At 62.7% G+C, this 57281-nt stretch carries 48 protein-coding genes (2 of these 48 cut by a window edge); 22 read left to right on the forward strand and 26 right to left on the reverse strand.

What is annotated here, in order from left to right; all coding sequences use genetic code 11:
* From pbpC to ACW9IN_RS08750, 3 genes are all read right to left on the reverse strand, one after another.
* Positions 1–1416: the 5' portion of a penicillin-binding protein 1C gene (gene pbpC / locus ACW9IN_RS08740; RefSeq protein WP_457365500.1), read on the reverse strand. It extends 882 nt beyond the left edge of the window; the window shows 1416 of its 2298 coding nt (coding positions 1–1416); its start codon is at positions 1414–1416; its stop codon lies beyond the left edge, outside the window.
* Complete coding sequence (locus ACW9IN_RS08745; RefSeq protein ID WP_457365501.1) at positions 1397–7207, reverse strand: MG2 domain-containing protein; 5811 nt, start codon at positions 7205–7207, stop codon at positions 1397–1399. The genes pbpC and ACW9IN_RS08745 overlap by 20 nt, the downstream gene beginning before the upstream one ends.
* A gap of 78 nt (positions 7208–7285) precedes the next feature.
* Entirely contained in the window at positions 7286–7915 is a 630-nt protein-coding gene (locus ACW9IN_RS08750) for a LysE family translocator (protein ID WP_457365502.1), read from the reverse strand.
* A gap of 144 nt (positions 7916–8059) precedes the next feature.
* Here ACW9IN_RS08750 and ACW9IN_RS08755 point away from each other — a divergent pair, with 144 nt between their 5' ends.
* A complete protein-coding gene (locus ACW9IN_RS08755) occupies positions 8060–8533 on the forward strand; it encodes an Lrp/AsnC family transcriptional regulator (protein WP_457365575.1) in 474 nt (157 codons plus the stop codon).
* A 147-nt stretch (positions 8534–8680) separates the two neighbouring features.
* On the opposite strand, the gene ACW9IN_RS08760 is transcribed toward ACW9IN_RS08755, so the two are convergent.
* From ACW9IN_RS08760 to ACW9IN_RS08785, 6 genes are read right to left on the reverse strand one after another with little or no spacing between them, the layout of a single operon-like run.
* Positions 8681–9613, reverse strand: coding sequence for a phosphatidate cytidylyltransferase (locus ACW9IN_RS08760; protein WP_457365503.1), 933 nt, complete (start codon positions 9611–9613; stop codon positions 8681–8683).
* Between the two features lies 1 nt (position 9614).
* Positions 9615–10235, reverse strand: coding sequence for a lysophospholipid acyltransferase family protein (locus tag ACW9IN_RS08765; RefSeq protein ID WP_457365504.1), 621 nt, complete (start codon positions 10233–10235; stop codon positions 9615–9617).
* A 9-nt stretch (positions 10236–10244) separates the two neighbouring features.
* The gene (locus ACW9IN_RS08770) at positions 10245–10688 is read right to left on the reverse strand and encodes a hypothetical protein (RefSeq protein ID WP_457365505.1); all 444 of its coding nucleotides are present in this window, start codon (positions 10686–10688) and stop codon (positions 10245–10247) included.
* A complete protein-coding gene (locus tag ACW9IN_RS08775; protein ID WP_457365506.1) occupies positions 10678–11976 on the reverse strand; it encodes a phosphatase PAP2/dual specificity phosphatase family protein in 1299 nt (432 codons plus the stop codon). Before ACW9IN_RS08775 ends, ACW9IN_RS08770 begins: the two co-directional genes overlap by 11 nt.
* A 2-nt stretch (positions 11977–11978) precedes the next feature.
* A complete protein-coding gene (locus ACW9IN_RS08780; RefSeq protein WP_457365507.1) occupies positions 11979–13727 on the reverse strand; it encodes a bifunctional alpha/beta hydrolase/class I SAM-dependent methyltransferase in 1749 nt (582 codons plus the stop codon).
* 11 nt (positions 13728–13738) lie between these two features.
* Positions 13739–14359: a CDP-alcohol phosphatidyltransferase family protein gene (locus tag ACW9IN_RS08785; protein WP_457365508.1), complete on the reverse strand. Its 621-nt coding sequence runs from the start codon at positions 14357–14359 to the stop codon at positions 13739–13741.
* Positions 14360–14659: 300 nt separating this feature from the next.
* Between ACW9IN_RS08785 and hflK (ACW9IN_RS08790) the strand changes: the two genes are divergently transcribed.
* The 8 genes from hflK (ACW9IN_RS08790) (at position 14660) to cfaB (ending at position 23823) form a co-directional block, all read left to right on the forward strand.
* The gene (hflK, locus tag ACW9IN_RS08790; protein ID WP_457365509.1) at positions 14660–16564 is read left to right on the forward strand and encodes a protease modulator HflK; all 1905 of its coding nucleotides are present in this window, start codon (positions 14660–14662) and stop codon (positions 16562–16564) included.
* Positions 16565–16573: 9 nt separating this feature from the next.
* A complete protein-coding gene (hflC, locus tag ACW9IN_RS08795) occupies positions 16574–17572 on the forward strand; it encodes a protease modulator HflC (RefSeq protein WP_457365576.1) in 999 nt (332 codons plus the stop codon).
* Complete coding sequence (hflK, locus tag ACW9IN_RS08800) at positions 17569–18603, forward strand: protease modulator HflK (RefSeq protein WP_457365510.1); 1035 nt, start codon at positions 17569–17571, stop codon at positions 18601–18603. The genes hflC and hflK (ACW9IN_RS08800) overlap by 4 nt, the downstream gene beginning before the upstream one ends.
* Entirely contained in the window at positions 18600–20486 is a 1887-nt protein-coding gene (locus ACW9IN_RS08805) for a cation-translocating P-type ATPase (RefSeq protein WP_457365511.1), read from the forward strand. Before hflK (ACW9IN_RS08800) ends, ACW9IN_RS08805 begins: the two co-directional genes overlap by 4 nt.
* A 116-nt stretch (positions 20487–20602) precedes the next feature.
* Complete coding sequence (bufA2, locus tag ACW9IN_RS08810; RefSeq protein ID WP_457365512.1) at positions 20603–20857, forward strand: BufA2 family periplasmic bufferin-type metallophore; 255 nt, start codon at positions 20603–20605, stop codon at positions 20855–20857.
* Positions 20858–20925: 68 nt separating this feature from the next.
* Complete coding sequence (gene bufB, locus ACW9IN_RS08815) at positions 20926–21771, forward strand: MNIO family bufferin maturase (RefSeq protein ID WP_457365513.1); 846 nt, start codon at positions 20926–20928, stop codon at positions 21769–21771.
* Positions 21762–22550 (forward strand): HvfC/BufC family peptide modification chaperone, encoded by a 789-nt coding sequence (locus ACW9IN_RS08820; RefSeq protein ID WP_457365514.1) that lies wholly within the window; start codon positions 21762–21764, stop codon positions 22548–22550. The genes bufB and ACW9IN_RS08820 overlap by 10 nt, the downstream gene beginning before the upstream one ends.
* An 88-nt stretch (positions 22551–22638) precedes the next feature.
* Complete coding sequence (gene cfaB, locus ACW9IN_RS08825) at positions 22639–23823, forward strand: C17 cyclopropane fatty acid synthase CfaB (protein ID WP_457365515.1); 1185 nt, start codon at positions 22639–22641, stop codon at positions 23821–23823.
* Positions 23824–23894: 71 nt separating this feature from the next.
* Here cfaB and cls read toward each other — a convergent pair whose 3' ends face one another.
* Positions 23895–25334 carry a cardiolipin synthase gene (gene cls / locus ACW9IN_RS08830; RefSeq protein WP_457365516.1) on the reverse strand — a complete coding sequence of 480 codons (1440 nt, stop codon included), beginning with the start codon at positions 25332–25334 and terminating at the stop codon, positions 23895–23897.
* A 130-nt stretch (positions 25335–25464) separates the two neighbouring features.
* On the opposite strand from cls, the gene ACW9IN_RS08835 reads away from it, so the two are divergent.
* Positions 25465–25986, forward strand: coding sequence for a DUF3617 domain-containing protein (locus ACW9IN_RS08835; RefSeq protein ID WP_457365517.1), 522 nt, complete (start codon positions 25465–25467; stop codon positions 25984–25986).
* Here ACW9IN_RS08835 and ACW9IN_RS08840 read toward each other — a convergent pair.
* Genes ACW9IN_RS08840 through folE2 form a run of 7 tightly spaced genes read right to left on the reverse strand, consistent with a single transcriptional unit; the run spans position 25983 to position 31620 of the window.
* On the reverse strand, positions 25983–27320 hold the full coding sequence (locus ACW9IN_RS08840) for a dihydroorotase (RefSeq protein WP_457365518.1): 1338 nt from the start codon (positions 27318–27320) through the stop codon (positions 25983–25985). The two genes, ACW9IN_RS08835 and ACW9IN_RS08840, sit on opposite strands and share 4 nt — an antisense overlap.
* Positions 27321–27323: 3 nt before the next feature.
* On the reverse strand, positions 27324–27884 hold the full coding sequence (locus ACW9IN_RS08845) for a gamma carbonic anhydrase family protein (RefSeq protein WP_457365519.1): 561 nt from the start codon (positions 27882–27884) through the stop codon (positions 27324–27326).
* Positions 27881–28306 (reverse strand): phosphoribosyl-AMP cyclohydrolase, encoded by a 426-nt coding sequence (gene hisI, locus ACW9IN_RS08850; RefSeq protein WP_457365520.1) that lies wholly within the window; start codon positions 28304–28306, stop codon positions 27881–27883. Before hisI ends, ACW9IN_RS08845 begins: the two co-directional genes overlap by 4 nt.
* Positions 28303–29181, reverse strand: coding sequence for a metal ABC transporter substrate-binding protein (locus ACW9IN_RS08855; protein ID WP_457365521.1), 879 nt, complete (start codon positions 29179–29181; stop codon positions 28303–28305). Before ACW9IN_RS08855 ends, hisI begins: the two co-directional genes overlap by 4 nt.
* An 11-nt stretch (positions 29182–29192) precedes the next feature.
* Positions 29193–30059, reverse strand: a complete 867-nt coding sequence (locus ACW9IN_RS08860) for a metal ABC transporter permease (RefSeq protein WP_457365522.1) — start codon at positions 30057–30059, stop codon at positions 29193–29195.
* Positions 30059–30727: a metal ABC transporter ATP-binding protein gene (locus tag ACW9IN_RS08865; RefSeq protein ID WP_457365523.1), complete on the reverse strand. Its 669-nt coding sequence runs from the start codon at positions 30725–30727 to the stop codon at positions 30059–30061. Before ACW9IN_RS08865 ends, ACW9IN_RS08860 begins: the two co-directional genes overlap by 1 nt.
* Positions 30724–31620: a GTP cyclohydrolase FolE2 gene (gene folE2, locus ACW9IN_RS08870; protein ID WP_457365524.1), complete on the reverse strand. Its 897-nt coding sequence runs from the start codon at positions 31618–31620 to the stop codon at positions 30724–30726. The genes ACW9IN_RS08865 and folE2 overlap by 4 nt, the downstream gene beginning before the upstream one ends.
* Positions 31621–31748: 128 nt before the next feature.
* Here folE2 and ACW9IN_RS08875 point away from each other — a divergent pair, with 128 nt between their 5' ends.
* Complete coding sequence (locus ACW9IN_RS08875) at positions 31749–32960, forward strand: N-acetylmuramoyl-L-alanine amidase (protein WP_457365525.1); 1212 nt, start codon at positions 31749–31751, stop codon at positions 32958–32960.
* Here the strand turns inward: ACW9IN_RS08875 and ACW9IN_RS08880 are convergent.
* Positions 32957–33325, reverse strand: a complete 369-nt coding sequence (locus ACW9IN_RS08880; RefSeq protein WP_457365526.1) for a glutamine synthetase — start codon at positions 33323–33325, stop codon at positions 32957–32959. The two genes, ACW9IN_RS08875 and ACW9IN_RS08880, sit on opposite strands and share 4 nt — an antisense overlap.
* Positions 33326–33452: 127 nt before the next feature.
* Here ACW9IN_RS08880 and dksA point away from each other — a divergent pair, with 127 nt between their 5' ends.
* From dksA to ACW9IN_RS08900, 4 genes are read left to right on the forward strand one after another with little or no spacing between them, the layout of a single operon-like run.
* Entirely contained in the window at positions 33453–33857 is a 405-nt protein-coding gene (gene dksA / locus ACW9IN_RS08885) for an RNA polymerase-binding protein DksA (protein WP_457365527.1), read from the forward strand.
* 26 nt (positions 33858–33883) lie between these two features.
* Positions 33884–35092: a zinc metallochaperone GTPase ZigA gene (zigA, locus tag ACW9IN_RS08890; RefSeq protein WP_457365528.1), complete on the forward strand. Its 1209-nt coding sequence runs from the start codon at positions 33884–33886 to the stop codon at positions 35090–35092.
* The gene (locus tag ACW9IN_RS08895; protein WP_457365529.1) at positions 35092–35736 is read left to right on the forward strand and encodes a DUF1826 domain-containing protein; all 645 of its coding nucleotides are present in this window, start codon (positions 35092–35094) and stop codon (positions 35734–35736) included. The genes zigA and ACW9IN_RS08895 overlap by 1 nt, the downstream gene beginning before the upstream one ends.
* Before the next feature lie 44 nt (positions 35737–35780).
* Complete coding sequence (locus tag ACW9IN_RS08900) at positions 35781–36743, forward strand: CobW family GTP-binding protein (protein WP_457365530.1); 963 nt, start codon at positions 35781–35783, stop codon at positions 36741–36743.
* On the opposite strand, the gene ACW9IN_RS08905 is transcribed toward ACW9IN_RS08900, so the two are convergent.
* Positions 36737–37132, reverse strand: a complete 396-nt coding sequence (locus tag ACW9IN_RS08905) for a DUF3301 domain-containing protein (protein WP_457365531.1) — start codon at positions 37130–37132, stop codon at positions 36737–36739. The two genes, ACW9IN_RS08900 and ACW9IN_RS08905, sit on opposite strands and share 7 nt — an antisense overlap.
* 117 nt (positions 37133–37249) lie before the next feature.
* On the opposite strand from ACW9IN_RS08905, the gene pdxY reads away from it, so the two are divergent.
* Positions 37250–38122, forward strand: coding sequence for a pyridoxal kinase PdxY (gene pdxY / locus ACW9IN_RS08910; protein ID WP_457365532.1), 873 nt, complete (start codon positions 37250–37252; stop codon positions 38120–38122).
* A 69-nt stretch (positions 38123–38191) separates the two neighbouring features.
* Here the strand turns inward: pdxY and ACW9IN_RS08915 are convergent, their stop codons facing one another.
* A complete protein-coding gene (locus ACW9IN_RS08915) occupies positions 38192–38677 on the reverse strand; it encodes an acyl-CoA thioesterase (protein WP_457365533.1) in 486 nt (161 codons plus the stop codon).
* A gap of 292 nt (positions 38678–38969) precedes the next feature.
* On the opposite strand from ACW9IN_RS08915, the gene ACW9IN_RS08920 reads away from it, so the two are divergent.
* Positions 38970–40733, forward strand: a complete 1764-nt coding sequence (locus tag ACW9IN_RS08920) for a cation:proton antiporter (protein ID WP_457365534.1) — start codon at positions 38970–38972, stop codon at positions 40731–40733.
* 114 nt (positions 40734–40847) lie between these two features.
* Here the strand turns inward: ACW9IN_RS08920 and ACW9IN_RS08925 are convergent, their stop codons facing one another.
* From ACW9IN_RS08925 to uvrD, 3 genes are all read right to left on the reverse strand, one after another.
* Positions 40848–41255 (reverse strand): SMI1/KNR4 family protein, encoded by a 408-nt coding sequence (locus ACW9IN_RS08925; RefSeq protein WP_457365535.1) that lies wholly within the window; start codon positions 41253–41255, stop codon positions 40848–40850.
* A 136-nt stretch (positions 41256–41391) separates the two neighbouring features.
* Positions 41392–42261, reverse strand: coding sequence for a Tim44 domain-containing protein (locus ACW9IN_RS08930; protein WP_457365536.1), 870 nt, complete (start codon positions 42259–42261; stop codon positions 41392–41394).
* Positions 42262–42465: 204 nt separating this feature from the next.
* Entirely contained in the window at positions 42466–44652 is a 2187-nt protein-coding gene (uvrD, locus tag ACW9IN_RS08935) for a DNA helicase II (RefSeq protein ID WP_457365537.1), read from the reverse strand.
* Between the two features lie 279 nt (positions 44653–44931).
* Here uvrD and ACW9IN_RS08940 point away from each other — a divergent pair, with 279 nt between their 5' ends.
* From ACW9IN_RS08940 to ACW9IN_RS08950, 3 genes are all read left to right on the forward strand, one after another.
* Positions 44932–47805, forward strand: coding sequence for an EAL domain-containing protein (locus ACW9IN_RS08940; RefSeq protein WP_457365538.1), 2874 nt, complete (start codon positions 44932–44934; stop codon positions 47803–47805).
* Positions 47806–47967: 162 nt separating this feature from the next.
* Positions 47968–48834: a transcriptional regulator HexR gene (hexR, locus tag ACW9IN_RS08945; protein ID WP_457365539.1), complete on the forward strand. Its 867-nt coding sequence runs from the start codon at positions 47968–47970 to the stop codon at positions 48832–48834.
* A gap of 222 nt (positions 48835–49056) precedes the next feature.
* Positions 49057–49254: a PA3496 family putative envelope integrity protein gene (locus tag ACW9IN_RS08950; RefSeq protein WP_457365540.1), complete on the forward strand. Its 198-nt coding sequence runs from the start codon at positions 49057–49059 to the stop codon at positions 49252–49254.
* Here the strand turns inward: ACW9IN_RS08950 and ACW9IN_RS08955 are convergent.
* The gene (locus tag ACW9IN_RS08955) at positions 49184–50158 is read right to left on the reverse strand and encodes a LysR family transcriptional regulator (protein ID WP_457365541.1); all 975 of its coding nucleotides are present in this window, start codon (positions 50156–50158) and stop codon (positions 49184–49186) included. The genes ACW9IN_RS08950 and ACW9IN_RS08955 overlap by 71 nt on opposite strands.
* Positions 50159–50354: 196 nt before the next feature.
* On the opposite strand from ACW9IN_RS08955, the gene ACW9IN_RS08960 reads away from it, so the two are divergent.
* Entirely contained in the window at positions 50355–51770 is a 1416-nt protein-coding gene (locus ACW9IN_RS08960) for an acetyl-CoA carboxylase biotin carboxylase subunit (RefSeq protein ID WP_457365542.1), read from the forward strand.
* Between the two features lie 11 nt (positions 51771–51781).
* Positions 51782–53590, forward strand: a complete 1809-nt coding sequence (oadA, locus tag ACW9IN_RS08965) for a sodium-extruding oxaloacetate decarboxylase subunit alpha (protein WP_457365543.1) — start codon at positions 51782–51784, stop codon at positions 53588–53590.
* A gap of 95 nt (positions 53591–53685) precedes the next feature.
* On the opposite strand, the gene ACW9IN_RS08970 is transcribed toward oadA, so the two are convergent.
* Positions 53686–54975 carry an autotransporter outer membrane beta-barrel domain-containing protein gene (locus ACW9IN_RS08970; RefSeq protein WP_457365544.1) on the reverse strand — a complete coding sequence of 430 codons (1290 nt, stop codon included), beginning with the start codon at positions 54973–54975 and terminating at the stop codon, positions 53686–53688.
* Positions 54976–55084: 109 nt separating this feature from the next.
* A protein-coding gene (locus tag ACW9IN_RS08975; RefSeq protein ID WP_457365545.1) for an autotransporter outer membrane beta-barrel domain-containing protein crosses the window boundary here: on the reverse strand, positions 55085–57281 show its 3' portion. It continues 689 nt past the right edge of the window; the window shows 2197 of its 2886 coding nt (coding positions 690–2886); its start codon lies beyond the right edge, outside the window; the stop codon is at positions 55085–55087.

The following is a 57281-nucleotide window of genomic DNA, read 5'->3' on the forward strand; positions in this document are numbered from 1 at the left end:
CAACTGCGGGCCGGTGGCGGGCGGCTGTTCCTGCACATAACGCAAAGGCCGCAAATGCCCGTCGCCGGCCAGCATCACATACAACCGCGCGAGTTCTTCCGGGGTCATCTCGCCGCCGCCCAGGGCCAGGGCCAGACCGTAATGGCTCTCGTCGCGCAGGCCCTTGATGCCGGCGCGTTGCAGCAACCCATACAGCGAAGGCGCCTTCACCTGGCTGGCCAGCCACACCGCCGGGATGTTGCGGCTGCGGATCAACGCATCCCGCGCTGTCAACGGGCCGGCGAAACTGCCGTCGAAATTTTCCGGCTGGAAGTAGCCGAAATTGCTCGGCAGGTCCTTGAGGATGCTCATGGGGTGGATCACCCCCTGGTCCAGCGCCAGCCCATACAGGAACGGCTTGAGCGTCGAACCGGGCGAACGCCGCGACAGCACGCCGTTGACCTGGCCCTGAATGCCTGTGGATAAATAATCCGCCGAGCCCACCAGGGCCTTGACGCTCTGGTCGCGGCTGTCGATCAGGATGGCCGTCGCGTTTTCCACCCCCGTGCTGCGGCGTTCGGCGATAAAACCGCTGATCAGGCGCTCGAGCAATTGCTGCAACGGTAGATTGAGGGTGCTGTTGATTTCATTGCCGGGTTGCGACGCCAGCAACTGTTCGCTCAAGTGCGGTGCCAGAAACGCGATCTGCTGGCGGTTGCGCGCTTCCAGCGGCAGGTCCAGCAAACTGTCGTTGCGCGGGTCCTGTGGATAAGTCTCGCGCCAGTCGGTCATCAGGCGCAGCCGCGCGTTTTGCAGTGACGGCCCGAAGCGCGCACGCCGCCCCGGTTGCTGCGGGATCACCGCCAGCGCCAGGGCTTCGGACAACGAAAGCTGCGCCGCCGACTTGCCAAAGTAAATCCGGCTGGCAGCCTCGGCACCCTCGATATTGCCACCCATGGGCGCCAGGTTCAGGTAGGCCTCGAGGATATCGTGCTTGCTGTAGCGCGCTTCGAGCCACAGCGCCAACGCCATCTGCTGCAACTTGCCGGGTACCTGCCGGGTGTTCAGGTCCCATAGGCGTCGCGCCAGTTGCATGCTCAAGGTCGAGCCGCCCTGGCGCTGGCCACCGCTGTAGGTGGCCATGGCCGCGCGCAGCAATGCCGGAGGATTGACCCCCGGGTGCCAGTAGAAATTGCGGTCTTCCTTGAGCAGCAGGGCTTCGACCAGTGAAGGCGATATCCGCTCCAGCGGCAGCCAAAGGCGATATTGCCCGTCATCCGCCAGGGTCATGCGCAACAGCGAGCCGTCATCGGCCAACACCACCCGCGATGACGTCACCGCCTGTTCCAGCGAGGCATGGGGCCAAAGCCGCAACCCCGCCAGAACGGCCACCGCTGCCAGCAGCGGTGTCAGGCGTTTAAGGCTTGGTAATTTCAAGCTGGCCTACTTTGCCGCGCCCTTGCAGGGTGGTTTCGTACATGCCCTCGGCGTAGGCCGGTGGCGTGTTGAAGGTCCCGGCGTTGGTGGCGCGCACACGGTAGACGAAGGTACCGACATCGCGCAGGGCCGTGCCGTACAGCACCACCCGGTCATCGCGCACATCCACGTACTCCGGTTGCCAGTTGCTCAGCTCGGTTTCGCCGATGGGGGCTTGCCAGGTGTCGGCCTCTTCGCTGTCCTCGGCGGTTTCCACGTACTCGGTTTCTTCGCCTTCGCCTTCCTCGGTGCTGGCGGCTTCCGGTTCCGGCGGCACGTTATACACAGGCTCGACGCCACCGGGCAGCAGGTCGACCACGGCCACTTGCTGCACCTGATCACGGTCGGTGGCGCGCAGCCGCAGGCGCACCAGGAATTCATCGCCCACCGCTACTTTGCTCACGGGCTCGCCCTTGAGGTCGAGGTACTCGTGGATGATCTCCAGGCCATTGTTGATCGGCTTGAGCGTGGTGCCCTTGTCGAACCCGGCTTCGCTGAGCATGTAGAACGCCGCTGGCCCGTCGGATTTTTCCAGCACCAGCTTTTGCGTAGCGTCCGGTACCGCGGCGCGGGGTGGCTGACCGGCCATCTCCAGCAATTGCTGTTGCTTGTCGCCCAGCCAGGCGGTGGCCTTGAGGGTCATGTCGCTTTGCGCGCGCTGGCCGTAGTTGTCCAGGGCGCGCAGCAGCAGGGCCGCCGACAGCGAGTTATAGCGCTGCTCGTTGAGGCGCTTGCCGAGTTTATCCAGCAGCGCTGTCGGCACATCGTCCATCAACTCAGGGAAATGTCGCGCCAACAGGTGCAAGTGTTCGGCGTCATGCACCAGCGGGTCGTAGTACAAACCGTCGCTGTCCCACTTATCCACAAGCGAACGCCAGGGGATTTTGCGGAACAGCGTGTCGGCCTGGCGATCCTGCTTGAGCAGCTTGTAGCTGGCGGCCAGGTAGGCGGCGCCAATATCGTTCTGCCAGGTGTCTTTGAAGTAGTTTTCGTAGCGCTCGCGGATATCGCTCAAGGCACCGCTCACCAGAATCCCCTGACGGCTCAGCAGGTAACTGGCGTAGGCCCGGTTGCGCAATTCCGACAGCCCTTCGCTCGGGCCGTTGGCCAGGTCGGTCAGATAAGCATTGGAGCGCGCCAGCAGGTCTTCCGGCACCGGCAACCCACGTTCCCGGGCTTCGATCAGGAAGTCGGTGGCGTACAGGCTGGCGTACGGCGCTACATCCGGGTTGGCGGCCCACAAACCAAAGCCACCGGCCTGGTTCTGGCGCTGGCGCAGCATGCGCACGGCACTGCCAAAGGCTTGTTCGGCCTCCGCTGCGTTGCCGCCCCAGATCAACGCCGGCATGGCCTTGGACACCAATTGCTCGGTGCAGGCATAACCGTAGTCATCCAGGTAATGCTTGAGGCCGTTGGCCCACACCAGCGGCGAGGCCGCTACGCCCAGTTGCACGTTGCGCAGTTGGCCGAACAGCTCGCGGGTGGGTTTGAGCTCTTTGCTGGCGCTGTCGAAGCGGCCCAGGCTCAGGGCCACGCGATGCTCGCTCAGTGGACGAATCGAGGTGGTTTCCGCCACCTGGATGCGTTTGCCATCGGGCAGCACCGCGACGAACCGCAGGTCCGCCGAGCCCAGGGTCTCGCCGACTTTGACCTTGAACTCGGCGGTGCCTTCCTTGCGCGGTTGCAGCGACAAGGTAATGCCCTTGTCGCCCTGTAGATTCAGGCCCGCGCTGGTCTGCACTTCAAACTTCACATCGGCGGCGGCATCGAGGTTGCTGAACACCCCGGCGCTGACGTTGAACACGTCTCCCGGTGCCACAAAGGCCGGCACATTGGGCGTGATCACGATCGGCCCGCGCACTTCGGTGTTGGCGTCGCTGACGCCCACGCTGTCGGCATCCACGGCCACCGCAAACAGGTGCAGCTTGCCGTTGAAGCTGTCGGGCACCTGGTAGTGCAGCACGGTTTCACCGGCCGGCAAGTCCACCAGCCCGGACCACCAGGCCACCGGCGGCTGATGTTTGCGCTTGAACGGGTTGAGGTGGTTGGCCAGGGCACCTTCCGTATCGCCACCAGGCGCTGCCCCACTGAGCAGACGGCTGAATTCCGGCAGGATCAGGTCCAGAATCTGACTGGTCCCGACTTCCAGGGCGCGCTTCTGGAAGAAGAAGCCCAGCGGGTCCGGCGTCTGGTAGCGCGCCACTTGCAGGATGCCTTCGTCCACCGCGTAGATCACTGCGCGGCCCGGACGGTCCGCCGTGACCTTGATGTCCAGCGTCTGCCCCGGTTCGATCTTCGCCGGGCCCTCCACTTTCAGGCCCATGCGCCGCGCATCCAGGTTGATGCTAAAGGGCACCACGCCATAGGACAGCGGGCTCATGTACACCTCGGACGAGCCGATATCGCGCACGAACTGCACGTTCACGTAGGCATTGCCCTCAAGCCCTGCGGGCACGCGGATATGTTGCACGCTGTTGGTGCTGTCGGCCTTGAACCACTGTTGGGTGTAGACCTTGTCGCGCTCGATGGTGATCAAGCCCGCGCCGGTGTAAGGCGCACGAATGCTGATGGCGATTTCGTCACCGGTGGCATAGCTGCGTTTATCCAGGCGCAATTGCAGTTCGGCGTTGCGTTCCAGGGAGCGCGAGGTGTTGCCACGCCCGGCCACGCTGTAGTCGATCTGGTTCAGCAAGTTGCCGTTGGCGTCTTTCACTTGCAGGGTGAAATCCCCCGGCGTGCCGGTGTTCAGGGTCTGTTTGGCGCCGTCCTGGGTCATCACCAGCGGTGACGCCGGCTGGCTGATGTTCTTGATGCGCGACTCGTACTTGTAGGTGCCATTGGACTGCTTCACCAGCACCGACACGTAACGGTGTTCGACCACTTCGCTGGTCAGGCCGTCCACCGCGATAGGCGTCAGGTCTGGCGCGACCGCCAGCCATTGCACCTGGCGCGGCGCATCCTTGGCGACGTACGACAGCGAATCCTGACTTTTCACACCGACCAGGTAAGGTGCGGACGACACCAGCAAGGCACTTTGCGCCGCCACGTTGCGACCGCCTTCGGCTTCGAACACCTGGGTCATCACTTGCAGGCGATAGGTGCTGTTGGCAAAGCGTTGCAGGTTGAGGTCGAGCAGCGCCTGGCCGTTGTCGTCGACAGTGGTTTCGGCCAGGTCTTCGGTGCTGGCCTCTTCCAGGGCGTCATTGAGACGGAAGCGGTAATCGGGATAACGCTCGAATGCCGCAAGCGTCGGGCTCAGGGACATTTTCGCGGTGACACGACGGCCTGCCGCCGGGGCGCCGAACAAGTGCATCGCGGTGACCTTGGCCACCACCTGATCCGGTGGGATCCAGCCCGATACGGGCGTGTCGTGCAGGCTCAGGCTGACTTTCATGCGGTCCGGTTCGAAGTCGCGGACCTTGAAGCTGACGCTGCCCAGGTCGGTGCGGGTCTGTTTCTGTCCGATCAACTGCAAGGTGGCGGTGTACTCGCCGGCGGGGGCGACTTCGCTGCTGGGGAAATCGAAGGTTTCAAAACCGCTGGAAGACAGTTTCAGCGGCTGTCGAATCACTTCCAGGCCCCGTGGGTCGGTGATTTGCAGCTCTACCGGCAGGCCTTGCAACGCACCTTTCCAGTTGCCGCTGCGCACGATCATGCCCAGGTGGGCGGTTTCACCGGGCCGGTACAGGCCACGGTCGGTAAACAGGTAAGCGCTGAGGCGATCGATCGCACCGTCCTCTTCCAGACCGCCTACGTCGAAGCGCGACAAATCCAGCTGTTGGGACTGACGGGCAATAGGCAGGAAGGATTGGTCATTGCCTCGGGTGACCACATACATCAGCGGCGTTTTCTCACGGCGCAATTCATCCAGCTTGGCGAAATGCGCGTGGCCTTCTGCATCGGTACGACCACTGCTGACCGGCAAACCGTTGCGGCCAATGATATCGACCTGTGCCTCGGAGACCGGCGAGCCATTGCCGATGGACTGTACGTAAATATCATGGCTGCCGTCGCTGGAGCGCTTGGCGATGATGCCCAGGTCCGTCACCACGATGAAGCGCAGGTCGCTGGTGCCGCTGCGGTCGTAGTCGAAGGTGCGCAGGGCCGGGTCATCCTGCGGGCTCAGCTTGAGCACGAAAATGCCGCGCCGGCCACCATTGGCGGTGAGGTAGTGACTGAGGTCGACATTGTCGTAGACGGTTTTCGCCGGGTCGCTCGACGACAGCGGAATGTCCAGGGACTGGCGCTCGACCATGCGGTCGAAGTACTCGTTGCCGAAGCTGGGCCGGGCGAAGCTGCCGCTGCTCTGGTCCACCAGGTGTTGCAACTGGTTGGGTAACAGGCGGGCGATTTCCACATGGGCGCCGGGCACGCCGCGGGCCATGAAGCCCAGGCGTTTTTCGCCGTTGAGGCTGAGCAACGCGCCGTCGGACAGGAACTGCAAGGTGCGCGGATAGGCCGGCATGCTGATCAGCGATGCCGTAGGATTTTTGGCCAGGTAGCCGCCGATGGCTTCCAGGTTGGCGGGAACGCGCACATACACGGCGCGCCCGGCCGGAGCCTTGAACTTGAAGGCATGCAGGGTATTGAGCGGTTCGACGCTGGGCACGTGGGTCAGGGTGAGCTTGGTGCTGCGGGCCAGCAGGGCGTCATCGATGTCGTTGCTGTTGTAGGGGCGGGTGTCGTCTTCGGCTTTTTCCGGCAGCAGCCAGGCCTGGACCTTATGGGCGATGGTTTCATCGGCCACGGCGCTGGAACTGCTGAACATCAGCACCGGCTCGGGCTCGCCGCGCTCGTTGTCGACAAAGCTCACTTCGGCGCCGGTGAACGTCAGGCGATAACGGCCGGGCACGGTGACTTCCGCCACCAGCGGCGCGGTACTGGCATTGCCGCCGTCACGGGCTTTGATGCCTTCGTCGAGCCGGGCGCTGACCGGTGTGCTTTCCAGCGGCGTGGCCAGGGCGGCGGAACGCACGTAGGCGTTGAGCTTTTTCTCGTCGAAGGTGACTTCGGGGCGGTTGGGCAACTGCGCGTCACGGTAGCTCAGGCCCTTGGCGAGGGTGACCGAGACACGCTTGCGCAGGCCGTCTTCATCCACCGGGTGGGAAAAATGGAAGGTCGCCACCAGCTGTTTCAGCGTGGGGTTGGACGGGTCCTGATACAGCTCGTTGTGCGCCAGGGTGGCGCGAAACGGCTGGGTGGAGAATTGAGCGCTGTATTGATCCAGCAGCACGCCATCGGCCAGCAGGTTTTTCTTCGCCAGGTCGAGGGTGTAATGGGCGTCGACGGGCCAATCCTTTTCCGGCACGAACAACAGCGTACGGTCATCGGCCCAGCGCCAGGCACCGGCCACGGCGGGTTTGAGGGTAATGCCCTCGGTGACGGGCTTGCCAATGGCGGCCAGTGGCGCCACGGACTCGGCAAAGCGCACCTGAACGTTATCCAGCACCGGCGTTGCCTGGGTGTAGTCGGTCAGGTTGGGCTTGTGCAGGGAATAACCCACGGTGTGCGGTTGCGGCAGGTTGGAATACCAGTGCCAGCCGTAGAGGCCGGCGCCGGCCAGCAGCACCAGGCCCAGCAGCCCGAAACCGGCTTGGCGTGGATAAGCCCGCGCCTTGCGGCCCAGCTTCGCCAGGCTATGGCCGATGGCCCGCAGCCAGAACGGCGGTTGCCACTGGCCGAAAACGGCGCTCACCATAGTCAATAATCCATTGGCAATACGGCGACTGATCGCTTTCAACGCGTCGAACATGGTGAGCATCCCTGGCTGATTGCGGCGTATCTTACACGCGTCTTTGATACAAAAGATGACGTGGATACGCCGACCGGCTCAGGCGTGTTGCACAAAAGTGAGGCGTACCGCAAAACCGATCAAAAGACTGCCGAATAACCATTGTTGCAGGCGCTGAGCCGAGCGATTGCGTGCCAGCCATTGGCCGATCCGGGCGCCGGTCAGGGCGTAGCAGCAATCGAATGCGAACCCCACGGCCACCAGAATCACCCCGAGCAACGCGAACTGCATCGCCACCGATCCGGCCTGCGGATCGATGAACTGCGGCAGCAGCACCGAGCAGAACAACAGCGCCTTGGGGTTGAGCAGGTTGGTCAGCAGGCCGCGTTGAAACGCGCCGCGCCAAGCCCGGGTTGGCGGGGTGCCGTGTGCTCCGTCGAGTGAGGGCAGCCCATTGGCCCGCAGGCATTGCACGCCCAGCCACAACAGATAGGCCGCGCCGCCCAGGCGCACCACATCGAAGGTCCAGGGCGCCACTTTGAACAAGGTCGCCAGGCCCATGCCGGCCAACGCCACATGGCACGCCCGGGCCAACCCCAGGCCAATCGCCGTGGTCAGCGCCAGGGCCTTGCCTTGGCGTGCGCCGGTTTGCAGCAGCAGGATCATGTCCGGCCCGGGCAACAGATATGCCACCGAAAGGGCCACCAGAAATAACCAGAGTTCCGCCATGTTCCACCCCGTCAGTTGCGTGATTGATGGGCAGATTCTAGGGCTGAAGGGCAGGGCAGGTGCTTGCGTAGTTGGCTGTAAAAGCGTCTAGTCTTGGCACTATCTGCCACTGATACAGCGAATGGCCATTCACTTATGCCAAATCTGAAACTCGATGCCTTTGACCGAAAAATCCTCGAGGCCCTGCAGCGGTACGGTCGCCTGACCAATGTGCAATTGGCTGACGAAATCGGCCTGTCTGCCTCACCTTGCCTGCGGCGCGTGCGCCTGCTGGAGGAAGCCGGCGTGATTCGTGGCTATCAGGCCACGCTGGATCGCGACGAAGTGGGCCTGGGCATGATGGTATTCGTGGGGGTGAAAGTGGAGCGGCACAACGACACCGAGGCCAATGCTTTTCGCGAGGCAGTGATGGCCTTGCCGGAAGTGATTTCGGCGTTCCTGGTGTCGGGGGAGTCGGACTTTCTCTTGCAGGTGGTGGTGCCGGATTTGCGTGGGTACGAGCGCTTCGTCACCGGCAGCCTGTTGAAGCTGCCGGGGGTGCGGGACATCCGCAGCAATTTTGCGATCCAGACCGTGAAGACCCCAGGCGCGTTGCCCTTGGGCCATTTACCAATCTAGTGATGTTCTTGGAGCCACCATTGATTGTTCCCACGCTCCGCGTGGGAACACCGCTCTGGACGCTCCGCGTCCGCCCTTTAAGTCCTGACGCGGAGCGTCACAGGATGCGTTTCCACGCAGAGCGTGGGAACGATCGGTGGTAGGGGGTCAGGTCCACCAGTAGCGCACGAGATGGAAGAAGATGGGCGCGGCGAAGCATACCGAGTCCAGCCGATCCAGCATCCCGCCGTGACCTTCGATCATGTGCCCCCAGTCCTTCACGCCCCGGTCACGCTTGATCGCCGACATCACGATGCCGCCGGCAAAGCCCAGCAGGTTGATCAACAGCGCGATCAGGAATGACTGCCACGGGTTGAACGGCGTGGTCCACCACAGCGCCGCGCCGATCAGCGACGAAAGCAGAATGCCGCCGACAAAACCTTCCACGGTCTTGGACGGTGACAGGTTGGGCGCGATCTTGTGTTTGCCGAACAGCTTGCCGCACACGTACTGCAATACGTCGGACAGTTGCACCACGATCACCAGGTAGGCGATCAGCAGCAGGTTGCGGCCTTCGTAGCCGGGGATGTCGAGGGTGAGCAGGGCGGGCACGAACGACACGCAGAACACCGCGATCATCAAGCCCCATTGCACTTTCGAAGCGCGCTCCAGGAAGTGCGTGCTGTCGCCGCCCAGTGACGCGAGGATCGGCAGCAGCAGGAACACGTACACCGGGATGAAAATCGAGAACAGCCCGTACCAGTCGGAGTAGATCAACAGGTATTGCAGCGGCAAAGCCAGGTAGAACGCGGCCACCAACGCCGGGTAGTCGCTGCGACGGGTGGGGGTGAGGGTGAGGAATTCGCGCAGGGCGTAGAACGACACCGCATAGAACAGCAGGATCACCGCGCCGGTGCCGAGCCAGAAGGCGACGCCGATCACCACCACCATCACCCACCAGGCGTTGATGCGCGCGTTGAGGTTGTCGATCACCGCGTTTGGTGTGCCACGGGTGCGCAGTTTGAGGATCAGGCCGATCAGCGAAGCGACCACCAGAATCACGCCGATCCCGCCGAACAGCATCAGGGTTTGGCTATCCATGTCAGACATGCTCCGGGGCAAGGGCGAGCAGAGCATCGCGGGTGCGGGCGAGGAATGCGACCTTGTCTTCACCCTCTTCCAGGTGCAGCGGTGCGCCGAAGCTGGTGGTGCACAGTAAAGGCAGCGGCAGTACGCGGCCCTTGGGCATGACCCGGTTGAGGTTGGCGATCCACACCGGGATCAGCTCAGCCTGTGGGTAACTTTTTGCCAGGTGATATAACCCGCTCTTGAAGGGCAGCAGGCCTTCTTCCAGATTGCGCGTGCCCTCCGGAAAGATGATCAGCGAGTCGCCGCCTTCCAGCGCGGCCAGCATGGGCTGCAAGGGGTTATCCACAGGGTCCTTGCGCTCACGGTCGATCAGCACGCCATTGAAGACACGGCTGATGATGTAGCGGCGCAACGCGCTTTTGTTCCAGTAGTCACTGCCGGCCACCGGGCGCGTGAATTTGCGCAGGTTCTGCGGCAACGACGCCCACAGCAGCACAAAGTCGCCGTGGCTGCTGTGGTTGGCGAAGTAAATGCGCTGCACCGGCACCGGCGCACAGCCGAGCCAAAGGCTGCGGGCGCCGGTGACGGTGCGGGCCATGGAGGTAATCAGCGTGGCGACCACGGGTTCGAGCATGGGGATTCCTTATCCGGCGAACGGCAGCCAAGGGCTGGCGAGGATCACGCCCAGAGTCAGCAGCGCTTGTGCGCCCAGCAGCCAGGCTTGTTTACGCAACAGTTTGAGAGCACCACGACGGCGCTCGGTCCAGGGTCGACCGGCGCGCTTGGCCGATTGCAAGCCGAGGCTCTGCAAGGCTTGGTCGAGGTCGGCGGTGCGCTCGATGTCGCGGGCCAGCAGGGCGAACAGGTCGGCGTCGAAGGCCACGCGCAGCGCCCAGTACTTTTGCAGCAACCCGAGAATAATCATCCACAGGCTGAACAGCAGACAGATCGGCGCAATGCTGGCCATCAGCAGCTGCGCCAGGCCGAACAGTACGCCGAGCAGCGTCAGGCCTGTGGATAACTGATCCAGCGAACGGCCACGGCGCAGCAGGCTGGCGACGACCTGGAGTTCCATATCAGCTGGCATGGGGCACGCCCTCCAACGCTTGACGGTGAGCAGGATGCAGGACCACATCGGCCCGCGCTGTACGAATGATAGTCAGCGCCTCTTCAACCGTCGCGGCGCGCCCGGTGTGCAGCAGCCAGGCCGCGACGGCGGTGGCGCTGCGCGAGTAGCCGAGGGCGCAGCACACCAGCAGCGGGCCGCTTGCGCGCAGGCGTTCGATGGCGTGGGCAGCTTGCAGGCACGCTTCGGGCGTGGGCGCGATCAGGTCCAGCACGGGAATGGAGTGATAGGCACGGCCCTGTGGGTCCATCGGCAATTCAGCGCAGAGATCGACGATGGCCTTGAAGGGGGCCTGCTCGCTCGCGGCAGGAATGCGCCCCAGCCAAACGTTATCCACAATCAGGTCGGGCTGGGGATGTTTGCGTGTCCACAGGCGCGAGTTGATCCAGGCGGCGGCCAGATAAGGGGCATACAGCCAGCGCGCGGCGGGCGTCAGTCGGCCATCGGCACGCTTCTGAAAGCCTGAAGCGCCCAATACGAAGTAATTCGCCTTGATCAATGCCAGAGAAACCGTCGGCCACACTAGCCACAACCATGCTCCGCGCAACGCAAAGGCGAGTATCACCAACGCCAGCGCACCCAGCCCGTAGCGCACACCGAGCCGCCAGCGTGCGGGATCGCGCGTCAGCCGGGCATTCAACAACGGGCTCGGGTGTTCCACGGGCCACAACCACACACAGATCCACCCAGCCAGGGCGCCTGTGGGTAAGTCGATAAAGTGATGTTGATAAGTGGTCAGCACCGAAAGGCCGATCAGCGCGAACCAGCCATGCACCAGCCAACGCCAGATGCCCTGGCTGTGGCGCTGGTACATGACCCACAGGATCACCAGCAACGCGATATGCAGCGACGGCGCCTGGTTGAACGGCTTGTCGAACCCCGCCAGTACCGCAAACAACCAGCCGAACACGCCATCCAGCTCCGGCCGCTCGAAGGTGAAGCGCAGCGGCCAGATCAGAAAGCAGCTCACGGCGATGATTTGCGCGCTCAACAGCCGCAGTGCGTGCTGTTTCAACTCATGACGGGTGTTGGGCAGCAGCAGCGAGAACCCGTAGAGCAGGTCGATGGACCAGTAGGGCACGATGGTCCATGCCCAGAACGGCATGTGGCTTTCCCAGCCGAATACCAGCGTGCCGACGTCGTTGCGCTGGCTGGTGACCCAGGTGGCGAAGCCGTAGGTGCTGAAAAACAGCGGCGCCAGCAGCAACAACCAGAGGACTGCGGGCTTTAACAGGCCGGGTTCGCGCATGGTCAGATCTTCTGGGCCAGGGACACGGTAAAGATGCCCCACTCGTCCACGCGCTGGGTGATCTTGCGAAAGCCCGCCGCTTCGACCAGCTGATCCATTTCTGCCTGGCTGCGTCGGCGCATCACCCAGGCCTGGCCCTGGCGATGGCTGGTCAATGCGCGGGCGATCAGCTCCAGTTGCGGGTGCCACGGCTGGCCGGTGTAGACCAGATAGCCACCCGGTTCCACCGCCTCGGCCAGACCCGCCAGCGAGCCGCCGACCAGGGTGTTATCGGCAAACAGTTCATACAGGCCGGACACCACCGCCAATGTTGGCTTGGGTTCCAGCGCAGCGAGGTCGGCGCGATCGAATGCATCGCCTTTGACGAACTGCGCGATATCCCCCAAGCCTTTTTCGCGGATCAGTGCACTGCCGTCGCGCACGTTGATATCGCTGTAGTCGCGCAGCAGGATGGATTCCGGCAACGGCGACACGCCCTGCAAGGCTTCGAGAATGTAGCGGCCATGCCCGGCAGCGATGTCGACGATGCGCACTTCGCGCTGTTCTTCGCGCAGCCTGGCCATGGCCAGGCGCAGCAGTTCCTCAACGTTCAGCTTGCGCTGGCGAATGCCGCGCCAGCCGATGGAGTTGAGGTAGTTAGTGTCGATCATCCGCCCCAACCCACCTTTGCCGGTGGGCGTGTTGCGGTATACGTAGTCCAGGGTGCTGCCGGAATCGAAACCGGTGTCGAAGCCCAGCTTTACGCCCTCCGACAGGTGCTTGCCCAGGCCCATGCTGGCACGGGTCAGGCGCCAGTACAGGTCGCGCAGGGAATTGCGCGGCAGCGGCGCGGCGAGGGCTTCGGATTCGGCGCAGGTGGCGCCGATTTTGTCGGCGTCCAGCAACGCGGCGCGGTCCAGCGGGTGTTCGAAGTTCTGCAGGATGAACCGCCTGGCACTGTTTACCGCGCTGGCCCGGTCGCGTTCGCCCAGGGTGTCATGGAAGAAGCCGGGCAGGATGTGCAGCTCTTTTTTCAGGCTGCCCAAACGGTCGAAGAACTGCTGTTGGGGTTTGCGGTGTACCACAAAGTCCGAACCCGAGATCAGCAACTGCGTCGGCACCTGGATCGCCTGGGCATCGGCTACAACGCGGTCGGCGGCCTCGTACAAGCCCAGCAGCACATTCACCGAGATGGCCTTGGTGATCAGCGGGTCGCTGTCGTAGGACGCCACGCGCTGCGGGTCATGGCTGAGGAACTTGGCCTTGACGTAGCTGTTGACGAAAAAATTGCCGCGAAACTTGCGCATCAGCGCCAGGCCTGGCCGTGCAAAAGGTACGTAGAGCTTGACCTTGAAGGCCGGGGAGGCGAGTACCAGCGCGCGGATCTTCGGCGCGTAATCGTGTACCCAGGTGGCGGCGATCACCGCGCCGACGCTCTGTGCAACCACGGCGAGGTTTTCTTCGGCGATGGCGTAGGTGGCGCCAATGTGGTCGCAAAAGGTCTGCACATCGCGGGCGCTGGTGGCGAAGCTGGGGCTGTCACCGCGCTCGCCGGGCGATTGGCCGTGGCCACGGGCGTCCCAGGCGAAGAAGTCGAAGTGCGGCAGGTCGAGTTCATCGACCAGGTGAGCAATGCGCCCCGAGTGCTCGTGGCCGCGATGGAACAGCAGGATCGCCTGGCGCGGCCCGGTGGTGTCCGTGGCCGGCCAGTGGCGGTAGAAAAGCTCGACGCCATCATGGGTACTGAAGCTGTGCTCTTGCTGTTCGCGCATCGCAAAAATCCTTATGCAATCGGAGAGTGTTGTTCTTCTTTGAGGCCTTGGCGCACCCGGTTGACCAGGGTGTAGGCGAGCAGGGCGGCCACCAGCCACATCACCGTGTTTACCCAGCCGGCACCCAGCCAGCCCAGGGCCACGCCGGTTGCCAGCACGCCCAGTACGAACGCCCGGTCACTCTTACCCATCGGCCCGTCGTAGCGGCGGGATGCACCGACCATCGGCCCGAGTACGCCGGCGTATTCGCTGAATACGGCCAGCAGCGCCACCAGCAGCACGGGAATGAGGCTGACACCGGGGATCAGCGCAAACGGCAGGATCAGCGCGCTGTCGGCGATCACATCGCACAGCTCATTGAGGTAGGCACCCAGTCGCGACTGCTGGCCGAATTCCCGGGCGAGCATCCCGTCGATGGCATTGAGGGCCATGCGCAGGATCATCCACAACGGGATCAGCGCAAACAGCCAGAGGTATTGGGCGAAGCTGGCGATCAGCAGGCCCACCAGCAGCGAGACCACGCCGGCCAGCACGGTGATCTGATTGGCGGTGGTGCCGTTGTCGTAGAGGCGCTGCACGAGAGGGCGCAGCAGGTTTTGAAAGCGCGGCTTGAGCTGATAGATCGAAATCATGGGGGTGACGCTTCCTTGTCCGTGGGCCCGCGAAAAACTGTTTCGGAGTGTGCCGATTATTCGTGGGCTGCACCAGTGATGGCGTGTGTTTCTGGGGGGTTAGTCACGGTCTTGAACGCAACGATGTTCCTTTGTGGGAGCTGGCTTGCCTGCGATGCAGGCATCTCGGAATTTCAGTTGCACCGAGTCGAGGCTATCGCAGGCAAGCCAGCTCCCACAGGGATTAGCATTGGTTTCGAACAAAAATTTCACGCTCCGTGTTATATCGTAACGAATTATGTACAAACGGGCGCTGAGTGGATGCAAGTGGATCTGGAAGCTGAGGGCGCTTCGGTGGAAGGCCTTGCGCGGTTTCAACAGGGGCTGTTCCATGCCCGTCGATTGCGCCAGGCCGGCATCGGCCTGATGACCCTGGCGGTCACCGGCTGGGTGCTGGCGTTGTTTGTCGCGCTGTTTGCGCCGCTGTCGGTCTGGCCGGTGGTACTGATCAACTGCGCGTCCGCACTCTTGCTGTTGGTGGCCGGTTTGCAGTCGGCCTGGTGGGTGGCGGACTGGCGCGCCCAGGCGCTGGAAGAACCCGCGGTTGAAGTGCCGGTTGAACACACGAGCCGCTACGCGCGCCTGGTGGAGCGTGTTGGCCAGCAGATCGGCGCGCCGGTGTTGTGGCTGGCGGGCTGGTCGTTGCTGGCACTGGTCAGCGTTATCGAGTTCTGGAACCTGACCTTGCCGGCGGCAGCCGTGGGGCAAGCCGCCAGCGTCGGTGCCGCGCTGGCGTTGGCGTTGGCCTTCGGTTTGCTGGTGTTTGAACGTCGCCTCGCCCAGGAAACCACCGCGCAGTGGCCAGAAGCCGCGCAACTGGCGCAGTTGAGCCGGGTGGCGATCCTGGTGCTGGTGGTCAGTGCGGTGTGTCTGCTATTTGCCGGGGTGGACTCGGTCTGGCCGCTGCGTCTGGCCGTATTGGTCGGCGTGTTGCCGGCGCTGGTGGCGGTGGAGTTTCTGTTCAGGGCGGTGCTGTCGTTGTTCAGCCCGCGTCAGCCAAGTCTCGAACCGCGCCTGATGGCGCAAAGCTTTATCGCCGACCTGCTGCGTTGGCCGCCGCAACCCTTGCTGGCCTTGCAGCATGAATTGCACAACCGGTTTGGTATCGACCTGCGCCAGATTTGGGCGTTTACCTACATGCGCCGGGCATTCCTGCCGGTGTTGCTGGTGGTGCTGGCGGTCGGCTGGGCGCTGACCGGTGTGCACGAAGTACCGCTGCAAGGTCGTGGGATTTATGAGCGCTTCGGCAAGCCGGTGCAGGTCTTCGGCCCGGGTCTGCATGCAGGCTTGCCGTGGCCGTTGGGACGGGTGATCCGTGTGGAAAACGGCGTGGTGCACGAACTGGCCACCAGTGTCACTGACGCTGCCGCGCCGGAACTGGCTGCGGCGGAAGGGCCCGCGCCGCTGATCGCCAACCGGCTGTGGGACGCCAGCCATGTAAATGACAAATCCCAGGTGATCGCCAGCAGCAGCGGCGACAAGCAGGGCTTCCAGATCGTCAACATGGATGTGCGCTTCGTCTACCGTATCGGCCTGACCGATCAGGCTGCGCTGGCCGCCACTTATCACAGTGCGGATGTGCCGACCCTGATTCGCAGCACCGCGAGCCGCATCCTCGTGCACGATTTTGCCTCGCGCACCCTCGACGAATTGCTCGGTGAGCAACGCACCCGCCTGGCCGATGAGATTGGTCGCGCCGTGCAGGCCGACCTGCAAGCCCTCGACAGTGGCGTGGAAATTCTCGCCACGGTGGTGGAAGCCATCCACCCACCTGCCGGTGCCGCCAATGCCTACCACGGCGTGCAAGCGGCGCAGATCGGCGCGCAAGCGTTGATTGCCCGGGAGCGCGGCGCAGCCAGCGAACAGACCAACCAGGCCTTGCTGCAAGCCAGCACCGCCCGCGATCAGGCTCAGGCCACCGCGCGTGAAGTGAATGCCGGTGCCCGCGCCGTCGACCTGCGGTTTGCCGCCGAACAAAAAGCCTATGCCAGCGCAGGCCAGGCGTTTGTGCTGGAGCAGTACTTCACTCAACTCAGCCAGGGCCTGGCCCGCGCCAAGCTGCTCATTCTGGATCATCGCCTGGGCGCCGACAGTGCACCCACCCTCGATCTGCGTTCTTTTACCTTGCCGGCTGACCCTTCGGTGCCGCGTAAAGCCGTTCAATAAGGAGTCTGTCTGTTGAGCGCTCATTCTCACGATCACGGTCATCATCATGGCCATCACCACCACCATCATCACCATCATGGCGATGAACAGGCCGCGGGGCCGTTCCCTTGGCGGCGCATGGCGTGGGCGTTGTTGCTGGTGCTGTTCGCGGTCGCGGCCGCCAGCCTGGTGCAGGTACGTTCCGGCGAGGCGACGGTGATCACCCGTTTCGGCAACCCTTCCCGGGTGCTGCTGGAGCCCGGCCTGGGCTGGCGCTGGCCGGCGCCGTTCGAAGCGGCGATTCCGGTGGACCTGCGTCTGCGCACCACCTCCAGCGGTTTGCAGGATGTGGGCACCCGTGATGGCCTGCGGATCATCGTGCAGGCTTACGTGGCCTGGCAGGTGCAGGGCGATGCCGACAATGTGCAGCGCTTCATGCGGGCGGTGCAGAATCAGCCGGATGAAGCCGCGCGGCAGATTCGCACCTTCGTCGGTTCGGCGCTGGAAACCACGGCGGCCAGTTTCGACCTGTCGAGCCTGATCAACACCGACGCCAGCCAGGTGCGCATCGCCGATTTCGAGGCGCAGTTGCGCCAGCAGATCGACCAGCAATTGCTCACTACCTATGGCGTGCGCGTGGCGCAGGTGGGCATCGAGCGGCTGACGCTGCCGTCGGTGACGCTCACCGCGACGGTCGATCGCATGCGTGCCGAGCGTGAAACCATCGCCACCGAGCGCACCGCCGTGGGCAAGCGTGAGGCGGCGCAGATCCGCTCCGCCGCCGAGCGTGATGCGCGCATTGTGCAGGCCGATGCCACCGTGAAGGCCGCCGATATCGAAGCGCAATCGCGGGTCGAAGCCGCGCAGATTTACGGGCGTGCCTACGCGGGCAACCCGCAGTTGTACAACCTGCTGCGCTCCCTCGACACCCTGGGCACCGTGGTGACACCCGGCACCAAAATCATCCTGCGCACCGACGCCGCGCCGTTTCGCGCGCTGGTGGACGGGCCGAAGGATGTTCAGCCATGACGACGCGTGACAGCCCGGACAGCCCGTGGGTCCAGGCCGGGCGCCTGACGTTCATGGCGTTGTATGCGGTGACGGTATTGGCCGCGCTGGCCTGGGCGTTTTCCAATGTACGGCAGATCGACCCACAGAACCGTGCGGTGGTGCTGCACTTCGGTGCCCTCGACCGTATTCAGAATGCCGGGCTGCTGTTGGCGTGGCCGCAGCCGTTCGAACAAGTTGTGCTGCTGCCGGCGGCCGACCGGGTGATCGAGCGTCGGGTGGACAACCTGCTGCGTTCCGACGCGGCGATCCAGGCCGACCGTGTGGCGAGCTTTGCCACGCCGCTGAGCGATGCACTGGCCGGGTCCGGTTACCTGCTGACCGGCGATGCCGGGGTGGTTCAGCTGGATGTGCGGGTGTTCTACAAGGTCACTGAGCCTTACGCCTATGTGTTGCAGAGCGATCACGTCTTGCCGGCCCTGGATCGATTGGTGACCCGCAGCGCGGTGGCGCTGACGGCCGCACGCGACCTGGACACGATCCTGGTGGCGCGTCCCGAACTGATCGGCAGCGACAACGGCGCCGCCGAGCGCCGTGAGCGGTTGCGTGGCGATCTGGTGCAGGGCATCAATCAACGCTTGGTGGCGTTGGCCTCCACGGGGTTGGGGCTGGGTATCCAAGTGACTCGCGTGGACGTGCAATCGAGCCTGCCGGGCCCGGCGGTGAATGCGTTCAACGCCGTGCTTACTGCCAGCCAGCAGGCGGACAAGGCGGTGGCCAATGCCCGCACCGATGCGGAAAAACTCACGCAAACCGCTACCCAGCAGGCCGACCGCGTGGTGCAGGTCGCCCACGCCCAGGCCAGCGAGCGCCTGGCCAATGCCCAGGCGCAAACTGCGACGGTCGCGAGCCTGGCCCAGGTGAAAGACCCGGGTCTGTTGCTGCGTCTGTACCGCGAGCGCTTGCCGAAGATCCTCGGCCAGGCCGGTTCGGTGACCACGGTCGATCCCAAGGACGACTCCCGCTTGATCATCCAGGGAGCCGAACAATGAGCGCACCTATGTTGACGTCCGCCGAGCAGCGCAGTGCCGCGCGGCAATTGACCCTGGCCATGCTCGCCCTGGGGTTGCTCGCGCTGGGCCTGGTGTGGCGCTGGCTGGCACCGGACCAGAGCGGCGTGAGCCAACTGCTGCTGGGCGTTGCCTCGTTGCTGGTAGCGGTGCCGGTGATGCGTTCGGCCTGGTACAGCCTGCGGTTTCCCAGCCTGCACGGCATCACCGACCAACTCATCGCCTTGGCCATGCTCGGTGCCTGGGCCACGGGGGACCTGCTGACCGCTGCCTTGTTGCCGATCATCATGATCTTCGGCCATGTCCTGGAAGAGCGCAGCGTGATCGGCTCCCAGGAGGCGATCCATGCGCTGGGCAAGTTGACCCGCAGCCATGCGCGTCGGGTGCAGGCCGACGGCAGCATCCAGGAGGTGGATAACGGCACGCTCCAGACCGGCGATATCGTCGAGGTGCGCGCCGGTGACCGCGTGCCGGCCGATGGCGTGGTGCTGTCGGGCCAGGCGAGCCTGGACACGGCGCCGATCACCGGTGAGTCGGTGCCGCTGGAGGCCAGTGTGGGGGCGCAGGTGTATGGCGGGGCGATCAACCTCGACGGCTTGCTGCGCCTGCAAGTGACCCGCACGGGGGGCGAATCCACCTTGGGCAAAGTCATCGCATTGATGCAGAACGCCGAGCGCGCCAAGCCGCCGATCACCCGGCTGCTGGAGCGTTACGCGGGCAGCTATATGGTGTTGGTGCTGCTGCTGGCGGCGGTCACCTGGTTTGTGACCAACGACGCTCAGGCGATGCTTGCCGTGTTGGTCGCGGCGTGCCCGTGCGCGTTGGTGCTGTCGGCGCCGGCCACGGCGATTGCCGGGATTGCCGTGGCGGCGCGCCATGGGATTCTGATTCGCAGCTCGGCGTTCCTGGAGGAGTTGGCGGACCTGACGTCGCTGGTGGTCGACAAAACCGGCACCCTGACCTTTGGCACCCTGCGCCTGCAATCGGTGGAAACCACCGCGCCGGATCGGCAGCGCTTGCTCAACCTGGCCGCCAGCCTGGGGTCGGCCAGCAGCCACCCGGTCAGCCGGGCGCTGGCGGGGTTGGCGACCCCGGAGCATTTGCTGGCGTTGACGCAGATTCGTGAGCGCCAGGGCTTGGGGGTGGTGGCGCAGACCGCTGAGGGCGAAGCGGCATTGGGCCGGCCCGAGTTGTTCGAGCAATTGGGGATCCTTACCAGCGCTGTGCCGAACCACGACGGCCCGATTGCCGGGCTGGCGCTGAACGGGCAGTTTCTGGCCTGGCTGTTGTTGGCGGACAGCGTCAAACCCGAAGCGCGTCAGGCGTTGCAGGAGCTGCGCGACTTGGGCCTGGGGCGTCAATTGCTGCTCACCGGCGACCGTCAGAGCGTGGCCGACAGCCTGGCGTTGGACGTGGGTATCAGCGACGTCGAAGCCCAGGCCTTGCCCGAAGACAAACTCAACCGGGTGCTGGGCGAAATCGACAGCGGTTTTCGTCCGATGGTGGTGGGCGACGGCATCAACGATTCGTTGGCGCTCAAGGCCGGGGTGGTGGGCGTGGCCATGGGCGCGGGCGGGGCGGATATCGCCCTGGCGTCGGCGGACGTGGTGCTGATCGGCAGTGACCTGCGTCGCCTGGGCACTTGCGTGCGCCTGAGCCGTCAGTGTCGGCAGACATTGCAGGTGAATGTGATCATCGGCCTGGGCTGGACGCTGGCCATCGTGGTGTTCGCTGCGTTCGGCTGGCTGGGGGCGGCGGGGGCGATGATCGCGGCGGTGCTGCACAACCTCAGCACTTTGCTGGTACTGGGCAACGCCGGGCGTTTGCTGCGCTTTCAGGAGCCGCTGTTGAAGCTGAAGGAATAATTTTCAGAAATATTTTGCGCGGGCTGTAACGCCGATAGGGCACCTCACTCTAGTGGGGTGTCGAGACTGAACAATCCGTTCAGACCGACATCCCAACGATCATGAGGAATACAACAATGAACATCAAATCCGCTGCTGCTGGTGCCGCCCTCGCAATGGCCGCCGCCACTCTGTTCGCCGGTGTCGTCACTCAGGCCCAGGCCGCTGACACCTCCGTGCACTGCTACGGCATCAACGCGTGCAAAGGCCAGAACGACTGCAAAACCAAGGACCATGCCTGCAAGGGCCAAGGCTCCTGCAAAGGTCAGGGCTTCAAGGTCCAGGCCAGTGCCGATGCTTGCACCAAGGCTGGCGGCACCGTCGGCGAATAACCGGCAACCGAGTGCTCCCGCAGCGGCTGCCCCCCCACCGCTGCGGACACTTTGCCCTGGAGTGTCTGATGTCCACTTCCCTTTCGAGCCTGGGTTACGGCCTGGGTTTACGCAGCGAGTACTACCCGCAGATCCTTGAACAATCGCCGGCGGTGGATTGGTTCGAAGTGATCTCCGAGAATTATCTGGTCCCGGGCGGCAAAGCCCTGTACTACCTGGATGCGATTGCCGAGCGCTACCCGCTGGTGATGCATGGCGTGTCCTTGTCCATCGGCGGGCCCCATGCCCTCGATACCGACTACCTCAAGCGAATCCAGCAGCTCGCCGAGCGTATTCAGCCAGCGTGGATTTCCGATCACCTGTGCTGGAGCCGTGGCAGCGCTCACCAATTGCATGACTTGCTGCCCCTGCCTTACACCGAAGAAAGCCTGTACCACGTGGCCGCCCGCGTGCGCCAGGTGCAGGATGTGTTGCAGCGCCCGTTGGTGCTGGAAAACGTCTCCAGCTATGTGCGCGCCAGGGCGGACGAGTTCACCGAATGGGAATTTCTCAACGCCCTGACCCATTTGTCGGGGTGTCAGCTGTTGCTGGACGTCAACAATGTGTATGTCAGCTCCCGCAACCATGGGTTCGACGCCTGGACGTTTATCCGCAACCTGCCGCCGCAGAGCATCCGCCAGCTGCATCTGGCCGGGCATATGGATTACGGCGACTACGTGGTCGATACCCATGACCACCCGGTGTGCGATCCGGTGTGGGCGCTGTATCAACAGACCCTTGAACACGTGGGGCCGGTTTCGACGCTGCTGGAGCGCGATGACCATTTTCCGCCGTTCGAAGAACTGCTCACCGAGTTGGGCAAGGCCCGTGAGCTGGGCGCTTCGGCGTTGGCCAGGAGGTCGTTATGCGCCTGACCGATTGGCAGTTGGCTTTCGAGCAGCATCTGTTAGCCGAGACGTCGGTGGCCAACAGCGGTTTTGCCGCGACGTTAATGGGCGGGCCGACGCTGGACGTGCAGACGGGCCTGGCGATTTACCACAACGCCTACGTGTCGCGGTTGCAGGAGGTGTTGCGCCATGACTTTGGCGCGATCGTGTACTGGCTGGGCGACGATGAGTTCGTGCAGTTGAGCGAAGCCTACGTACGCCGCTACCCTTCGGCCCATTACAGCCTGCGCTGGTTGGGTGAGCGCTTTCCGGCATTTATCGTGGAACACCTGGTGGCGGAACAGAGCGCGCCACTGGCCGAGCTGGCGCGTCTGGAGTGGGCGTTTACCCTGGCGTTCGATGCGCCGGAGGGCGAGCCGCTGACCCTCCCTGCTATGGCGCAACTGGCGCCCGAAGCATGGCCGGGCCTGCAGGTGGCGCTGGCGCCGTCGGTGCAGCAGATGCTGTGCCATTTTAATAGCGTGGCGATCTGGCGTGCCAGCAGGGATGAGTCGGATTTTCCCGGCAGCCATGCTTTGGAATTGGCGCAGATTTGCCTGGTGTGGCGGCACCAGAATGTGTGCCACTACCGCAGCCTGGAGCCCGCCGAGGCCTGCGCGCTGGCAGGGATGGTGACTACCGGTTGGAGTTTTTCAGAACTGTGCGCCGAGTTGGCAGTCACTTATGGAGAGGGTGCCCCCCTGCAAGCCGTCACATGGCTGAAGCAGTGGATCCAGGACGGTTTGCTCGAGCGCCGAGCCCCATAGAAACGAGCTATCAAATCGATAGCGTCCTACTTTGTCTCCGGATGGTCTACCCTCACACCCAGACGTCTGAAACAAGGGGGGACTACTCATGCTCGCGCAACTTCCACCGGCCTTACAGAATCTTCAGCTACCGCTGCGTCTTCGACTCTGGGACGGCCATGAATTCAACTTGGGCCCCGAGCCCAGTGTGACCATCGTGGTGAAGGACCCCACGGTGGTGACCCAACTGACCCATCCCACGCTCGATTCACTGGGCGAAGCCTTTGTCGAGGGCAAAGTGGAGCTGGAAGGCTCCATCTCCGAGGTCATTCGGGTTTGTGACGAATTGAGTCACGCCCTGATCGAAGACGGCGAGGGGAGCCGTCCGGTGCGCTCGATCCACGACAAGGCCACTGACGCAGCGGCTATTTCCTATCATTACGACCTGTCCAACGAGTTCTACCAGCTGTGGCTGGACCAGGACATGGCGTACTCCTGCGGTTATTTCGAGACCGGCAGCGAGTCCATCGACCAGGCCCAACAAGACAAATTTCGCCACCTGTGCCGCAAGCTGCGGCTGCAGCCGGGGGAATATTTGCTCGACGTGGGCTGTGGCTGGGGCGGCCTGGCGCGCTATGCCGCGCGGGAGTTCGGGGTCAAAGTGTTTGGCATCACCCTGAGCAAGGAACAGTTGGTCCTGGCTCGGGAGCGGGTCAAAGCCGAAGGCCTGGAGGACCAGGTCGAGCTGCAACTGCTTGACTACCGTGACCTTCCCCAGGATGGCCGCTTCGACAAAGTGGTCAGCGTGGGTATGTTCGAGCACGTCGGCCACGCCAACCTGGCGGAATATTGCCAGACCCTGTTCGGTGCGGTGCGTGAAGGCGGCCTGGTAATGAACCACGGCATTACCGCCAAGCACACCGACGGCCGCCCGGTCGGTCGTGGCGCCGGGGACTTTATCGAACGCTACGTGTTCCCCAACGGCGAGCTGCCGCACTTGGCGATGATGACCGCCGAGATCAGTGAAGTCGGGCTGGAAGTGGTCGATGTCGAAAGTCTGCGCCTGCATTACGCGCGCACCCTGGATCACTGGAGCGAACGCCTGGAAGACAACTTGGAAGCGGCGGCGAAGATGGTGCCGGAGCAAGCGTTGCGTATCTGGCGGTTGTACCTGGCGGGATGCGCCTATGCGTTTGCGCGGGGCTGGATCAACCTGCATCAGATCCTGGCGACCAAACCTCACGCCGATGGCAGCCATGAACTGCCGTGGACGCGGGAGGATATCTACCGCTGATTTTCCAGACACTGGAGATCAAAACTGTGGGAGCTGGCAAGCCAGCTCCCACATTGTTTTGGTGTTGCCAGCTAGAGGATGGGTGAAATAAGCCGCGCCACCCGCATGCCCAGCTGTTGCAGGCGGTGGGTTTGGCGGCTTTCTTCCTGGCTGACCTCATGGGCCTGGTCGAAGTCGTCCAACAGCATCTGCTCCACTTGGCTGGCGAAGGCTTCATCCACCGTCAGCAGCATCACTTCGAAATTCAGCCGGAACGAGCGGTTGTCCATGTTGGCACTGCCGATGGCGCTGATTTCGCTGTCCACCAACACCACCTTCTGATGCAGAAACCCCGGGGTATAGCGAAACACCCGCACGCCGGCGCGCAGGGCTTCGTTGGCATAAAGGCTCGAAGCGGCGTACACCACGCGGTGGTCGGGGCGCGAGGGCAACAGCAGGCGCACGTCGACGCCGCGCAGCACCGCCAGGCGCAGGGCAGCGAACACCGCTTCATCGGGGATGAAATAAGGGCTGGTGATCCACACCCGTTCAGTCGCCGCGTGGATGGCCTCGACAAAAAACAGCGAGCAGGTTTCATAGGGGTCGGCGGGGCCGCTGGCGAGCAGTTGGCATAGTACGCCGTCCTCGGGATAGGCGTCCGGCAGGATCAGCGGCGGCAGTTCCCGCGCCGCCCAGAACCAGTCTTCGGCAAACGATTCCTGCAGGCACGCCACGACGGGTCCGGTGACGTGCACGTGGGTATCGCGCCACGGCGCCAAAGGCGGTTTTTTGCCCAGGTATTCGTCGCCCACGTTGTGCCCGCCGACAAACCCGGTGAGGCCGTCCACCACCACGATCTTTCGATGGTTGCGGAAGTTGACCTGGAAGCGATTGAGCCAGCCGCTGCGTGTGGCGAACGCATGCACCTGCACGCCGGCATCGCGCAGGGATTGCACATAGCGATGGGGCAGGGCGTGGCTGCCTATGCGGTCATACAGCACGTAAATGGCCACACCTTCGGCGGCCTTTTCCGTCAGCAGGGTGTGCAGTTGGCGGCCGAGTTCGTCGTCATGGATGATGAAAAACTGAAACAGCACGGCAGTCCTGGCGTTGCGAATGGCCTCGAAGATCGCGCTGAAGGTGGCATTGCCGTTGATCAGCAAACGCACTTCATTGTTGGCCAGGCACGGCATGCGCCCCAGTTTGGGCATGGCGCGCAGGGAGGTATAGGCGCTGGAGTTGCGCGCGGCCAGGGCTTCCTCGACCCATGGGCGCCAGTTCAATTCGGTGATGGCGGTGTGCATTTCCTGGTTGGCCTGGCGACGTGCCTGGATGTAGGCATCGAAGGTGCTGCGGCCGAAGATCAGGTAGGGGATGAGCGTCAGGTAAGGCATGAACATCAGCGACAGGGCCCAGGCGATCGAGCCTTGGGCGGTCCTGACGGTCAGCACCGCGTGGATCGCGGCGAGGGTGCCGAAAAAGTGCAGGGTGGCAATGAAATAGGCGAGCAGGTGCGGGCCAAAAAAATCCATGAACGACATGACTCCTGACGGTCCAGTGCCTAACAGACCATGTTCGGTCAGGAATGTCGCTATTTTATTTGCCATGCAACACTGGCGCCTTCGCAGCGTCTAACGCCAACAATCGCCCAGGAGTTACCCGATGAATGCTCGTCTGTTTGGTTTAGCCATGGTTATGGGTGTGTCGCTGCCGATGGCGGCGCAGGCGCAGATGCTGGCGCCGGGCTTGTGGGAGTTGACCACCAGCAACATGAAAGTCGATAACCAGGACCTGCCGGACCTGTCGCTGATCCTCGGTCAGCTCAAGCAACAAATGACCCCCGAACAACGCGCCATGCTGGAAAAGCAGGGCATCACCATGGCCGGTAAAGGCGTGCAGGTGTGTCTCACGCCTGCCCAGGTCGCCTCCGATTCGATCCCGCTCACCGACCCGCAGTCGGGGTGCAAGCAGGAAGTGACCGACAAGACCGGTAACCAGTGGAAATTCCGTTTCAGTTGCCCGAAAGCCCAGGGTACCGGCGTGGCGACGTTCCAGAGCCAGAAAGAATTCACCACCACCGTCAACGGTACCTTCAATGCCACCGGCATTCAGCAGAAGGGCAGCCTGGACAGCCATGCCCAGTGGCTGGGCAACGATTGCGGTACGGTCAAGCCTCGCGCCTAACGCAGAAAGTGCAGGGGCAGGCCCTGACAACTGTCGATCACCTGACCGTTGTGCCAGGCCAGGTGACCGGACACCAACGTGGTACTGACGCTGTGGCGAAAGCTGCGCTCGGCGAAGGGTGTCCAGCCACAGCGCGCCAGGATCGGCTGGCTGCTGACGGGTTTACCCTCGGGCTCAGGTTTGATCAACACCAGGTCGGCCCAATACCCTTCGCGTAGATAACCCCGATCCGGGATGGCGAACAGGTCGGCCACTCGGTGACTGGTCTTCTCTACCAGGGTGGTCAGCGGCAGCACCCCATCCGTCACCAACTCCATCAACGCCGGCAGGGCGTGTTGAACCAGCGGCAAGCCGGACGGCGCTTCGCGGTAGGCCAGCTGTTTTTGTGCCCAGGTGTGGGGCGCATGGTCGCTGCCGATCACGTCCAGCCGATCGCTCAGCAGTGCCTGGCGCAAGGCGTCGCGGTCGGTGCGGGTCTTGATCGCCGGGTTGCATTTGATCTGGTGGCCCAGCCGCACATAGTCGCGGTCGTCAAACAGCAGGTGGTGCAGGCAGACCTCGGCGGTGATGCGTTTTTCGGCCAGGGGCTTGTCTTCGAACAGGGCCAGCTCGCGGGCGCTGGTCAGGTGCAAGACGTGCAGGCGGGTGCCGTGGCGCTTGGCCAGTTCCACCGCCAGGGACGATGAGCGATAGCAGGCTTCGGCATCGCGGATCAGTGGGTGAGCGACGGCGGGGATTTGCTCGCCGAAACGTTCACGCAGGCGCTGTTCGTTGGCCTGGATGCTTGGCGTGTGCTCGCAGTGGGCGAGCAGGATGGTCGGCACTTCAGCGAACAGGCGCTCCAGGATGCGCGGGTCGTCCACCAACATATTGCCGGTGGAGGCGCCCATGAACACTTTGACCCCGGCCACTTCGCGCGGGTCGAGGGCGGCGACGGTGTCGAGGTTGTCATTGCTCACACCGAAGTGAAAGCCGTAGTTGGCCACCGAGTGCAGCGCGGCACGGCGTTTTTTATCGGCCAGGGCGTCCAGGTTCAGCGTGGCCGGGTTGGTGTTGGGCATGTCCATGAAGCTGGTGATGCCGCCGGCCACGGCCGCGCGGGACTCGCTGTAGAAGCTGCCTTTGTCCGGTGCGCCGGGTTCGCGGAAATGCACCTGGTCGTCGATCATGCCCGGCAGCAACCATTGGCCCTGGGCGTCGATGGCGACCGCCGTGTCCACGCCCTCTATGCTGCTGGCGATTTTTTCGATGCGGCCATTGGCGACGAGTACATCGGCGTCGAATATCCGGCCTTCGTTCACCAGGCGGGCGTTGCGGATCAGCAGGCGGCTCATGGTTCAGAACTCGTTTTGCAGGGCTTTGTAACCGCGCACCAGGTCGACATTGGTGCGCGCCACGTCTTCGGAAAACTCCGAGGCGCTGACGCTCACCGGCGGGAACTGCGACAGGTCGGTGTTGGGCCCGATGCGGGTGGTGGAGGGCACGTAGAAGGCAGCAGGCAAGTCGCGGCCATCGACCACCGAGTTGTGGCGCACCACGCAGCCGTTGCCCAGGGCGCAGTTGAACAGCACGCTGTTGAAGCCGATGAACACGCGGTCGCCAACGGTGCAGGGGCCATGGACGATGGAGCGGTGGGCGACGGAGGTGAACTCGCCGATGGTCACTGCCGCGCCGGACTTGGAGTGGATGACCACGCCGTCCTGGATATTGGAGTTGGCGCCGATGATGATCGGGTCCATGCCACCGTTGGCATCGACTTCGTCGGCGCGGATCACGGCGTAGGGGCCGACGAACACGTTTTCGCCGATGACCACTTTGCCGCAGATGATGGCGGTCTTGTCGACGTAGGCCGATTCGGCAATGACTGGCAGGTCGCCGGAGGGGTTTTTGCGGATCATGCTGCGGGTTCCTTCAGGGGCGCGGTAATGATGTGGACCTGGTCGCCGTCGATGGCGTTGTAGAAACAGGTGGCTCGACCGGTATGGCAGGCCGGGCCTTGCTGGTTCACGATCAGCAGCACGGCGTCGCCGTCACAGTCCAGGCGCGCTTCGACCAACTGTTGCCAATGACCGGAGCTTTCGCCCTTGCGCCACAGTTGCTGGCGCGAGCGTGACCAGTAGCAGACCTGGCCGGTGGCAAGGGTTTCGTTGAGGGCCTGGCGGTTCATCCAGGCCAGCATCAACACCTCGCCAGTGCCATGTTGCTGGGCGATCGCGGCAATCAGGCCATCGCTGTTCCACGGCAGGGCGTCGAGTACCTGTTCGAGTGGAAAGCGGCTGCCAAGGGCAGCCCCTTCCAGATCGAGCATGCTCAGGGTCATGGCTTGCTCAGCGCGGCGCACAGGGTGTTGAGGTTGTATTCGAACAGCCCGGTGAAGGTGCTGGCCGGCCCTTCGGCGGCGAGGGCGTCGGAGTACAGCGTGCCGCCGATCTGTGCGCCGCTTTCGTCGGCGATTTGCTTGAGCAGGCGGGCGTCCTTGATGTTTTCCATGAACACGGCTTTGACTTTGTCCTTACGGATCTGGGTGATCAGCGCAGCGACCTCGGCAGCGGACGGTTCACGCTCGGTGGACAGGCCCTGTGGCGCCAGGAATTGAATGCCATAGGCCTGGCCCAGGTAACCGAAGGCATCGTGGGACGTAACGATGCGGCGGTTGCCCGCTGGCAGCGCGCCGAACTTGGTTTTGGCTTCGGCCAGCAGGCGGTAGATTTCCTTCAGGTAGGCCTGGCTGTTGCGCAGGTAATCCGTCTTGTTGGTCGGGTCGGCCGCCACCAGTGCCTTGGTGATGTTATTCACATAGATTTCGGCGTTGGCCAGGTTGTGCCAGGCGTGCGGGTCCGGGATGGTCTCGCCGTCTTCTTCCATGGTGTGGGAGATCACACCTTTGCTGGCCGTGACTACCGTAGCCTTGGTTTCGGTGCTGGTGACCAGACGGTCCAGCCACGGCTCGAAGCCGAGGCCGTTCTTGATGATCAGCTTGGCTTTCAGTAGCGCCTTGGCGTCATCCGGCGTCGGCTCATAGGTATGGGCGTCGGCGTCGGGGCCGACCATGTTGCTGATCTGGATGTGATCGCCACCGATCTGGTGGGTGATGTCACCGAGAATGCTGAAACTGGTGACCACTTGGAGTTTGTCGGCAGCCTGCGCCATCGACAGCGGTAGCAGAAGACTGAACAGCACGAGTAAAGCGCGCATCGTGAAACACCTCATTGGGATGTAAGAGAGGGCGGGCGGCGCAGCAAGCCGTGCACCGGGCCGAAAACCACGGACAGCAGATACCCGGCGCCAGCCACCAGCACGATCGCCGGGCCGCTGGGCAACGAGTAGTAGAACGACAGCAATAAACCCAACCACACCGACAGGCATCCCAGCACCGCCGATACCGCGATCAACACCGGCAGGCGCCGGCTCCAGAAGCGTGAAGCAATGGCCGGCAACATCATCAAACCCACCACCATCAAGGCGCCGATGGCCTGGAAGCCGATCACCAGGTTCAGCACCACCAGGGTCAGGAACAGGCCGTGGGCCAGTGGCCCGAGGCGACTGACGGTTTGCAGGAACAGCGGGTCGAGGGTGTCCAGCAGCAGCGGTCTGTAGATCACGGCCATGGCGATCAGGCTGAACGCCGACACCCAGAGCATGCCGGTGAGGGTGTTTTCATCCACCGCCAGCGCCGAGCCGAAGAGTAGGTGCAGCAGGTCCAGGCGCTTACCGGCGATGCCGAGGATGAGCACGCCGGCAGCCAGGGAAATGGGGTAGATGGCGGCGAGGCTGGCGTCTTCGCGCAGGCCGGTGCGGCGGGTGATCCAGGCCGATAACCCGGCCATGCCGAGGCCGGCGCCGAGGCCGCCGATGGTCAGGGCGGGCAGGCTGATGCCGGCGAACCAGAAACCCAGCGCTGCGCCGGGCAGAATGCCGTGGGCCACGGCGTCGCCGATCAGGCTCATGCGCCGCAAAATCAGGAACACGCCCAGCGGCGCGGTGCTGCACGCGAGCACGAGGCCGCCGATCAATGCGCGGCGCATGAAGACGAAGTCGTGGAACGGCATCCACAGATGGGCAGTGAAATGCATCAGGCTACCGCCATCTGCGGCAGGGGGCGGATCAGTTCTTTGCTGGGCCCGAACATACAGCCGGTATTTTTGATCTGCACCACTTGCTGGGTGTGATGGCGAACGGAGGCGAGGTCATGGCAAACGATGACCACCGTGCGCCCTTGATTATGCCAGGCATGCACGTGTTTCCAGCACAGTGCCTGGCCTTCTTCGTCGAGGGCCGCGTGGGGTTCGTCGAGCAGCAGCACCGGCGCTTCGGCCAGGCTCATGCGCGCGAGCAGGGCGCGTTGCAGTTCGCCGCCGGACAAGGCCATCAACGGGCGGTGCTCCAGGCCGCTGAGGCGCCAGTCTTCCAGTACGGCTTGCAGACGTTCAGTGCGTTGCGGCGGCGTGAGTTGTGTACCCCAGAACCCGGCAGCCACCAGCTCTTGCAGGCTGATGGGAAATTGGCGGTCGAGGTGCTGCTGCTGGGGCAGGAACGACAGGCCGCCCCGACGTGGAACCTCCACGTGGACTTTTCCCGCCAGTGGCTTTTGCAGCCCGGCAATGACTTTGAGCAGGCTGCTCTTGCCCGTGCCATTGGCGCCGATGATGCCGGTGAGGCTGCCTTTTTCCAGGGTGAGGTCAAGGGCGGGCGTCAGCGGTTGGCCCGGGGCGCCCCAACGTAAAGCGGTGCACGTGATCATGCAGAAGGTCTCGTCCAGCGGCTTTCAGCCACGGCATCGTGCGCGTGCAGGCTTTCGGCGTGGATCACTTTCAGGTGGAAGGCTTTGACGGCATCCAGGCGCTTCAAGGCGAGGTTCAGGCGGCGGGCGGCGTCTTCGCAGAACATCAGGTTCTGCCCGTTGGCCAGGGCGAAGGCTTGTTCATCCGCACGTTTCACCGCGGTTTGCACGGCGGTGCCGAGGGCGGCTTCGACCTCATCGATCAATTCAAGGATGGGCAGGTCGGGTTGGTCGCCGTCCAGTTCGATCAGCAACTGTGCGGTGCTGCGCTGGCTGTGGGGCGTGGCGACGATGCCATTGGCGGTGCCGAGCCAGGTCAAAACGTCTTCGTGCTGCAGCGGCGTGTTGGCGAAGTCTTCTAGAAATTGCTGCTGAATCAACTGCCTGGAAAGGGCGGCCGAGCACGGGCACGTTGAGGAATAAGTAACGTCAATTTTTAGTTCCACGTGGAACATCTGATCTTTGAGACGCGCCTCGATGCTTACCGGATAGGCTTTCCAGCCGGCCAGAGGGCTGACCAGGGCGGAGCGTTTGAGCAGCAGATCGGTGTGAATCCGCAGGTAGGCGTTATTAGATAAACCTTCATGACTGTCGAGAAAACGCTGCAGTACATTACGCAGAAGTGCAGGCGTCAGGGGCTGTTGGTCGAGCATCTCCAGCGCCAGGTACAGGCGTGACATATGAATGCCACGGGCGGTGCCGTCGTCCAGGCTTACGCCGGCATCGGCGGTGGCGGTGAGGCGCTGGCCGTCGAGCAGAATGGGCAGGGCGATGCCGCACATGCCCACCCAGTCGAGTGGCAAGGCTTGGCGTGAAGCCTGCGCGGCGATATCCGGCAGAGTCAGCGCATTCATGAGCAGGTCCATCGTTGGAAATAAAAAGACATGTTATATTATAACTATTAAGTCGACGATTATTTTTCTGCTTCTGTCTTTTTTCAGTCATGTCGAGCAGGGACGCTCCTCTATTCGCGGTATATGTCATGCACAGACGTCAGCTTCTCAACCTGCTTCTGGCCAGCCCTTTCTTTACGTTGCCCTTTGCGGCCCATGCCACGCAGATCCGCAATGCACGCCTGTGGCGTTCGGATGACAAACTGCGGCTGGTGTTCGATCTCAGCGGCCCGGTGCAGTACAAGACGTTTACCCTGGCCGCGCCCGAGCGCCTGATCATCGACCTGAGCGGCGCCGGCCTCAGCGGTGATTTCAGCCAGCTGAACCTCGCACACAGCGGAATCACCTCGATTCGCTCCGGGCATTTCGGCAAGGGTGACACGCGCATCGTGCTGGACCTGGCAGCACCGATGCAGCTCAACAGTTTCTTGCTGCCGCCCCAGGAGGGCCAGGGTCACCGCCTGGTACTGGACCTGACCAGCGCCACTCAGGCGCCCCGGCAAATCGCCGCTGAACCCAAGCCGTTGGTGGCGCCGGTGGATAAGGCGCATCCGAAGCGCGACATCATTGTGGTGGTCGACCCCGGGCACGGCGGCAAAGACCCGGGTGCCGTGGGCTCCAAGGGCCAGCGCGAAAAAGATGTGGTGTTGTCAATCGCCCAATTGCTGGCCAAGCGCTTGAAGCGCGAGAAGGGTTTTGACGTGAAGCTGGTGCGCAATGACGACTTCTTCGTACCGCTGCGCAAGCGTGTGGACATCGCCCGTCAGCACAAGGCCGATATGTTCATTTCGGTGCATGCCGACGCCGCGCCACGGCTGACGGCCTCGGGAGCTTCCGTGTTTGCGCTGTCCGAGGGCGGGGCCACCTCGGCCACTGCACGTTTCATGGCGCAGCGTGAAAACGGCGCGGACCTGCTGGGCGCCACCACCTTGCTCAACCTCAAGGACAAGGATCCGATGCTGGCGGGGGTGATTCTCGACATGTCGATGAACGCCACCATCGCCTCCAGCCTGCAATTGGGCAGTTCGGTGCTGGGCAGCCTGCAAAGCATCACCAGCTTGCATCAGAAGCGTGTGGAGCAGGCGGGCTTCGCGGTGCTCAAGTCACCGGATGTGCCGTCAATCCTGGTGGAGACCGGATTTATCTCCAACACTCGGGACGCCCAGCGGTTGGTGACGGCGCGTCATCAGCAGGCTGTAGCGGATGGTCTGTTCGAAGGCCTGAAAAGCTACTTCCAGAAGAATCCGCCGGTCAACAGCTACATGGCGTGGGTGCAGGAACAGAAGAGCGGTCAGGCTTAACAGCCGGTGATACGGCTACAAGTGAACCTGGCGCTGGTGCCACCAGAGCTGGAAAACCGGTTGAGGGTGGTCCAGCCCACACGCCGCGTGTAGCCGACCCACGCTTCGCCATCGGACGCCAGCCCGGTAAAGAACGTCAGTTGCCCATAGCGGCTGCTGGTCTGTGCCCAATAGCGTTTGCCGATCACCTCGAAACCCCGCAGATACGTGGTGTTGCCCACGGTCGCCACGCTGTAGGCATTGCCCAGCGGATCCACACAAGCCAGCAGATTGGCGCTGCGCGTGCAATCAGCCAACAGGCTCGGCGCCTGGGCACTGGCTTGCTCTGCCGCTGCCAGTAACAGGGCACACAACAGATATCTCATAGGACTTCTCGGGGCCGGAAGAGGGTCAAGCATTGCGCCCTTCGTCGTGTGGAGCAAGGGGGGATTGGCTTATTTGTATTGTTATACTATAACATTAAAAGCACAGCCTGACCCGTGAACCGTTCCCATGACTGAACAAGACCTACTGTCCCAACCGCCAGCCGATTACATGAATGACGCTCAGCAGGGTTTTTTCCGCGCGCTGTTGCTCACCGAGCGCAATGAGCTGCAAGACCGCATCGACGCCGAGTTCCTGGGGCTGCGCGAGCAGGAAACCAACAGCGACCCGGCGGACATCGGCAGTGCCGAAGAACAGCGTCAGTGGCAACTGCGCCTGCTGGAGCGCGAAAAGAAGCTGCTGGACAAGATCGACGATGCCCTGGAACGGCTGGCCCGTGGCGAATACGGCTGGTGCCGCGAAACCGGCGAGCCCATCGGCCTGCAGCGTTTGTTGCTGCGCCCTACCGCCACGCTGTGCATCGAAGCCAAAGAACGTGAAGAGCTGCGCGAACGCCATAAACGGGCGATTTGACCGGCCACCCCTGTGAGGAATATCTGATGCCCCATCGTCTCCCCGTTACCGTGCTGTCCGGCTTTCTCGGCGCCGGCAAAAGCACACTGCTCAACTACGTTTTGCGCAACCGCGACAACCTGCGCGTGGCCGTGATCGTCAATGACATGAGTGAAATCAACATCGACGGCAGCGAAGTCCAGCGCGATGTCACCCTCAACCGCTCCGAAGAAAAACTGGTGGAGATGAGCAACGGCTGCATCTGCTGCACCTTGCGTGAAGACTTGCTCGAAGAAGTCGGAAAACTCGCCAAAGAAGGACGCTTCGATTACCTGCTGATCGAATCCACCGGTATTTCCGAGCCCTTGCCCGTGGCGGAAACCTTCACCTTTCGCGATGAAAACGAGCAAAGCCTGGCCGACATCGCCCGTCTGGACACCATGGTCACCGTGGTCGACGGCATGAATTTCCTGCTCGACTACCAGGCCGCCGAAAGCCTGGCGTCACGGGGTGAAACCCTTGGCGAAGACGACGAGCGTTCCATCACCGACCTGCTGATCGAGCAGATCGAATTCGCCGATGTGATCCTGATCAGCAAAATCGACCTGATCAGCAGCCGCGAACGCGAAGAGCTGATGGCCATCCTCGAGCGCCTGAACGCCCAGGCGGAAATCATCCCGATGGTCATGGGTGAGGTGGCGCTGAACAAGATCCTCAACACCGGCCGCTTCGATTTCGAGCGTGCCGCCCAGGCACCGGGCTGGTTGCAGGAATTGCGCGGCGAACATGTGCCGGAGACCGAAGAGTACGGCATCGCCTCCACCGCTTACCGAGCGCGCCGCCCGTTTCACCCACAGCGCTTCTTCGACTTTATCGACCGGCCGTGGGTCAACGGCAAACTGCTGCGCTCCAAAGGCTTTTTCTGGTTGGCCAGCAAACACCGCGACGCGGGCAGTTGGTCCCAGGCCGGCGGCTTGATGCGCCACGGGTTTGCCGGGCGCTGGTGGCGCTTCGTGCCGAAAAGCCAATGGCCTCAGGACGAAGAAAGCGTCGCGGCCATCATGGGCAACTGGCAACTGAGCACCGGTGACTGCCGTCAGGAACTGGTGTTTATCGGGCAAAACATCGACTTCGCCCAACTGCGTGCGGAGCTGGACGCGTGCTTGCTCAACGATGAAGAAATGGCCCAGGGCGTCGAAGGCTGGCGCTTACTGGCCGATCCTTTTGGCCCTTGGTATGAGGAGGCAGCCGCCTGATGCTGGCCCCGGTCATTCCCCTGCGTCCCGTGATTCGCCAGACCCGCGGTGAAACCCCACTGGCCTTGTCCGATATCCTCGAGGACGGTGTGAACCTGGCACTGTGGCAGCGCCAATTGCCTCTGCATATCGCCGAATTTGGCGCCTTGCTGGTGGCGCTCAACGAGCCCTTGGCGGACGCCATGGTCATTGAACTCGACACTGAAGATGCGGTGCCCAACTTGCAGGGATTGGCGTCCAGTTGCCGCGATCTTGAGGGCTATGAAGGGTTTATCGCCGATGTATCGTGGCTGGTCAGCGCTTTTGCCTGCCTGTTGGGTGCCAAGCGCATCGGTGTGCGCCTGCGGCTGCTGGACAAAGCCATGTGCCCGCGTTTTCACGTCGACCACGTGCCGGTGCGGCTGATCACCACTTACGCCGGCATCGGTAGCCAATGGTTGCGAGAGGGCGTGATGGATCGTCGCACGCTGGGCCAGCCGGATGCCGAGCCCATCGACCGTATCGAACAGATTCACTGCGGTGAAGTGGCGTTGCTCAAGGGGACAAAATGGCAGGGCAATGAGAGCCATGGCCTGATCCACCGTTCGCCGGCCCTGAAGCCAGATGAACGACGGCTGATTCTCACGCTGGATTGGTTGGCATAACCGCGTAGGATCTAGCTCTCTACACGGTCCGAATGACGCCCCTCATGCTGCAGAACATTCCCACCCATGTGATTGCCGGCCCTCTGGGCGCCGGCAAGACCAGCCTCATCAAGCACCTGCTTGCCCAGCGTCCGGCCAACGAGCGCTGGGCGGTGTTGATCAACGAGTTCGGGCAGATCGGCCTGGACGCGGCCCTGCTGACCCAGGATGACGATGGCATTGCCCTGGGCGAAGTGGCGGGTGGCTGTCTGTGCTGTGTGAATGGTGCACCGTTCCAGGTCGGCCTTGGCCGTTTGCTGCGTAAGACCAAACCGGATCGGCTGTTTATCGAGCCCTCGGGTCTGGGCCACCCGGCACAGTTGCTCAGGCAGTTGCGCGAGGCTCCCTGGCAGACCGTCCTGGCGGTTCAACCTTGTGTGCTGGTGCTGGACGCCCAGGCCCTGGCGGCCGGCAAGCCCTTGCCTGAAACACAGCGTGAAGCCCTGCCCAGTGCTGGTCTGCTGGTGCTGAACAAAGACGAAACATTGGCTGCCACACAGCGGCTGGCCATCGAGCGGCAACTGCCCGATTGTCCGTTGTACTGGACCCGCCAGGCGCAATTGCCGCTGGCGCAACTACCGGGCCTGGATGCCAAGGCGGGCGGCGCTGTGGATAACCTTGAGGTGCCCAAGGCTCTCGGGCAACTACCCGCCATCTGGGGCGATCCCACGTTGCCAATCTGCCTGAGCCAGGCGCAAGAGGAGGGGTGGAGCATCGGCTGGCGCTGGCATCCGAGCCAGCAATTCGACACTGCCCGCGTGCATCAATGGTTGACCAGTCTTGAATGGCATCGCGCCAAACTGGTTATCCACAGCCCGGAGGGGTGGGTGTCGGCCAACGCTGTGGATAATTGCTCGCTGGTCTGGCAGCCCAGCGAATGGCGCCGCGATTCACGTATCGAATTGATTTTCAGCGGGCCTCAGGACATGGCCGCCTTGCAGGGCGCATTGGCGGCTTGCCGTTACTGACGGTGCTTGGTGCCGTGGTCCTGGCGCCATTGGCTCAGCTCGATCACCTCGGCGCTGGGCAACGGTGTCTTGATCTCGAACGGGTAGGGCGCCAGCTCGATCTGCGCGCTATGGGCGCCGAATTGGGTGATGGTCCCGGGGTGGCGGGTTTCCCCGGTTACCGTGAATTCAAAGTTGTAGATGCGTGCCAGACGCCGCCGACCATTGGCATCGCGCACGAAACCGATGCGTTTGAGCGCCACGGCGCCATCCAGCAGTTCGATATCCAGCTTGGCGCAATGCTGCTTGACCCGCTCCAGCGCGCGCTCGCGCAGGCCGTGGTTGTGCCACACCCAGGCAGCGCCGGTCGCCAGCAGCATCAACACGAAGATGTTTCCCAGGGTCAGCATGCGATGAACTCCAACAAAGTGAGAGCAGCTTAACTGTGTCGCCGGTCTGTCGTACAGGCTGCGTTTAGTCGCATACTGCGCGGCCAGAATTTCAATGGCTTTACGGAAATCTCCCGCATGAAACGCACACCTCATCTGCTTGCGATCCAGTCTCATGTGGTCTTCGGCCACGCCGGAAACAGCGCCGCCGTGTTCCCCATGCAGCGGGTCGGGGTGAACGTCTGGCCGCTGAACACGGTGCAGTTTTCCAACCATACCCAATATGGCCAGTGGGCCGGAGAAGTCCTCGCGCCGCAGCAGATTCCGGCGTTGGTTGAAGGCATTGCCGCGATAGGCGAATTGGGCAACTGCGACGCGGTGCTGTCCGGCTACCTGGGCAGTGCGCAGCAGGGCCGCGCGATTCTGGCCGGCGTGGCACGCATCAAGACGATCAACCCCAAGGCGCTGTACCTGTGTGATCCGGTGATGGGGCATCCTGAAAAAGGCTGCATCGTGCCCCAGGACGTCAGCGACTTTTTGCTGGATGAGGCCGCGGCAGTGGCCGACTTCCTGTGCCCTAACCAGCTGGAGCTGGACAGCTTCGCCGGACGCAAGCCGCAATCACTGTTCGACTGCCTAGCCATGGCCAAGGCGTTGCTGGCACGCGGGCCGAAAGCGGTGTTGGTGAAGCATCTGGATTACCCGGGCAAGCTGCCCGAGGGTTTCGAGATGCTGCTGGTGACGGCGGAGGGCAGCTGGCACCTGCGTCGGCCGCTGCTGGCGTTCCCTCGCCAGCCGGTGGGGGTGGGCGATTTGACGTCAGGTCTGTTTCTGGCAAGGGTGCTTTTGGGTGACAGCCTGCTGGCCGCGTTTGAATTTACCGCCGCAGCCGTGCATGAGGTGCTGCTGGAAACCCAGGCCTGCGCCAGTTACGAGCTGGAACTGGTGCGTGCCCAGGACCGTATCGCGCATCCGCGCGTACGGTTCGAAGCCACGCCAATAGGCCTGTAAGCACACACAAACCCATGTGGGAGCGGCGGTTCGCCGCTCCCACATTTGCTCCGATTTACAGTTCGAAACTTACAGCGTGTCGGATTTGATTTCCTGGTAGCGCTTCTCCAGCTCCTGGCGAATCTGCCGGCGTTGCTGGGCCTGTACGAAGCGGCGTTTGTCTTCACTGTTCTGCGGTTGCAGGGGCGGCACGGCGGCGGGTTTGCGCTGGTCGTCCACGGCCACCATGGTAAAGAAGCAGCTGTTGGTATGGCGCACCGAGCGTTCGCGGATGTTCTCGGTCACCACCTTGATGCCCACCTCCATCGACGTGTTGCCGGTGTAGTTGACCGATGCAAGGAAGGTCACCAACTCGCCGACATGGATCGGCTCGCGAAAAATGACCTGGTCTACGGACAAGGTCACGACATAGCGACCGGCATAACGGCTCGCGCAGGCGTAGGCCACTTCATCGAGGTACTTGAGCAAGGTGCCGCCGTGTACGTTGCCTGAAAAATTGGCCATATCAGGGGTCATCAGTACCGTCATCGACAGCTGGGCGTTTCCGGGTTCCATAGCACACTCACGGGTTGTAGGCATTGGTTGGGGAGGCACCTCTGCGGGTGCTGGAATCTTTGCAGCGCCATCCCTAACGGGACGCCGGCAGGCGGCTTGTCGTCACGCCCGGACCGTTCTGTTTCCATATATTGCACCGGCTTTCTGTCGGAAGTCGCGGTGTTAACCTTCAAAAGCCCGTCTCAGGGTATTTCTTACGATCAAGGCCGACTTTTCCTTCCGTTAATTGCGATTATTCAACGGCGCGGGCGGAAGTGGGAAAAGCGCCAGTACCCTCAAGGAGCCCCTCGCCATGCACGCCATCAGCTTTATCCAGGACTTGGCCGTGATCATGCTGGTGGCAGGGGTGGTCACCATTCTGTTCCACCGCCTCAAGCAGCCGGTGGTGCTGGGTTACATCGTCGCCGGCTTTATCATCGGCCCGCATACGCCGCCCTTCGGCCTGATCCACGACGAAGACACCATCAAGACCCTCGCCGAGCTGGGGGTGATTTTCCTGATGTTCTGCCTGGGCCTGGAGTTCAGCCTGCGCAAGTTGTTCAAGGTGGGCGCCACGGCGTTCATCGCAGCGTTCCTGGAAATCATCCTGATGATCTGGATCGGCTACGAGATCGGCCGCTGGTTCGACTGGAACACCATGGACTCGCTGTTCCTCGGCGCGATCCTGGCGATTTCCTCCACCACCATCATCGTCAAGGCGCTCAATGACCTGAAGATGAAGAACCAGCGCTTCGCCCAGTTGATCTTCGGCGTATTGATCGTCGAGGACATCCTCGGCATCGGGATCATCGCCTTGCTGTCGAGCATCGCGGTCAGCGGCACGGTCAGTTCCGGTGAGGTGTTCTCCACGGTCGGCAAGCTCTCGCTGTTCATGATCGTCGCGCTGGTCATTGGTATCCTGCTGGTGCCCCGTCTGCTGGCCTATGTGGCCAAGTTCGAAAGCAACGAGATGCTGTTGGTCACTGTACTGGGCCTGTGTTTCGGTTTCTGTCTGCTGGTGGTCAAGCTCGAATACAGCATGGTGCTGGGCGCGTTCCTGATCGGTGCGATCATGGCCGAGTCGCGCCAGTTGATTAAGATCGAACGCCTGATCGAGCCTGTTCGCGACATGTTCAGCGCGATCTTCTTTGTCGCCATCGGCTTGATGATCGACCCGCAGATCCTCGTGCAATACGCCTGGCCGATTGCGGTGATCACCGTGGCCGTGGTGTTGGGCAAGATGCTGTCCTGTGGCCTGGGGGCATTCATTGCCGGCAATGATGGCCGCACGTCGCTGCGGGTTGGGATGGGGCTGTCACAGATAGGCGAGTTTTCCTTCATTATCGCGGCGTTGGGGATGACGCTTCAGGTGACCAGCGACTTCCTGTACCCGGTGGCGGTGGCGGTTTCGGCGATCACCACGCTGCTTACGCCGTACCTGATTCGTGGTGCCGATCCGCTGTCGTTGAAGATTGCAGCGGTGATGCCCAAGCGCATGAGCCGAGTGTTCGGCCTGTATGGCGAATGGCTGCGTAGCATACAGCCCCAGGGCGAGGGCGCGATGCTGGCGTCGATGATCCGCAAGATCATCCTGCAAGTGGGCGTGAACCTGGCGCTGGTAGTGGCGATCTTCCTGGCCGGCAGCTTTTTCGCGGTGCGTATCGGTGAGTATCTGGAAGGCTGGATCAGCGATCCCAGCTGGCAGAAAGCGTTGATCTGGGGCGGGGCGTTGCTGGTGTCGTTGCCATTCCTGATTGCGGCGTACCGCAAGCTCAAAGCGCTGTCGATGTTGCTGGCGGAAATGAGCGTGAAACCGGAAATGGCCGGCCGACATACTCAGCGCGTACGAAGGGTGATCGCCGAGCTGATCCCGTTGTTGTCGCTGCTGGTGATTTTCCTGCTCCTGGCGGCCTTGTCGGCGAGTATTCTGCCGACCAACAAACTGCTGGTGCTGATCGCTATGGTGACTGCGGCGGTGGCGGCCGTACTCTGGCGGTGGTTCATCCGCGTGCATACGCGGATGCAGGTCGCCTTGCTGGAGACGCTGGATAACCATAAGGACACCCCAGAGCACTAAGGCGTTTTCACTGTAGTGAGCGAGCTTGCTCGCGCTGGGCTGCGAAGCAGCCCCTCAAACAACGAGCCCGCACCCTCAGGCATGGATCACAACATTGAGGCTCTGCCCCAGGGATCAGCTTTCCAGCCAAACATCCCGCGCCCAGTGCCACACCGATTCCCATGACTCTTCGGTGACGATTTCTTCTTCGGCAGACCACAGCACCACGGTGCCGTCCTCTTCCACGCAGTAATAGTCATCACCGTCCTGGCACAGCGGGATCAGTTCGCGAGGTACACCCAGGTCCCATGCCGTCGCAGCCACTTCCGGCAGGTAGGTATGGGAGCCTGGGTCGGTGACGGTCACCGGTTCGAGGCTGCCATAGACCACATCACTGACGGTCAGCAGAAATTCCTTGAAGACGAAGGGGATATTGATGAAGAGCTCTTCTTCAATTTCAACCAGTTGATCTTCGTCGGGCAACTCCAGAGGAACCGGGACCGGTTCGTTGGCTTCACGCAATTGTTCGATGATTTCTTCCACGGCCGGGATCCTCTTGCTAGATGGCGCGGTTTATAGGGGCGTTTTATACAGTAGCTCGCTATAAGTGCAACCGTGAAATAGAAAACCCCGGAACATGTCCGGGGTTTTGGTTACTGCTTGTTCACACGTGCGGGTTTCAGCCGTTCTGGCGGATACCGGCGACCAGCCAAGGCTGGTTTTCGCCTTGTGGGCGTTCCATGTTCCAGCTTTCGCTGAACACTTCGCCCTGGTCGAAACGCGAGGTCTTCGACACACCGCTGAAAGTCAGGGTGGCGATGGTCTTGTCGGCGCGATCATCCACACCGTCCAGCTGTACGCGCAGGTCGTCGATGTAGGTCGACTGGAAGCCGTCGCCCAGGTCAGCGCGTTCGCGCTTGAGGAACTCCAGCAATTGCGGAGTCACGAACTCGGCGATCTTGTCCATTTCGTTGGCGTCCCAGTGTTGCTGCAGGGACTGGAAGTGGCCGCGGGCCGCTTCGACGAAGCGCTCTTCATTGAACCAGGCCGGCGCGTTGATCACCGGACGGGCGGCAGGTGCAGCCGAACCGCCGAAGATCGAACCCATGGCAGGCTTTTGCTCGAACACTTCACGCTGCATCGGCGCGCCGGCTGGAGCCAGGTGCTCCTGCTGCTTGCGGCGACGGGCGGCGATGAAACGGAAGATCACGAAGGCGATGACCGCCATGATCAGGATGTCGAAGATTTGCATGCCCTGGAAGCCGCCGCCCATGAACATGGAAGCGAGCAGGCCACCGGCCGCGATACCGGCCAGAGGGCCCAACCAGCGCGAAGCACCGCCGGCCTTGGCAGCAGCGCCAGCGGCACCGGCCGCGCCAGCGGTTGCGGCTGCGCCGCCCATGCCACCGGCGGATGGCGCCATTTGGCTGGTCTGGTGAGTGGGTGCTGCGCCCGAACTTTTGCCGCCACCGAAGCGTTTGGCGTTGGCGTCGAGGCTCATCGTCAGGCCGATGCACAACGCCATGGCGATGCTAAGAAAACGTTTCATAAAGGGAATTCCCATTTGTGGATTGCACGCGCGCCATGTTGCACAGGTGCAGTGACAGTAGCTAGCGACATAATGTTTCGGGCTTTTGCGTAAGACCGATTCAGGATGGTCTGTAGGACTAATTACAGATATTGGCCCGCGTGCCTGAAATACAAGGGCAGCTCCAGTGATCGTTCCCTGGCTGCGCCCGGGAACGATCAACGATCAAACGGCTTCGAGCTTCGCGTAGCCCATCATCAGCCATTTGCTGCCTTCGGCGAAGTTCACCTGGACCCGCGCCTGGGCACCGGTGCCTTCGAAGTTGAGGATCACGCCCTCGCCGAAGATCGCATGCTTGACCTGCTGTCCCAGGCTGAAGGGCGTCTGCGGAATCTCGGAGCCCGCGAACAGGCTGCTGGAATTCTGCTGCTGGCCGCCGCCAAACGGACGGCTGACGCTGTTGGACAGGCGCACTTCCTGGATCAGCCCCTTCGGTACTTCACGCACGAAGCGCGACACCTTGTTGTAGGTCTCGCTGCCGTACAGGCGTCGGGTTTCGGCATAGGTCATCACCAGGTTCTGCATGGCGCGGGTGATGCCCACGTAGGCCAGGCGACGTTCTTCTTCAAGGCGGCCGGGCTCTTCCAGGCTCATCTTGTGGGGGAACAGACCTTCTTCCATGCCCACCAGGAACACATAGGGAAATTCCAGGCCCTTGGCGCTGTGCAAAGTCATCAGCTGGATGCTGTCTTCATGCTCATCGGCCTGGGTATCGCCGGCTTCCAGCGACGCATGCCCGAGGAATGCGGCGAGCGGGGTCAGCTCTTCGTCTTCTTCGGTGTTTTCGAAGGCGCGGGCGGCGCTTACCAGTTCCTCGAGGTTTTCTACCCGGGCCTGGCCTTTCTCGCCTTTTTCCGCTTCGTGATAGGCAATCAGCCCGGATTGTTCGATCACCGTCTGCGTCATCAAATGCAGCGGCATTTCTGCGCATTTGGCTGCCAGGTTCTCGATCAGCTCGACAAACGCCCCCAGCGCGCCGGCAGCACGGCCGGTGAGGCCCTTGTTGGCGATCAGCAGGCGCATGGCCTCCCACATCGACACATCGGCGTGGCGCGCGTGATCGCGGATGGCCTCGACGGTTTTTTCACCGATGCCGCGGGCCGGGATATTGATCACCCGCTCCAGCGCCGCATCGTTGCCGCGACCTTCCAGCAAGCGCAGGTAGGCCATGGCGTTCTTGATTTCGGCACGCTCGAAGAAGCGCTGTCCGCCGTAAATGCGATACGGGATGCGTTCGCGCAGCAGGGCCTCTTCCAGTACCCGCGACTGGGCGTTGGAGCGATACAAAATCGCGATATCGCTGCGCGCCAGGCCGGTTTTCAGCGCGCTTTCAATGGTTTCCACCACGTAGCGCGCTTCATCGTGCTCGTTGAACGCCGCATACAGGTTGATGGCTTCGCCTTCGCCGCCGTCGGTCCACAGTTCCTTGCCCAGGCGCCCGGCATTGTTGGCAATCAAGGCGTTGGCGGCCTTGAGAATCCCGGCGGTAGAGCGGTAATTCTGCTCCAGGCGGATGGTGACAGCGTCCGGGAAGTCTTCGGAATACTGGTAGATGTTCTCGATTTTCGCGCCGCGCCAACCGTAGATCGACTGGTCATCGTCACCCACCACCATCAGGCTGTCGCCGCCCTTGGCCAGCAAGCGCAACCAGGCGTATTGCACGGCGTTGGTGTCCTGGAACTCGTCCACCAGGATGTGTCGGAAGCGCTTCTGATAATGGGCCAGCAGGCCCGGGTGGTCGCGCCACAGGTCGAGGGCGCGCAGCAGCAGCTCGGAGAAGTCGATCACCCCGGCGCGTGCGCAGGCCGCCTCATACGCCTCATAAATGCTGCGCATGGTAGCCAGGAACAAATCACCGCTGGCCTGGATGTGCTGCGGGCGCAGGCCTTCGTCTTTCTGGCCGTTGATGAACCACTGCGCCTGGCGCGCGGGCCAGCGTTGTTCATCGAGGCCCAGCTCGCGGATCACGCGTTTGACCAGGCGTTGCTGGTCATCACTGTCCAGAATCTGGAACGTCTGGCTCAGGCCGGCTTCCTGCCAGTGGGCCCGCAACAAGCGGTGCGCCAGGCCGTGGAAGGTGCCCACCCACATGCCGGCCGGGTTGATGCCCATCAATTGTTCGATGCGGTGGCGCATCTCGGCGGCGGCCTTGTTGGTAAAGGTTACCGACAGGACGGAATGCGGGGACGCGTTCTCGACCTGGATCAACCAGGCGATACGGTGCACCAGCACGCGGGTTTTACCGGAGCCGGCACCGGCCAGGACCAACTGACGGCCAACGGGGGCTGCTACGGCCTGGCGTTGGGCATCGTTGAGGGAGTTCAGCAGAAGGGAGAGGTCATCATTGCGCATCGGCGCATTCTATGGCCCCGGGAGAAGTGGGGCAAATCCCGATGCCGGGTGGTCGATGCAAAACATTCCCGGCGGTCCGAGGTCGACAAACAATCCTGCGTGGGTGATGACCGGTCGGTCAGGGGCCGCAGGCCGCGCAGTGTCTCACTCAGGCTGTCTGGCACCGTAGTTTGCGCTCGGTCATGGCAGGCTTTTTATGACGTTGGGCAGTTTGGCCTGCGCGTTCGCTTGTGTATGCTCCGTCGACGTTTCGGGCTCACCATTATAAGAACACTGCCTATGACCCACAGCTCCGACCTGTTCGGCCCCTCGACGGCGCCTGCGCAGGTCATCCGCAAACACTACGCCACCGAGATGGCGGTTGAACGTACACGCTTGCTGTATCAGGGCTCGCTGCTGCCCACCTTGCTGATGCTGATCAACGGCCTGGTTTGCGCCTGGCTGTTGTGGAACCCCCGGCAATATCTGCTGGACAGTGTCTGGCTGGTCTGGCTGCTCGCCCTCGTGGCCATGCGCGTGATCCAGGTGGCGGCGTTCGACTCGGCCATGCCCAGCCGTCAGGCGCAGCCGGTCTGGCGGCGCATGTTCATGCTGGGCTCGGCGGCCAGCGGCCTGACCCTGTCCGTTGCCGCCATCGCCCTGGTGCCGACGGACAGCTTCATGCAGCAGGCCTGGGTGTTCGGACTGATCGGCGCAGCGACGCTGTCGGCCAGCGTGGCCTATGCCGTCAGCCTGCCGGCGTTCCTGTCATTTACCTTGCCCTGCCTGGTGCCGGCCATCCTCTACCTGTTCTGGAGCGGCGAGCCGCAGCAGCGGGGCTGGGGCGTGCTCGGCCTGATCCTGCTGGCGTCCCTGAGCCTGGTGGCGTGGCAAGTCAACCGCCTGATCCAGCGCGGTTTGCTGCGCCGCTTCCAGAACCAGGCCTTGATCGAGCACCTGCAACTGGCGCAGCAGCGCAGCGAACAGCTGAATCAGGAACTGGTGCGTGAAGTCGAGCAACGCCGCCAGGTCGAGCAGGAGCTGCGCGACGCCCAAGCCGGCCTGCAGGATCGTGTGGCGCAACGCAGCCAGGAACTGGACGCCGCCAGCCTTGCACTGAACAAAAGCGAAGCACGCCTGGCCATGGCCTTGCAGGCCAGCGAGTTGGGGCTGTGGGACTGGAACCTGCAAACCGACGAGGTCCATCACACCCAACTCAAGGAGCTGTTCGGCCTGGAACCCGAATACGTGACGGCGATGCTCAGCCACCTCAAGCCGCGTCTGCACCCCGAAGATCTGCCGCTGCTCAAGCGCGCGCTGGTGGAACACCTCAAGGGCCGCAGCGAGGACTATCAGGTGGAGTACCGCGTGCGCCACGGCGACGGGCATTGGGTATGGATCGAAGACCGTGGCCGCGCGGTGGAACGGGCGCCCGGCGGACGGGTCACACGGATGCTCGGCACGCGCCGCGACATCAGCGCCGGCAAGGCCCTGGAAGAACAGCAGCGGCTGGCCTCGACGGTGTTCGAAGCTGCCAGCGAGGGCATCGTGATCCTTGATCCGGACTACGTGCTGATCGCGGTCAACCAGGCCTTCAGTCGCGTCACCGGCTTCGAGATCGACGACATGCTGGGGCGCAATGTCGTGGAGTTGCCTTGCAGTCGCGATGCACGGCGTCATTTCCCGGTGATCCGCCAGGCGTTGCTCAGCCACGGCACCTGGCAGGGTGAACTGGTGGAAACGCGCAAAAATGGCGAACTCTATCCACAATGGCTGCAACTGAATGTGGTGCGTGATGTTCGAGGGAAAATTAGCCATATCGTGGGCTTTTTCGCCGATCTGTCGGCACGGCGCGAGTCCGAGGAGCGCATGCGCTACCTCACCCACTACGACGAACTGACTGGCCTGGCCAATCGCTCGCTGTTCCGCGAACGGCTGCGCGAAGCCCATCAACGCGTACGCCAGGGCGGTCGCAGCCTGGCATTGCTGCATATCAACCTCGATCGTTTCAAGCTGCTCAACGACAGTCTTGGCCATGAAGTGGCCGACCAGTTGCTGCAAAAAATGGCCCGTCGATTGATCAACGCGTTACCCGAAGCGGACACCATTGCGCGGCTGTCCGGCGACGAGTTCGCGGTGCTGTTCGATGCCTACGGCAACCTGTCGAGCCTGGCACGGGTGGCGACACGCTTGCTGGCCAAGCTGCACGTGCCGGTGGCGGTGGAGGGGCATGAGCTGGTAGTCAGTGCGTCGATGGGGGTCAGTCTGCTGCCGGATAACGCACGGGAAATTTCTGCGTTGGTCAGCCAATCCAATATCGCCATGCAGCACGCCAAGCACTTGGGCGGCAATAACTTCCAGTTCTACACCGACAGCCTGCAAGCCAGCACCCTGGAGCGTTTGCAGCTGGAGAACCACCTGCGCAAAGCCCTCGAAGAACGCCAACTCAGTGTGTTCTACCAACCCAAGCTGTGCCTGGCCACCGGCAAGCTCAATGCCGCTGAGGCGCTGATCCGCTGGGAGCACCCCCAGTGGGGCATGGTGCCGCCAGGCGACTTTATCGGGTTGGCCGAAGAAACCGGTCTGATCGTGCCGCTGGGCGAATTCGTGCTGCGCCAGGCCTGCTGGCAGGCGTGTGAATGGCAGCGTCAGGGGCTGGCGCCCATTCGTGTGTCGGTAAACCTCTCGGTGCATCAGTTGCGCCAAGGCAAGCTGGTCAGTCTGGTGCGTCAGGTGCTGGAAGAAACCGGCCTGGACCCACAATATCTGGAGCTTGAGCTGACCGAAAGCCAGTTGCTCGACAGCGTCGAACACATCATCACCACTTTCCAGCAACTGCGGGAATTGGGTGTGAAACTGGCGATCGATGATTTCGGCACGGGCTACTCGTCCCTCAGCTACCTCAAACGCATTCCCGTGGATTACGTGAAGGTCGACCAGACCTTCATCCGCGGCCTGGGCCAGGGCCGTGAAGACGCCGCGATCACCCGGGCAATCATCGCCATGGCGCACGGGTTGGCACTCAAGGTGGTAGCCGAAGGCGTGGAGGACCAGCAGCAACTGGATTTCCTGCGAGCAGAGCGCTGCGATGAGGTTCAGGGCTACCTGATCAGCCGGCCGATGCCGCCCGAAGGGCTGGCGCAATTGTTACGGCAAAATGCAGATTTTCCTTAGAGACACCCGCGCCGCCCGTGTGGCTACAAACTGGCTGCCCTTTGATTCAGTGGCGGGCAGCGCGATTTAGTGATGCATTGGACGGGCAAAACGGCAATTCTTGTAGTATAACTACAAGCTTGCTACATCCCTGGCACCTGCCAATAACAAGAGTCCTGCCCTTTGAACCTGTTGCAACATATCGCCCAGTCGCGCCACCTGTTACGCAAATCGGAACTCAAGGTTGCCGATCACGTGCTGCTTGACCCTGCGGCTGTGATGCACAGTTCCATGGCCGACCTGGCCCACAGCGTCGGGATCAGCGAGCCGACCATCGTGCGCTTCTGCCGCGCCATCGGCTGCTCCGGGTTCCAGGACTTGAAACTCAAGCTGGCCCAGAGCCTCGCCGCCGGCGCGAGCTTCGGGCAGTTTGCGATTCATGAAGACGACTCCGTCGCCGACTACAGCCTGAAAATTTTCGATACCACCCTGCACACCCTCATGGAAGTGCGCGAGAAACTCGACCCGGTGGAGCTGCAAAAGGCCGTGACGGCCATGTCCCAGGCCCAGCGCGTCGAATTCTACGGTTTCGGCGCTTCCGGCGCGGTGGCCGCCGATGCCCAGCACAAGTTCTTCCGCCTGCTGCTGACCGCAGCGGCCTATAGCGATCCGCACATGCAGGCGATGTCGGCGGTGACCCTGAAACCGACGGACGTGGCGATCTGCATTTCCCAGTCCGGGCGTTCCAAAGACCTGCTGATCACCGCCAACCTGGTGCGTGAAAGCGGCGCTTCGTTGATCACCCTGTGCCCAAGCCAGACCCCTCTGGCGGAGTTGTCGACGGTCAACCTGGCAATCGACGTGCATGAAGACACCGAGATCTATACGCCGCTGACCTCGCGTATCGCCCATCTGGTAGTGATCGATGTGCTGGCCATGGGCGTGGCCATGGCGCGCGGGCCGAGCCTCGTCAACCACCTCAAGAGCGTCAAGCGCAGCCTGCGCAGCCTTCGCTTGTCGCCCAAGGCCGTCAAGGCCCTCGACGACTGATCCAAGGCCATACTCGGTCAAAATGTGGGAGCTGGCTTGCCTGCGAAAGCGGTCTGTCAGTTGCCACTGCAGTGACTGATCCGCCGCTATCGCAGGCAAGCCAGCTCCCACACGGGATTTGCGCCAACCCCGGAATATTCATCGTCCTGTCATCCCCGCGCCGCCAAACCGTAACCCCCCAAAGCCATCCTGAACTCCCGTACTCGCATTGGGAGACTCCAAATGGCCCGGCACTACGAAGACAGCAACAGCTCCGTCAAAACCCGTCGTCAGCAGGAAGACCAGCGCCGCATGGCGTTCCGTCGCGCAATCGAAGACCGTTGCGAGGAGCGCCAGTTGCTCCAGAGCATCACCGACTACCCGGAACTCCATTGGCAGGCACCCTTGGCTGCCCAGCGAAACGCTCAGCCAGCGCGCTGATCTGCACCCGTTCGCTGCGAATAAAGCCCAGGAACGCATGGGCCACCGGTGACAGGCGTTTGGCCTTGGCCTGCACCAGGCACCAGCTGCGGTACAGCGGCAGCTCTTCCACCGGCAGCTCCTTGAGCCCGCCGGTGGCCAGTTCCATGTTGACCGCGTGGCGGGTCAGCAGGGCCACGCCCAGTCCCGCACACACACATTCACGCTGCGCCTCGGCCGAGGCCACTTCCACCGTCTGGGTGAAGTGCACGCGTTTCTCCTTGAAGTATTCCTCGCACGCCAACCGCGTACCGGAACCGGGCTCGCGCAGCAGCAGCGTGTAAGGCTCCAGGTCCTGCAGGCGCAGTGGGCCTTGCAGGCTCAGCGGGTGGTCGGGCGGCGCCACGGCGACGATTGGGTTGTTGAGAAACGGCAGGAATTCCAGGCCCATGTCCTGGGGCACCATGGACATGATCACCATATCGTCTCGGTTGTCCGACAGCCGACGGATCACCTGGGCGCGATTGACCACCGTCAGGTGCAGTTGCACTTCCGGGTGTTGGCGCTTGAACGCGGCGAACAGGTGCGGCACGAAATATTTGGCGCTGGATTCTACGGCGAGTTTCAACTGGCCTTGCAACGAACCCTGCATGTCAGAGAGCTGCATATCGAGGTTTTCCAGGCGCCCGAAAATATCCCGACTGGCCCGTTGCAAAGCCTCGGCCGCCTCGGTCATGTAGAGCTTTTTGCCTACGTAATCGAATAGCGGCTGGCCAATCAGCTCTTCCAGCTGGCGAATTTGTAGGCTAACCGCCGGTTGTGTGAGAGACATTTCCTCGGCTGCACGGCTATATGAGCGCAAATCGCACACTTCGTTGAAAATCTGCAATTGACGCAATGTCATACGCATCAATGACTTACGCATTTCTATAACCCTATCGAGCCAAGCCGTTCGGCGAACTATAAGTCTTTACTTATGCATGACCCAATAATTATTGATTTTTGTTAATCCCATGCGCGGCTTAGTGTGTGTCTCGCGACTGTCATGAAACATTTAGTCACGCGCCGACCCGGCTCCATCGGGTCGAAAAACGCAGCAATCGGCTCAAGGGAATTTCCAAGTGATAAAAAAGATCCTGATCGCCAACCGTGGTGAAATTGCCGTACGAATCGTGCGTGCCTGCGCCGAGATGGGCATTCGCTCGGTCGCGGTCTTTTCCGATGCCGACCGCCACGCGTTGCACGTCAAACGTGCCGACGAAGCCCACAGCATTGGCGCCGAGCCGCTGGCGGGTTACCTCAACCCGCGCAAGCTGGTGAACCTGGCCGTGGAAACCGGTTGCGACGCCTTGCACCCGGGCTATGGTTTCCTGTCGGAAAACGCCGAACTGGCAGACATCTGCGCCGAACGTGGGATCAAGTTCATTGGCCCGTCCGCTGAAGTGATTCGCCGCATGGGCGACAAGACCGAAGCGCGCCGCAGCATGATCAAGGCCGGTGTGCCGGTCACGCCCGGCACCGAAGGCAATGTCTCCGGCATCGAAGAAGCGCTGAGCGAGGGCGACCGCATCGGTTACCCGGTGATGCTCAAGGCCACCTCCGGTGGCGGCGGTCGCGGTATTCGTCGTTGCAACAGTCGCGAAGAACTCGAACAAGCTTTCCCCCGTGTCATTTCCGAAGCCACCAAGGCATTCGGTTCGGCGGAAGTGTTCCTGGAAAAGTGCATCGTCAATCCCAAGCACATCGAGGCGCAGATCCTCGGTGACAGTTTCGGCAATGTGGTGCACTTGTTCGAGCGTGACTGCTCGATCCAGCGTCGTAACCAGAAGCTCATCGAAATTGCCCCCAGCCCGCAGCTGACCCCCGAACAGCGCGCCTACATCGGCGACCTGTCGGTACGCGCGGCCAAGGCCGTGGGTTACGAGAACGCCGGTACCGTGGAGTTTCTGCTCGCCGAGGGCGAGGTGTACTTCATGGAGATGAACACCCGGGTGCAGGTGGAGCACACCATCACCGAGGAAATCACCGGCATCGACATCGTGCGTGAACAGATCCGCATTGCGTCGGGCCTGCCGCTGTCGGTCAAGCAGGAAGACATCCAGCACCGTGGTTTCGCGTTGCAGTTCCGCATCAACGCCGAAGACCCGAAGAACAACTTCCTGCCCAGCTTCGGCAAGATCACCCGCTACTACGCACCCGGCGGCCCCGGCGTGCGCACCGACACGGCGATCTACACCGGCTACACCATCCCGCCGTTCTACGACTCCATGTGCCTGAAACTGGTGGTGTGGGCGTTGACCTGGGAAGAAGCCATGGACCGCGGCCTGCGTGCCCTGGACGACATGCGCCTGCAAGGTGTGAAGACCACTGCGGCCTACTACCAGGAAATCCTGCGCAACCCGGAATTCCGCAGCGGCCAATTCAATACCAGCTTTGTGGAAAGCCATCCTGAGCTGACCAACTACTCGATCAAGCGCAAACCCGAAGAGCTGGCTCTGGCCATCGCCGCCGCCATCGCCGCCCACGCAGGCCTGTGAGGACTATAAGAATGAGCAAGAAGATTTTTGTCACCGACACCATCCTGCGCGACGCTCACCAATCGCTGCTGGCCACCCGCATGCGCACTGACGACATGCTGCCGATCTGCGACAAGCTCGACAAAGTCGGCTACTGGTCGCTGGAAGTCTGGGGCGGCGCGACCTTCGACGCCTGCGTACGCTTTTTGAAAGAGGACCCGTGGGAGCGCCTGCGCAAACTGCGTGCCGCGTTGCCCAACACCCGCCTGCAAATGTTGCTGCGTGGTCAGAACCTGCTGGGCTATCGCCATTACAGCGATGATGTGGTCAAGGCGTTCGTGGCCAAGGCGGCCGTGAATGGCATCGACGTGTTCCGCATCTTCGACGCCATGAACGATGTGCGTAACCTGCGTGTGGCCATCGAAGCCGTGAAAGCCGCCGGCAAGCATGCCCAGGGCACCATCGCCTACACCACCAGCCCGGTGCACACCATCGAAGCGTTCGTGGCTCAGGCCAAGCAAATGGAAGCCATGGGCTGCGACTCGGTCGCGATCAAGGACATGGCCGGTTTGCTGACCCCGTTCGCCACTGGCGAGCTGGTCAAGGCGCTGAAAGCCGAGCAGAGCCTGCCGGTGTTCATCCACTCCCACGACACCGCCGGCCTGGCTGCGATGTGCCAGCTCAAGGCTGTGGAAAACGGTGCCGACCATATCGATACGGCCATCTCCAGCTTCGCCTGGGGCACCAGCCATCCGGGCACCGAGTCGATGGTTGCAGCGCTCAAAGGCAGCGAATTCGATACCGGTCTGGACCTGGAGTTGTTGCAGGAAATCGGCCTGTACTTCTACGCGGTGCGCAAGAAATACCACCAGTTCGAAAGCGAGTTCACCGCCGTCGACACCCGTGTGCAGGTCAACCAGGTGCCGGGCGGGATGATTTCCAACCTGGCCAACCAGCTCAAGGAACAGGGCGCGCTGAACCGCATGGGCGAAGTGCTGGCCGAAATCCCGCGGGTGCGTGAAGACCTGGGCTTCCCGCCACTGGTCACCCCGACCTCGCAGATCGTCGGTACCCAGGCGTTCTTCAACGTGCTGGCCGGCGAGCGCTACAAGACCATCACCAACGAAGTGAAGCTGTACCTGCAAGGCGGCTACGGCAAGGCGCCGGGCACCGTGAACGAGAAACTGCGTCGCCAGGCCATCGGCAGCGAAGAGGTGATCGACGTACGCCCAGCCGACTTGCTCAAGCCGGAAATGACCAAGCTGCGCGGCGAGATCGGCGCCTTGGCCAAGTCTGAAGAAGACGTGCTGACCTACGCCATGTTCCCGGACATCGGGCGCAAGTTCCTCGAAGAGCGTGACGCCGGCACCCTGGCACCGGAAGTGCTGCTGCCGATTCCTGAAGCCGGCGGCGTGGCCCGTGCCGGTGGCGAAGGCGTACCGACCGAGTTCGTCATTGACGTGCACGGCGAAAGCTACCGCGTGGATATCACCGGTGTGGGCGTCAAGGCCGAAGGCAAGCGTCACTTCTATCTGTCCATCGACGGCATGCCGGAAGAAGTGGTGTTCGAACCGCTCAACGAGTTTGTCAGCGGCGGCAGCAGCAACCGCAAGCACGCCACCGCACCGGGCCATGTCAGCACGGCGATGCCGGGCAACATCGTCGATGTACTGGTCAAGGAAGGCGACGTGGTCAAGGCCGGCCAGGCGGTGTTGATCACCGAAGCCATGAAGATGGAAACCGAAGTGCAGGCCGCCATCGCCGGCAAGGTCACCGCTGTTCACGTGGTCAAGGGCGACCGAGTGAACCCGGGTGAAATCCTGATTGAAATCGAAGGCTGATCCAGCCTTCGACACTACCGCTTAATCCTCGGGGGGGCAGGTGCCCCCTTTTTTTTCGCCTGTGATTTATGGGTCCGGTCAGTTGAAGCGCCGGGTCAGAACGCCATCCGCCATTGCCCGCTCACGCCCTGGCCGCTGCTGTGGGTACCGACGCTGGCGGTATAGGCCAGGCCCACGCTGTGTTGGCGCGAGAGCGTAAGGTCGAGCCCGGCCTGCAGGTTGAGGCTGTTGCGGTCCAGGGACGCGCCCTGGACGGTGAAGTCGTCGATCTGTCCGGCGCCGTACCGGAAAGATTGGCGGACCTGGCTGTCCACATCGCCATACAGGTGCTTCCAGCCCGTGCTCAGGTAGGGTGTGAGGCTCATGTGGTTGTCGAACCGGAACTGGTTGGCCACACGCAAGCCCAGGGTGCTGCTCAGGTTCTGCTGGGTTTGGGCGCGAACGTCCAGCGCCGCCGGCCCGCCGTTCTCCCGGTAGGCGTCGCGCTGATAGCGCTGGTAGCCCACGCCGACAAAGGGTTCGAGGCTGAAATCACCACCGCCCAGCTGATAGCCCGCTTCGCTGAAGACAGTCTGGCTGTTGGCGTCGTAGCGACCGTTGAGCGACTCCTTGTGGTTCAGGAATTCGACCGTGCGCTTGTTCTCTCCGGCATGGCTGCTGTAGATCGCCCCGAGGCGCAGGGCCAGCGGGCCGTCCTGGCGTACGGCATATGCGCCCAGGTGCCAGCTGTCCAGCGCGGCGTCAAAGCGTCGTGCATCCAGCTTGCTGCTGGATTTTGCCCCCAGCACGCCGACGCGCCAGGCGGAGTCCAGCGCCCAGTCGGCCCCCAGTAACAGGCCCTGGGTATCCAGGTTCAGGCCTGCGGAACCGCGTTGGCTGTCGAGCCCGCCTTCATGGCTCAGGCCCTTGAACCAGAAGTGTCCGTCGTCGTCGGTCGGCAGATCGCGCAGCACCGCCATGACCTGGTTGCTCAGATGCTGGGTGGTGTTGTGGGTAGCGGCCGCGAGGTTGGCATTCTGGCTGCCGGCCAGTTGTTCCAGGGCTGCTCCGTAAGCGCCCGGTTGTTGCTTGAGCGCATCGTCGATTTTTTGCAGTGCTTTGATCTGTTCGGAGGTCAGCTTGCCGGACTCCAGCAAGCGGGTCAGCGCCGGTTCGAGCACCTGGGCGACCTGCAAACCGTTGTAGCTCGTGGCTTGTCGAGTGAGGTAGCCGTCCAGCGGGCTGGCCTCCATGAGGGGCGCGGAGCGCCACTCATCGGCAGGCGCCTCATAATCGAGGTCCCAATAAGGCAGGTACGAGATATCGCCTCGTGCCTGTGCGTATTGAATGCTCACGGCTAATGCAAAGCCTATGACGGGTATGAGTTTGCGGGGCGTAATGGGCATGAATTCCCAACCTCTTGTGGATGAGGTCGGGAATTTAGCGAGGTGCCAGGGGGATAACTGTCAGGTCATCGGCCCCTGACTTGCAGGAGTTGTCGTTAGTTGGGCGCGATTAAAAACTCATCTGCCATTGCCCTATCAAAGCATGGTTGCGGCTGTTGCTGCCGATCTCGCCACTGTAGCCCAGGCCCAGGGTATGGCGGGCCGAGACGCCCACATCCAGGCCGGCTTCCAGCAGCAGGCTGTCGCGGTCAAGGGCGCTGCCTTCGACGTTGAACGCGCTGCCGCCCGCCAGGAAAGCCTGGCGGGTGCTGCTGTCGACATCGCCATAGGTGTGCTTCCAGCCCGCGCTCACCCGAGGGGTGAGGCTGATGCCATTGTCCAACTGGCTCAGATGCGCCAGGCGCAGGCCCAGGGTGCTGTTGATGTTGTCCTGGGTCTGGCCGTCGACATGCAGCGCGGCAGCGCCGCCTTTTTCGTTGTAACTGTCACGCTGGTAGCGCTGGTAACCGAGATTGACGAACGGCTCGGCGCTCAAGCGACCGCTGCCCATGGCGTAACCGAGTTCGGCGAAAGCCTGTTGGCTGTTGGCGTTGTAGTCGCCCTTGGGGCGGTCGCTGAAGCCGTTGAAAGCCACCGTCCGTTTGCTGTCGCCCTGGTGCCCGCTGTAGGCGGCGCCGAGCCGCAAGGCCAGCGGCCCGCTTTGACGCAAGGCGTAGACGCCGGCATGCCAGCTGTCGACGCTGCCGTCGACGCCGGTGGTGTCCAGGTCGGTTTTCGAATAGCCACCCAGCACGCCGAGGCGCCACTCGCCATCCAGCGCCCAGTCTGCACCGAGCACACTGCCTTTGGTGCGTTGGGTCAGGCCGCTGTTGCCGTGGTCGCCGTCGAGCTTGCCGTAGCTGCCGATACCTTGCAGCCACAGACGGCCACGGGCGTTCGGGTCATTGAGGTTGCGCGCTTCGGCGGGTACGCCGGTGGCGGCCAGTACGGGGGTGTCGCGGCTGTCGAGCCCCACCATCAGGCCGGCACCGCCGCCCAATTGATGCATGGCTGCGAGCATGCTGCTGCCTACTTGGGCGCTGGCACCGAGGGTGGCGTTAGTGAGGTTGGCGGTGCTGCTGCCGGCCAGTTGCTCGATGGCGGCACCAGCTGTGGCGTTCGTGGTGCTGACCAGCGCGTTGTAAAGCGCCGTGTCTTTGCCCAGGCTGGCCAGGCCATTGGCCGCGCTGCTGGCGTTGCCGCTGCTGGTGAAGTGGTTGAAGTTCACGTCGTTGCGCGTGTAGTTCAGGTCGACCTGGGTTGCGCTGTAGGTCAGGGTCGGCGTCACGAAGGCGTAGTCGCTGGTGACCGTGCCGAACCGGCCATTGATGCTGCCCGCTTGCAGCAGGGTGTAGTGGCCCGGCCCGGGAACGCCGCCGCTGATCGCCAGGGTCGAGCCGTTGCCCAGGGTCAGGTCGCGGGTGATGGTGGCGGGGCCCTGGTCGAGGTTGGCTTGCAATGTTCCGTTGACCACCAGGCTGCCCACGCTGCCGTTGCCGGCGTACACGCCGCCGCTGTCAACGGTCACGGTGCCGGCAATGCCGCCCTGGTTGATCAGTTTTGCGCCGCTGAAAATCTCACCGCCGTCGCTGAAGTCGCCGCTGCCGGTGAGGGTCCAGGTGCCTTGTTTCACGTCCAGCCATTCGAAGTTACGGCTGTCGCCAAAACTGCCGCCGGCCGCGTCATCCATGGTGAGCCGGTCATTCCCGGCGCCGCCGTCCACCACGCCGACAAAGCGGCTGCCCGCCAGCAACACCAGCTTGTCGTCACCGCCGCCCAGGTCAAGGGCCAGGCCGTTGCTGCCACTGATGGTGCCGCCGTTGACCACGGTGTCGACGAAGTTACCCACGAACTTTACGCCAAACCCGTTCAGGCCCTGGATCACCCCGTGGTTTTCCAGGGTGGTGGCGGCAAGCCCCGGGCCATCGCTGCCGTCGTCCACCAGGATCGCGTTGTTGGCGCCGCTGACCAAGGCGCCCTTGGCGTTGTACACCGTGCCGCCGCCCAGGGCGATGCCTTCGCTGCCGTTGGCGAAACCGTTTTTGTCGACGCCACCGGCGCCGACGCCCTGGATGATTCCGTAGTTTTCGATATGGGCGATCTTGTCGATGTCCACGCCGTCGCCATCGCCGTCCGGTTGCAGGCCGGAGAAGGCGCCGGTGATGGTGCCGTGGTTGATCACCGTGCCGTCGCCGTCGGAACCGAAGCCCGAGCCGTTGCGGCCAATCACGGTGCCGTAGTTGGTCAGCGTGGCGCCAAGGTCAGTG

This window comes from Pseudomonas sp. SDO5271_S396 (assembly GCF_054071795.1).

Bases quoted from the DNA above. Each gene is read 5' to 3' on its own strand.
- ACW9IN_RS08745 (WP_457365501.1), bottom strand. From the start codon at position 7,207: ATGTTCGACGCGTTGAAAGCGATCAGTCGCCGTATTGCCAATGGATTA.
- ACW9IN_RS08750 (WP_457365502.1), bottom strand. From the start codon at position 7,915: ATGGCGGAACTCTGGTTATTTCTGGTGGCCCTTTCGGTGGCATATCTG.
- ACW9IN_RS08760 (WP_457365503.1), bottom strand. From the start codon at position 9,613: ATGGATAGCCAAACCCTGATGCTGTTCGGCGGGATCGGCGTGATTCTG.
- ACW9IN_RS08765 (WP_457365504.1), bottom strand. From the start codon at position 10,235: ATGCTCGAACCCGTGGTCGCCACGCTGATTACCTCCATGGCCCGCACC.
- ACW9IN_RS08770 (WP_457365505.1), bottom strand. From the start codon at position 10,688: ATGCCAGCTGATATGGAACTCCAGGTCGTCGCCAGCCTGCTGCGCCGT.
- ACW9IN_RS08775 (WP_457365506.1), bottom strand. From the start codon at position 11,976: ATGCGCGAACCCGGCCTGTTAAAGCCCGCAGTCCTCTGGTTGTTGCTG.
- ACW9IN_RS08780 (WP_457365507.1), bottom strand. From the start codon at position 13,727: ATGCGCGAACAGCAAGAGCACAGCTTCAGTACCCATGATGGCGTCGAG.
- ACW9IN_RS08785 (WP_457365508.1), bottom strand. From the start codon at position 14,359: ATGATTTCGATCTATCAGCTCAAGCCGCGCTTTCAAAACCTGCTGCGC.
- hflK (WP_457365509.1), top strand. From the start codon at position 14,660: ATGCAAGTGGATCTGGAAGCTGAGGGCGCTTCGGTGGAAGGCCTTGCG.
- hflK (WP_457365510.1), top strand. From the start codon at position 17,569: ATGACGACGCGTGACAGCCCGGACAGCCCGTGGGTCCAGGCCGGGCGC.
- ACW9IN_RS08805 (WP_457365511.1), top strand. From the start codon at position 18,600: ATGAGCGCACCTATGTTGACGTCCGCCGAGCAGCGCAGTGCCGCGCGG.
- bufA2 (WP_457365512.1), top strand. From the start codon at position 20,603: ATGAACATCAAATCCGCTGCTGCTGGTGCCGCCCTCGCAATGGCCGCC.
- bufB (WP_457365513.1), top strand. From the start codon at position 20,926: ATGTCCACTTCCCTTTCGAGCCTGGGTTACGGCCTGGGTTTACGCAGC.
- ACW9IN_RS08820 (WP_457365514.1), top strand. From the start codon at position 21,762: ATGCGCCTGACCGATTGGCAGTTGGCTTTCGAGCAGCATCTGTTAGCC.
- cfaB (WP_457365515.1), top strand. From the start codon at position 22,639: ATGCTCGCGCAACTTCCACCGGCCTTACAGAATCTTCAGCTACCGCTG.
- cls (WP_457365516.1), bottom strand. From the start codon at position 25,334: ATGGATTTTTTTGGCCCGCACCTGCTCGCCTATTTCATTGCCACCCTG.
- ACW9IN_RS08835 (WP_457365517.1), top strand. From the start codon at position 25,465: ATGAATGCTCGTCTGTTTGGTTTAGCCATGGTTATGGGTGTGTCGCTG.
- ACW9IN_RS08840 (WP_457365518.1), bottom strand. From the start codon at position 27,320: ATGAGCCGCCTGCTGATCCGCAACGCCCGCCTGGTGAACGAAGGCCGG.
- ACW9IN_RS08845 (WP_457365519.1), bottom strand. From the start codon at position 27,884: ATGATCCGCAAAAACCCCTCCGGCGACCTGCCAGTCATTGCCGAATCG.
- hisI (WP_457365520.1), bottom strand. From the start codon at position 28,306: ATGACCCTGAGCATGCTCGATCTGGAAGGGGCTGCCCTTGGCAGCCGC.
- ACW9IN_RS08855 (WP_457365521.1), bottom strand. From the start codon at position 29,181: ATGCGCGCTTTACTCGTGCTGTTCAGTCTTCTGCTACCGCTGTCGATG.
- ACW9IN_RS08860 (WP_457365522.1), bottom strand. From the start codon at position 30,059: ATGCATTTCACTGCCCATCTGTGGATGCCGTTCCACGACTTCGTCTTC.
- ACW9IN_RS08865 (WP_457365523.1), bottom strand. From the start codon at position 30,727: ATGATCACGTGCACCGCTTTACGTTGGGGCGCCCCGGGCCAACCGCTG.
- folE2 (WP_457365524.1), bottom strand. From the start codon at position 31,620: ATGAATGCGCTGACTCTGCCGGATATCGCCGCGCAGGCTTCACGCCAA.
- ACW9IN_RS08875 (WP_457365525.1), top strand. From the start codon at position 31,749: ATGCACAGACGTCAGCTTCTCAACCTGCTTCTGGCCAGCCCTTTCTTT.
- ACW9IN_RS08880 (WP_457365526.1), bottom strand. From the start codon at position 33,325: ATGAGATATCTGTTGTGTGCCCTGTTACTGGCAGCGGCAGAGCAAGCC.
- dksA (WP_457365527.1), top strand. From the start codon at position 33,453: ATGACTGAACAAGACCTACTGTCCCAACCGCCAGCCGATTACATGAAT.
- zigA (WP_457365528.1), top strand. From the start codon at position 33,884: ATGCCCCATCGTCTCCCCGTTACCGTGCTGTCCGGCTTTCTCGGCGCC.
- ACW9IN_RS08895 (WP_457365529.1), top strand. From the start codon at position 35,092: ATGCTGGCCCCGGTCATTCCCCTGCGTCCCGTGATTCGCCAGACCCGC.
- ACW9IN_RS08900 (WP_457365530.1), top strand. From the start codon at position 35,781: ATGCTGCAGAACATTCCCACCCATGTGATTGCCGGCCCTCTGGGCGCC.
- ACW9IN_RS08905 (WP_457365531.1), bottom strand. From the start codon at position 37,132: ATGCTGACCCTGGGAAACATCTTCGTGTTGATGCTGCTGGCGACCGGC.
- pdxY (WP_457365532.1), top strand. From the start codon at position 37,250: ATGAAACGCACACCTCATCTGCTTGCGATCCAGTCTCATGTGGTCTTC.
- ACW9IN_RS08915 (WP_457365533.1), bottom strand. From the start codon at position 38,677: ATGGAACCCGGAAACGCCCAGCTGTCGATGACGGTACTGATGACCCCT.
- ACW9IN_RS08920 (WP_457365534.1), top strand. From the start codon at position 38,970: ATGCACGCCATCAGCTTTATCCAGGACTTGGCCGTGATCATGCTGGTG.
- ACW9IN_RS08930 (WP_457365536.1), bottom strand. From the start codon at position 42,261: ATGAAACGTTTTCTTAGCATCGCCATGGCGTTGTGCATCGGCCTGACG.
- uvrD (WP_457365537.1), bottom strand. From the start codon at position 44,652: ATGCGCAATGATGACCTCTCCCTTCTGCTGAACTCCCTCAACGATGCC.
- ACW9IN_RS08940 (WP_457365538.1), top strand. From the start codon at position 44,932: ATGACCCACAGCTCCGACCTGTTCGGCCCCTCGACGGCGCCTGCGCAG.
- ACW9IN_RS08950 (WP_457365540.1), top strand. From the start codon at position 49,057: ATGGCCCGGCACTACGAAGACAGCAACAGCTCCGTCAAAACCCGTCGT.
- ACW9IN_RS08955 (WP_457365541.1), bottom strand. From the start codon at position 50,158: ATGCGTAAGTCATTGATGCGTATGACATTGCGTCAATTGCAGATTTTC.
- oadA (WP_457365543.1), top strand. From the start codon at position 51,782: ATGAGCAAGAAGATTTTTGTCACCGACACCATCCTGCGCGACGCTCAC.
- ACW9IN_RS08970 (WP_457365544.1), bottom strand. From the start codon at position 54,975: ATGCCCATTACGCCCCGCAAACTCATACCCGTCATAGGCTTTGCATTA.